The 57063-nt window shown below is 70.4% G+C and carries 48 protein-coding genes and 1 pseudogene (1 of these 49 running past the window's edge); 24 read left to right on the top strand and 25 right to left on the bottom strand.

What is annotated here, in order from left to right; all coding sequences use genetic code 11:
• The 4 genes from ACFYP0_RS17590 to ACFYP0_RS17575 all read left to right on the top strand — a co-directional run.
• Window positions 1–23 carry the end of an NADPH-dependent FMN reductase gene (locus tag ACFYP0_RS17590; RefSeq protein ID WP_124859071.1) on the top strand. 637 nt of this gene lie to the left of the window's left edge, so only the last 23 of its 660 coding nucleotides appear in the window; its start codon lies beyond the left edge, outside the window; the stop codon is at window positions 21–23.
• 1 nt (window position 24) lies between these two features.
• The gene (locus ACFYP0_RS17585; protein ID WP_355502390.1) at window positions 25–321 is read left to right on the top strand and encodes a hypothetical protein; all 297 of its coding nucleotides are present in this window, start codon (window positions 25–27) and stop codon (window positions 319–321) included.
• Between the two features lie 225 nt (window positions 322–546).
• Entirely contained in the window at window positions 547–1299 is a 753-nt protein-coding gene (locus ACFYP0_RS17580) for a YebC/PmpR family DNA-binding transcriptional regulator (protein ID WP_124771632.1), read from the top strand.
• 173 nt (window positions 1300–1472) lie between these two features.
• Entirely contained in the window at window positions 1473–2060 is a 588-nt protein-coding gene (locus ACFYP0_RS17575) for a DUF402 domain-containing protein (RefSeq protein WP_355502387.1), read from the top strand.
• A gap of 12 nt (window positions 2061–2072) precedes the next feature.
• Here ACFYP0_RS17575 and ACFYP0_RS17570 read toward each other — a convergent pair whose 3' ends face one another.
• Entirely contained in the window at window positions 2073–3068 is a 996-nt protein-coding gene (locus ACFYP0_RS17570; RefSeq protein WP_355502384.1) for an RICIN domain-containing protein, read from the bottom strand.
• A 251-nt stretch (window positions 3069–3319) separates the two neighbouring features.
• Between ACFYP0_RS17570 and ACFYP0_RS17565 the strand changes: the two genes are divergently transcribed.
• Window positions 3320–4348, top strand: coding sequence for a helix-turn-helix domain-containing protein (locus tag ACFYP0_RS17565; RefSeq protein WP_355502381.1), 1029 nt, complete (start codon window positions 3320–3322; stop codon window positions 4346–4348).
• Between the two features lie 71 nt (window positions 4349–4419).
• Here the strand turns inward: ACFYP0_RS17565 and ACFYP0_RS17560 are convergent, their stop codons facing one another.
• The 8 genes from ACFYP0_RS17560 to ACFYP0_RS17525 form a co-directional block, all read right to left on the bottom strand.
• Entirely contained in the window at window positions 4420–6210 is a 1791-nt protein-coding gene (locus tag ACFYP0_RS17560) for a carbohydrate binding domain-containing protein (RefSeq protein WP_355502378.1), read from the bottom strand.
• A gap of 178 nt (window positions 6211–6388) precedes the next feature.
• Window positions 6389–7450: an ABC transporter permease gene (locus ACFYP0_RS17555; RefSeq protein ID WP_355502375.1), complete on the bottom strand. Its 1062-nt coding sequence runs from the start codon at window positions 7448–7450 to the stop codon at window positions 6389–6391.
• Window positions 7447–8340, bottom strand: coding sequence for an ABC transporter ATP-binding protein (locus ACFYP0_RS17550; RefSeq protein WP_124862766.1), 894 nt, complete (start codon window positions 8338–8340; stop codon window positions 7447–7449). Before ACFYP0_RS17550 ends, ACFYP0_RS17555 begins: the two co-directional genes overlap by 4 nt.
• 80 nt (window positions 8341–8420) lie before the next feature.
• A complete protein-coding gene (locus ACFYP0_RS17545; RefSeq protein ID WP_112602090.1) occupies window positions 8421–9137 on the bottom strand; it encodes a response regulator in 717 nt (238 codons plus the stop codon).
• Window positions 9134–10474, bottom strand: a complete 1341-nt coding sequence (locus ACFYP0_RS17540) for a sensor histidine kinase (RefSeq protein ID WP_355502415.1) — start codon at window positions 10472–10474, stop codon at window positions 9134–9136. Before ACFYP0_RS17540 ends, ACFYP0_RS17545 begins: the two co-directional genes overlap by 4 nt.
• Window positions 10475–10596: 122 nt before the next feature.
• A complete protein-coding gene (locus ACFYP0_RS17535) occupies window positions 10597–11547 on the bottom strand; it encodes a permease prefix domain 1-containing protein (protein ID WP_355502370.1) in 951 nt (316 codons plus the stop codon).
• Window positions 11544–11885 carry a PadR family transcriptional regulator gene (locus tag ACFYP0_RS17530; protein ID WP_124862757.1) on the bottom strand — a complete coding sequence of 114 codons (342 nt, stop codon included), beginning with the start codon at window positions 11883–11885 and terminating at the stop codon, window positions 11544–11546. The genes ACFYP0_RS17535 and ACFYP0_RS17530 overlap by 4 nt, the downstream gene beginning before the upstream one ends.
• A gap of 131 nt (window positions 11886–12016) precedes the next feature.
• Window positions 12017–12616: a hypothetical protein gene (locus ACFYP0_RS17525; protein WP_355502367.1), complete on the bottom strand. Its 600-nt coding sequence runs from the start codon at window positions 12614–12616 to the stop codon at window positions 12017–12019.
• A 134-nt stretch (window positions 12617–12750) separates the two neighbouring features.
• Between ACFYP0_RS17525 and ACFYP0_RS17520 the strand changes: the two genes are divergently transcribed.
• The gene (locus ACFYP0_RS17520; RefSeq protein WP_355502365.1) at window positions 12751–14247 is read left to right on the top strand and encodes a serine/threonine-protein kinase; all 1497 of its coding nucleotides are present in this window, start codon (window positions 12751–12753) and stop codon (window positions 14245–14247) included.
• A 17-nt stretch (window positions 14248–14264) separates the two neighbouring features.
• On the opposite strand, the gene ACFYP0_RS17515 is transcribed toward ACFYP0_RS17520, so the two are convergent.
• From ACFYP0_RS17515 to ACFYP0_RS17505, 3 genes are all read right to left on the bottom strand, one after another.
• Window positions 14265–14810 carry a hypothetical protein gene (locus tag ACFYP0_RS17515; protein WP_355502362.1) on the bottom strand — a complete coding sequence of 182 codons (546 nt, stop codon included), beginning with the start codon at window positions 14808–14810 and terminating at the stop codon, window positions 14265–14267.
• A complete protein-coding gene (locus ACFYP0_RS17510; protein WP_124862105.1) occupies window positions 14807–15346 on the bottom strand; it encodes an RNA polymerase sigma factor in 540 nt (179 codons plus the stop codon). The genes ACFYP0_RS17515 and ACFYP0_RS17510 overlap by 4 nt, the downstream gene beginning before the upstream one ends.
• Window positions 15347–15445: 99 nt before the next feature.
• Window positions 15446–16066, bottom strand: coding sequence for an L-threonylcarbamoyladenylate synthase (locus tag ACFYP0_RS17505; RefSeq protein ID WP_355502359.1), 621 nt, complete (start codon window positions 16064–16066; stop codon window positions 15446–15448).
• Window positions 16067–16210: 144 nt separating this feature from the next.
• Here ACFYP0_RS17505 and dnaE point away from each other — a divergent pair, with 144 nt between their 5' ends.
• Window positions 16211–19741, top strand: a complete 3531-nt coding sequence (gene dnaE / locus ACFYP0_RS17500; RefSeq protein ID WP_355502356.1) for a DNA polymerase III subunit alpha — start codon at window positions 16211–16213, stop codon at window positions 19739–19741.
• 44 nt (window positions 19742–19785) lie between these two features.
• On the opposite strand, the gene abc-f is transcribed toward dnaE, so the two are convergent.
• From abc-f to ACFYP0_RS17485, 3 genes are all read right to left on the bottom strand, one after another.
• On the bottom strand, window positions 19786–21423 hold the full coding sequence (gene abc-f / locus ACFYP0_RS17495) for a ribosomal protection-like ABC-F family protein (RefSeq protein ID WP_355502353.1): 1638 nt from the start codon (window positions 21421–21423) through the stop codon (window positions 19786–19788).
• A gap of 326 nt (window positions 21424–21749) precedes the next feature.
• Window positions 21750–22442: a response regulator gene (locus ACFYP0_RS17490; RefSeq protein ID WP_355502350.1), complete on the bottom strand. Its 693-nt coding sequence runs from the start codon at window positions 22440–22442 to the stop codon at window positions 21750–21752.
• Window positions 22439–24025 (bottom strand): sensor histidine kinase, encoded by a 1587-nt coding sequence (locus tag ACFYP0_RS17485; protein ID WP_355581058.1) that lies wholly within the window; start codon window positions 24023–24025, stop codon window positions 22439–22441. The genes ACFYP0_RS17490 and ACFYP0_RS17485 overlap by 4 nt, the downstream gene beginning before the upstream one ends.
• Before the next feature lie 98 nt (window positions 24026–24123).
• Between ACFYP0_RS17485 and ACFYP0_RS17480 the strand changes: the two genes are divergently transcribed.
• Window positions 24124–25509: a cation:dicarboxylate symporter family transporter gene (locus tag ACFYP0_RS17480; protein WP_356978691.1), complete on the top strand. Its 1386-nt coding sequence runs from the start codon at window positions 24124–24126 to the stop codon at window positions 25507–25509.
• Window positions 25510–25734: 225 nt separating this feature from the next.
• Here the strand turns inward: ACFYP0_RS17480 and ACFYP0_RS17475 are convergent, their stop codons facing one another.
• The 4 genes and pseudogenes from ACFYP0_RS17475 to ACFYP0_RS17460 all read right to left on the bottom strand — a co-directional run bounded on the left by ACFYP0_RS17475 (window position 25735) and on the right by ACFYP0_RS17460 (window position 32324).
• Window positions 25735–26370, bottom strand: coding sequence for a DNA-binding response regulator (locus tag ACFYP0_RS17475; RefSeq protein ID WP_357010052.1), 636 nt, complete (start codon window positions 26368–26370; stop codon window positions 25735–25737).
• 400 nt (window positions 26371–26770) lie between these two features.
• Complete coding sequence (locus ACFYP0_RS17470; protein WP_356978687.1) at window positions 26771–30997, bottom strand: NACHT domain-containing protein; 4227 nt, start codon at window positions 30995–30997, stop codon at window positions 26771–26773.
• Window positions 30998–31185: 188 nt separating this feature from the next.
• A pseudogene (locus ACFYP0_RS17465) lies at window positions 31186–31526 on the bottom strand (XRE family transcriptional regulator); the annotation flags it as partial.
• A gap of 159 nt (window positions 31527–31685) precedes the next feature.
• Window positions 31686–32324, bottom strand: a complete 639-nt coding sequence (locus ACFYP0_RS17460; RefSeq protein WP_356978685.1) for a hypothetical protein — start codon at window positions 32322–32324, stop codon at window positions 31686–31688.
• Window positions 32325–32506: 182 nt separating this feature from the next.
• On the opposite strand from ACFYP0_RS17460, the gene ACFYP0_RS17455 reads away from it, so the two are divergent.
• The 3 genes from ACFYP0_RS17455 to ACFYP0_RS17445 all read left to right on the top strand — a co-directional run bounded on the left by ACFYP0_RS17455 (window position 32507) and on the right by ACFYP0_RS17445 (window position 37452).
• Entirely contained in the window at window positions 32507–33919 is a 1413-nt protein-coding gene (locus tag ACFYP0_RS17455; protein ID WP_355502706.1) for an FAD-dependent oxidoreductase, read from the top strand.
• 87 nt (window positions 33920–34006) lie between these two features.
• A complete protein-coding gene (locus ACFYP0_RS17450) occupies window positions 34007–36196 on the top strand; it encodes an FUSC family protein (RefSeq protein ID WP_355502703.1) in 2190 nt (729 codons plus the stop codon).
• Between the two features lie 218 nt (window positions 36197–36414).
• On the top strand, window positions 36415–37452 hold the full coding sequence (locus tag ACFYP0_RS17445; RefSeq protein ID WP_355502700.1) for an aminotransferase class V-fold PLP-dependent enzyme: 1038 nt from the start codon (window positions 36415–36417) through the stop codon (window positions 37450–37452).
• A gap of 39 nt (window positions 37453–37491) precedes the next feature.
• On the opposite strand, the gene ACFYP0_RS17440 is transcribed toward ACFYP0_RS17445, so the two are convergent.
• Entirely contained in the window at window positions 37492–38013 is a 522-nt protein-coding gene (locus ACFYP0_RS17440) for a peptidoglycan-binding domain-containing protein (protein WP_124853646.1), read from the bottom strand.
• 96 nt (window positions 38014–38109) lie between these two features.
• Window positions 38110–39282 (bottom strand): acyl-CoA dehydrogenase family protein, encoded by a 1173-nt coding sequence (locus ACFYP0_RS17435; protein WP_124853647.1) that lies wholly within the window; start codon window positions 39280–39282, stop codon window positions 38110–38112.
• Between the two features lie 195 nt (window positions 39283–39477).
• On the opposite strand from ACFYP0_RS17435, the gene ACFYP0_RS17430 reads away from it, so the two are divergent.
• From ACFYP0_RS17430 to ACFYP0_RS17420, 3 genes are all read left to right on the top strand, one after another.
• On the top strand, window positions 39478–40134 hold the full coding sequence (locus ACFYP0_RS17430) for a TetR/AcrR family transcriptional regulator C-terminal domain-containing protein (protein ID WP_357010055.1): 657 nt from the start codon (window positions 39478–39480) through the stop codon (window positions 40132–40134).
• A 70-nt stretch (window positions 40135–40204) separates the two neighbouring features.
• Window positions 40205–41659 (top strand): aldehyde dehydrogenase family protein, encoded by a 1455-nt coding sequence (locus tag ACFYP0_RS17425; RefSeq protein ID WP_357010058.1) that lies wholly within the window; start codon window positions 40205–40207, stop codon window positions 41657–41659.
• Window positions 41656–42831: an alcohol dehydrogenase catalytic domain-containing protein gene (locus ACFYP0_RS17420; RefSeq protein WP_357010061.1), complete on the top strand. Its 1176-nt coding sequence runs from the start codon at window positions 41656–41658 to the stop codon at window positions 42829–42831. The genes ACFYP0_RS17425 and ACFYP0_RS17420 overlap by 4 nt, the downstream gene beginning before the upstream one ends.
• Window positions 42832–42986: 155 nt before the next feature.
• Here the strand turns inward: ACFYP0_RS17420 and ACFYP0_RS17415 are convergent, their stop codons facing one another.
• A complete protein-coding gene (locus ACFYP0_RS17415; RefSeq protein ID WP_030488337.1) occupies window positions 42987–43274 on the bottom strand; it encodes a hypothetical protein in 288 nt (95 codons plus the stop codon).
• 152 nt (window positions 43275–43426) lie between these two features.
• Between ACFYP0_RS17415 and ACFYP0_RS17410 the strand changes: the two genes are divergently transcribed.
• Together ACFYP0_RS17410 and ACFYP0_RS17405 are read left to right on the top strand one after the other, a co-directional pair.
• Complete coding sequence (locus ACFYP0_RS17410; protein ID WP_091401794.1) at window positions 43427–43792, top strand: PadR family transcriptional regulator; 366 nt, start codon at window positions 43427–43429, stop codon at window positions 43790–43792.
• Window positions 43789–45165, top strand: coding sequence for a permease prefix domain 1-containing protein (locus ACFYP0_RS17405; protein WP_357010063.1), 1377 nt, complete (start codon window positions 43789–43791; stop codon window positions 45163–45165). Before ACFYP0_RS17410 ends, ACFYP0_RS17405 begins: the two co-directional genes overlap by 4 nt.
• A gap of 123 nt (window positions 45166–45288) precedes the next feature.
• Here ACFYP0_RS17405 and ACFYP0_RS17400 read toward each other — a convergent pair whose 3' ends face one another.
• Window positions 45289–46146, bottom strand: a complete 858-nt coding sequence (locus tag ACFYP0_RS17400; RefSeq protein ID WP_124853651.1) for an SPFH domain-containing protein — start codon at window positions 46144–46146, stop codon at window positions 45289–45291.
• Between the two features lie 223 nt (window positions 46147–46369).
• Between ACFYP0_RS17400 and ACFYP0_RS17395 the strand changes: the two genes are divergently transcribed.
• The 8 genes from ACFYP0_RS17395 to ACFYP0_RS17360 all read left to right on the top strand — a co-directional run bounded on the left by ACFYP0_RS17395 (window position 46370) and on the right by ACFYP0_RS17360 (window position 54038).
• Complete coding sequence (locus ACFYP0_RS17395) at window positions 46370–47131, top strand: ABC transporter ATP-binding protein (protein WP_357010067.1); 762 nt, start codon at window positions 46370–46372, stop codon at window positions 47129–47131.
• Complete coding sequence (locus tag ACFYP0_RS17390; protein ID WP_112606145.1) at window positions 47118–47810, top strand: ABC transporter ATP-binding protein; 693 nt, start codon at window positions 47118–47120, stop codon at window positions 47808–47810. The genes ACFYP0_RS17395 and ACFYP0_RS17390 overlap by 14 nt, the downstream gene beginning before the upstream one ends.
• A gap of 51 nt (window positions 47811–47861) precedes the next feature.
• The gene (locus tag ACFYP0_RS17385) at window positions 47862–49112 is read left to right on the top strand and encodes an ABC transporter substrate-binding protein (RefSeq protein WP_386996724.1); all 1251 of its coding nucleotides are present in this window, start codon (window positions 47862–47864) and stop codon (window positions 49110–49112) included.
• Window positions 49113–49122: 10 nt separating this feature from the next.
• The gene (locus ACFYP0_RS17380) at window positions 49123–50004 is read left to right on the top strand and encodes a branched-chain amino acid ABC transporter permease (protein WP_357010070.1); all 882 of its coding nucleotides are present in this window, start codon (window positions 49123–49125) and stop codon (window positions 50002–50004) included.
• The gene (locus ACFYP0_RS17375) at window positions 50001–51014 is read left to right on the top strand and encodes a branched-chain amino acid ABC transporter permease (RefSeq protein ID WP_112583339.1); all 1014 of its coding nucleotides are present in this window, start codon (window positions 50001–50003) and stop codon (window positions 51012–51014) included. The genes ACFYP0_RS17380 and ACFYP0_RS17375 overlap by 4 nt, the downstream gene beginning before the upstream one ends.
• Window positions 51015–51093: 79 nt before the next feature.
• The gene (locus ACFYP0_RS17370; RefSeq protein WP_357010073.1) at window positions 51094–51765 is read left to right on the top strand and encodes a transcriptional regulator; all 672 of its coding nucleotides are present in this window, start codon (window positions 51094–51096) and stop codon (window positions 51763–51765) included.
• Between the two features lie 84 nt (window positions 51766–51849).
• Window positions 51850–53418 (top strand): MFS transporter, encoded by a 1569-nt coding sequence (locus ACFYP0_RS17365; RefSeq protein WP_357010076.1) that lies wholly within the window; start codon window positions 51850–51852, stop codon window positions 53416–53418.
• An 11-nt stretch (window positions 53419–53429) separates the two neighbouring features.
• On the top strand, window positions 53430–54038 hold the full coding sequence (locus tag ACFYP0_RS17360) for a TetR/AcrR family transcriptional regulator (RefSeq protein WP_124853654.1): 609 nt from the start codon (window positions 53430–53432) through the stop codon (window positions 54036–54038).
• 83 nt (window positions 54039–54121) lie between these two features.
• On the opposite strand, the gene ACFYP0_RS17355 is transcribed toward ACFYP0_RS17360, so the two are convergent.
• Together ACFYP0_RS17355 and ACFYP0_RS17350 are read right to left on the bottom strand one after the other, a co-directional pair.
• A complete protein-coding gene (locus ACFYP0_RS17355; protein ID WP_124853655.1) occupies window positions 54122–56041 on the bottom strand; it encodes a helix-turn-helix domain-containing protein in 1920 nt (639 codons plus the stop codon).
• A gap of 14 nt (window positions 56042–56055) precedes the next feature.
• Window positions 56056–56838 carry a 3-hydroxybutyrate dehydrogenase gene (locus tag ACFYP0_RS17350; protein WP_357010079.1) on the bottom strand — a complete coding sequence of 261 codons (783 nt, stop codon included), beginning with the start codon at window positions 56836–56838 and terminating at the stop codon, window positions 56056–56058.
• Window positions 56839–57063 lie beyond the last annotated feature (225 nt).

Raw genomic sequence — 57063 nt, 5'->3', positions numbered from 1 at the left:
GCAGCCCGGAGCTGGTGGGCTGAGATGGAGACCATCCTGATCCGGTACCGGGTACGTCCTGAAGACCTTGCCGAGCACATGGTGCTGCTCCGGGCCGTCCACGAGGAACTGGCCCGGACCCGTCCCGCCGGACTGCGGTACGTGACGCTGAGGCTGGACGACGGTCGAAGTTTCGTCGACATCGCGGTGGGACCGGAGCTGCCTGGTCCGCTGCCCGGGATGGAGTCGTTCCGGCGCCTCCGGGTCGGGCTGGAGGGTCGGTGCGAGGAACGGTCCTCGGCCGGCTTTACGGTGGCGGGGTCGTACGGCTTCGAGGTCTGACTCTGCTTTCACCCCATCTGCCCGGTCCGGGCGGGTGGGGCGGAGCCGCCGCGCGCGGTGGATGACAGCGACCGGGGGGACGTCGGTAGGATTGCGGAGATTCGGCAGGGCCATCTGCCCGCCACGGCTTCCACCAGAGCTGACCGGCACCTCCGCGTGCGCCGGCGGGAGCGGGGCGTGAGCGGTGCGGTCGATGCAGACGGCGGGTAGCAACGGAGGTAGAAGATGTCCGGCCACTCAAAGTGGGCGACGACCAAGCACAAGAAGGCCGTCATCGACGCCAAGCGCGGCAAGATGTTCGCCAAGCTGATCAAGAACGTCGAGGTGGCCGCGCGGACCGGCGGCGGTGACCCCTCCGGTAACCCGACGCTCTTCGACGCCATCCAGAAGGCGAAGAAGAGCTCGGTACCGAACGACAACATCGATCGCGCCGTCAAGCGTGGCTCCGGCCTGGAGGCCGGCGGCGCCGACTGGCAGACGATCATGTATGAGGGGTACGGCCCGAGCGGCGTGGCCATGCTCATCGAGTGCCTCACCGACAACCGCAACCGCGCGGCGACCGAGGTACGGACCGCGCTGACCCGCAACGGCGGCTCGCTCGCCGACGCCGGCTCGGTGTCGTACATGTTCTCCCGCAAGGGCGTGGTGATCGTCCCCAAGGAGGGCACCAGCGAGGACGACGTGATGCTTGCCGTCCTGGACGCCGGCGCCGAAGAGGTCAACGACATCGGCGAGGCGTACGAGGTGGTCTCCGAGCCGACCGACCTGATCCCGGTGCGCACGGCGTTGCAGGACGCCGGCATCGAGTACGAGTCGGCCGAGTCCTCCCTGATCCCCAGCGTCAACGTGCCGCTGGACGAAGAGGGCGCGCGCAAGATCTTCAAGCTGATCGACGTCCTGGAGGACTGCGACGACGTCCAGAACGTCTACGCCAACTTCGACGTCAGCGACGACGTGATGGCGGCGGTCGACGCCTGACCCCGCCTCACCCCGCCGCGCCGCCGCCCCACCCCGCCGCGATCTTGCACTTTCTGACCCGACACACCGGGTAACACCTGGCATATCGCCAACAGAAAGTGCAAGATCGCGGCGGGACGTGGGGACGTGGGGAGTGTCGCGTGGTGGCAGCGCGGTTTGCGCCTGGTGACACCGTGGTACGACGTGAGGTGCTGCGGGGTGAGGTCTGGTTCGGCTGCCCGACGATCTGCGTCGAGGATTCGCCTGACCTGCTCGCCCTCTACCTCCCACCGGGGGCCGAGTTCGGCTTCCCAAACACGGGCGTCTTCCCCTGCGGGCGGCACCCGTGGGAGGCCGCCGGGCACCGCTCCTGGTCCGGGCACGGCAAGCTGATGCTGCAACGCCCCGGTGAAGCCCACTCGATCGACGTGTTCTGGTCCGGGCCGGGGCGCGACTTCGCCGGCTGGTACTTCAACCTCCAGGACCCCGTGCGGCGTACCCCGATCGGGGTGGACACCCTGGACCACGAACTGGACCTGTGGTGGGCCGCGGACTCCGACCGGTACGTCTGGAAGGACGTGGAGATGTTCGCCCAGCGCCTCGTCGAGGGGCGCTACCCGGGCATGGCGGACGCCATCCAGGCCGAGGGTGACCGGATCGCCGCCCTGCTCGACGGGGGTGCGCCCTGGTGGGACCCGGCGTGGGCCACCTGGCAGCCCGACCCCACCTGGACGGCGCCCCCGCTGCCCGCCGGCTGGGATCAGGTGCCACCCGCACGCTGAGCGGCGCCGACGTCAGTTGCCGGGCGCCGCGTTGACCAGGAACACCTGATCCGGGCCGCCGGTGCACGGCTCGACCAGCGCCGCGTCCGCCACGGCGCTGTCGTCGTCGCGCAGGCCGACGCACAACTCGCTACGGTCGGGCCGGATGCGGTACGCGTCGGGCGTCGCTCCGGTCGGTTCGAAGTGGAACACCTGCTTCGACCTGCTCGCGCTGCAATCCTTCTCGTTCCAGGGTTCGAGCAGGTTCCGGCCGGGATCCTCCTCGCGGATGGTGAGGCAGCCCTTCCCGAGCACCGGGTGGACCCAGTGGATGAAGAACATTCCGTCGGCCACCGGTTCCAGCGAGGTGTCCGGTGGGGTGGCCTCCGTGCAGGGTCGCTGGACCGCTATCTCCTTGGTGTACGCGCCGGTGCGATCGCGACCCTCGGTGAGGCAGAGGTGCGGGCTGCGGACGGGGCGGATCTGACTGCGCCCTCCGCTCGGCGAACGGGCACCGCCACCCGCCGATGCGGTCGGATCGGTGGTTTGCGCGGCCTTTCCCTGCTCGTCGTCGCGTCGCTCGATCCAGAAGCCCACGCCGAGCGTGGCCAGCAGGGCGGCGACGACGAGCAGCGCCAGCGGCGCGGGCCGCGCGAACCAGTGTGGGCGGGCCGGGTCGGAGTGCTCCGGGGCCACGGTCGGGACCGCGTCGACCGGCGGTGGGTCCGCTGCCGGCGACGGCGGGGCCAACTGACCTGCCGCCAGGCGGTGCCGGGCCCGTAGCCACGTCTCGACCTGATCTTCCGCGCCGCACGCCCGCACGAACGCGGCCACCACCTCGGGGCGCGGCAGTGTGGACCGGCGCAGGATGTCCGCCGCGGTGCTGCGGGCCAGCACGTCACCCGTCGAGGCGGCACGCTGCTCCAGTTGCCGGTAGGTGAGCCTCGACCGGTCCTTGAGCTGGCGCAGCATCTCGACGAACTCGGCCGGGTCGGACGCGTCGTCCGGGCGTAGCTCCCCCGTGGTCATCGCCCGATTCTCCAGACCCCACGGACGCGAGGGCAAATCGGGTCCCGGCGACTGTCCGAGATGGTCGGACAGGATCCGGACACGCTGCCGTGAGCTGCCCGGACAGCCCAGCGCGGCGACCAGGGCATTGTCCTGGCCGACCGGGTTACCTAGCGTCTTTCTTCGATGGCCGCGCCGTTGACCGGTGTACGGCCGACGGGCTCGCGCCGGCACGGGTTCGGGCTCGACCACCAACGACACGGGGAGATTCGATGGATGACGCTGTCCGGGATCCGGTGCCGCAGGCGGCCACGGCGGGGGAGTACGTGGCGTCGCTCAGGGAGGTGCGGCGGCGTTCCGGTCTGACCTATCGGGAGCTCGCCCGGCGAGCCTCGGCAGCCGGACACTGGCTGCCGCCGAGCACCCTCGCGACGATGCTGGGGCGGACGACGCTGCCCCGGGAACGCACCGTCGTCGCGCTGCTGGCCGCCTGCGGCACCCCGGCGGTCGAGGTCGACAGGTGGCTGGAGACACGGCGGGACCTCGAGGCTCGCCTCGGCGAGCAGGGGCGAGGGGAGAGTGACGCGGTGCGGACCCCTGCCGGCGCGTCCACTACCGTCGCGGCGAACATCCGCCCGAGCGTCGGCACTGTTCCGCCGCGACCCGAAGCGCCCTGGCCGGCCCGTCGCTGGCTTCGGCTGGCGCTGCTGGCGGTGTTCGGCGTCCTGACGGTCGGGGCGGCCGGGGCGCTGCGACCCCTCGCGCCTCCCACAGTGGACGGCTCGCCGACCGTCGGCTGCCCGGAGGTGCTGCGCCAGGGCATGTACGGCCCCTGCGTGCTGAGCCTCCAGGAGCACCTGGTGGCCGACGGGCTCAGCGTGCCGGTCGACGGCTGGTTCGGCCCGGACACCACCAGCCGGGTGATGGTGTTCCAGGCGTTCGGCGCTCTGCCGGTCAGTGGCACCGCGGACGAGCGGTTGTTCGACGAGTTGGCGGGCGATCGCAAGGTGCCCGCCAGCTGGTCGGAGGACCGGATCGGCAAACATCTGCGGCGAACGTTCCCGGAGGACCCGGCCGGGGCGGTGCAGGTGGCGCGCTGCCTGTCCGGCTTGGACCCGTACCGGGTGGAGATCGGCGAGGACGGAGCACGGCGCTGGGGGTTGTTCCAGTTCAGCGACATGGAGGTGTCCCGGTTCGGCGTCGACCGCCAGACGGCGCTGGACGCGGCCTGGAACATCAGGACGGCACGGGAAATCTGGTCTCGTACCGGCGGCTTCGGCCACTGGACCTGCGCGGCGTAGCGGTCACGCGTGACGCTCCCCGCCCGGTCCACGGACCGGACGGGGAGCCCTCCGTCATCCCGACTGACGATTCACGGTCGCAGGCGGTTGGCGAAGACGTACGCGCCCACGGAACGGCCGGTGGCGAGCCCGGCGTCCGCGTCGAACCGATAGTGCACGCCGAGGTAGATCCGGCTCAGCGCGTTCTCCTCGGCGGCGTGGTCGAAGCCGGTCATGTGCCGGATCACGTCCACGGCGTGCGGATCGTCAGTGGTGGCGTCGAAGGCGATCGCATCGGTGCCGAAGAACCTCTTCATCACCGCGGACCAGGCCCCCGCGAAGGTGGCGTGCCCGGAGATGTAGGCCGGGAAGGCCGGCGTGTACGGCACCCCCTCGCGGGTCTGCGACAGCGGCTGCCAACCGGGGCCCTCCATTGCCTCGATCGCCGTCACCGGCCGCCACAGGTCGATGGGCGTCTGGTACTTGGCGTCCCAGGCGGCGATGGCGGCGTCGGCGAGGGCGAGGGCGACCAGCCCGAAGAGCCGGGCGTTGGCCAGGATGCCGAGCTGACGCTGCTCCGACACGATCCGGGTGTGCGAGAAGAGTTGACCCGGCGGCTTGTACGTGCCCCCCACGTCGTTGGCCCAGAAGAACGCGATCTGCGTCTGGTCGGCGGTCCGCAGTGCCGACGTCCGACCGCCGTAGTCGCGGATCTCCTGCACCTGGGTGTCGTATTCCTCCTTGCCGAGCAGGTCGTCGTACCCGGCGGCGCCAGCCGGTAGACCGGGCCGGAACTGCTGGCCCGAGGTGAGCGCGAACGGGGTGACCAGTCCCCAGTTGGGGCTGACCGCCGCCTTGCCGTTGGTCGGCCGCCACGAGCCGGGTACGCCGTCCAGTTGGTACGGCGTGTCTTTGTCGGAGCCGTCGTTGGCGCGGGCCTGGAGGTTGGCGGCGGCCGCCGCCGCGCCGACGGTGTCACCGCGCGCCTCTTCGGCGTCGTTCACCCCGGACGGCCGGCGCGCGACAGCGGCGGCGAGGGCCTGGGAGTAGGACTGGCCCTGACCGCCGTACAGGGCGGTCAGCACGTCGTACGCGGCCCGGTCGATGGCCGCGTGCAGCGACGGCGCCACGACGTTGTCCATGGTGCCGGGGTAGCTGACCGGAACACGTACCCGGTAGGGGTTGCCGACCCCGGTGACCGAGACGGCGGCGTCGTGCATCGCCGCGTGCAGGATGGCGGCCTCGCGGGACGAGGAGGTGGGTGGCAGATCCAGCGCCTTGTACGTGGCCAGCAGGACACCATTCCAGTACAGGATCGGGTCGGTGGCCGGGTTCACGGCCAGCGGGGCGAGCGAGATGTTGTCCAACCGGACCGTCGAGGCGGCCTGGCCGCCAAAGTGGAACAGCAGCACCGCCTTCGGGTCGCCGAACGGGGACGCGAAGTCGAAGCTGAACCGGCGCAACGAGGACGTCAGCGTGACGCTCTGGTCGACGGCGGAGGTGAAGGGCGTATCCGCCCGGGAGACCGAGACGCGCAGGGAACGGCTGACGTCGGCCGCGGCGTCGAACTGCAACCGGTACGGTTGCGCGGCCGTCACCCCGAACTCGAAGTGACCGACCAGGTCCTCCCAGACGGGCCTGCCCACCGTCGCGCTGGTGCGCACGCGCAGTTGTCCGGCGTTGACAGTGGTGCTGGTCGAGGCGAGCCGGGTCCACCAGGGCTGCGTGCTGCCGTTGTCGAACGTGCCGTTGAGGATGAGGTTGCCCGCGGCGGCGGCGGCCGGCGCGGGGCGGACGAGGGCGGTGAGGGTGCTCGCGAGGGCGACCGCGAGCACGGCGCTGAGCAGACGACGGAGTTGCCGTGCGTTGATCGGTGGGGACATCGAGAGCCTTTCCGGTCCGGAAACCGGCGACGACCAGGTCGTCGCCGTGAGGATCGGCTCAACGTAGGAGGGTTCGCGCTGTTCACGGCCACCGAACAGCGCTCGGAACGGTGCCGTACGGCAGCGGGCGCCGGCATCCGATCAGGACACCGACGCCCGCGCGGGCCGGCCCGCTGGCTCAGCCGATCGTCTCCCGCTCCCGCCAGGCGGTACGCAGCGAGGTCCGGCCGTTGGTGCGCAGCAGTGACCCCTCGTACACCCGGGCCCCGGCGATTACGAACGCACCGGCGGCGAGCACCAGGAGGACCAGTGAGACGATCGGCTCCCAGCCGGCCGCGTCGCCGGTGAAGAGCCGCAGCGGCATCGCCGTGGGCGAGGAGAACGGCAGGTAGGACAGCACCCGCATCGCTGTGGCGTTGTCGTTCAGGAAGATCACCGCGAAGAACGGCAGCATGACGGCGAGCTGCACCGGCGTTGAGACGGCGGCGACGTCCTCCTGCCGGTTGGCCAGCGCGCCGGCCGCGGCCCACATGGCGGCGAGCAGCACGAAACCGATCAGGAAGAACGGTACGAACCAGCCGATCGCCGGGGCGAGCAGGCTGAGCAGACCTCCGCTGTCGCCGATCTGCATGCCGAGCACGGCTACCACGGCGATGAGCGCGATCTGTGCGAAGGCCAGGATGGCCCCGGCCACCACCTTCCCGGCCAGCAGGGCCCGGACCGGCACGGCGGCGACCAGGATCTCCACGATCCGGGTCTGCTTCTCCTCGGTGACGCTCTGCGCGATCTGCAGGCCGAAGGTCTGCGAGGTGATGAAGAAGACGAAGGCGAAGACGAACGGCACCAGGAACGCCACCACCGGGTCGACCGCGTCCGGGTCGAGCAACTGCACCGGCGGCGAGCTGCTCAGCGCCTGGACCACGTCGGTGGGGGATTCGTCCATCGCGAGGACCTTCGGACCGGAGACCACCGCCGCGTCCACGTCACCGTCGCGGACGGCCTGCTCGGCGGCCCGGTCGTCGGCAACCACGCGGACGTCGAGTCCGGCGTCCCGCAGCGGCCCGGCTGCCTCCTGGGTGACGGCCACAGTGTCCGGGCCGCCGGAGAGCAGCGGCGGCAGGATGGTGCCCGCCGCCGCGATCAGCAGAAAGAACAGCGTGCCGAACAGGAAGGTGCGGTCGCGCAGCTTGACCCGGATCTCGCGTTCGGCGACCAGCCGGGTGGCCTGGGTGACGTTCACTGGGTGACCTCTCGGAAGATCTCGGTGAGCGAGGGGCTGACCGGGCGGAAGGCGCGGACCGCGCCGCGCGCGAGGGCGGCCCGCAGCACGGGCTGTTCGTCGGTGCCGGCCGGCAGGTCGAAGACCACCCGCGCGCCGTCCAACTCGACAACTGTCACCCCGGGGTGGTCGCGTACCCAGCCGGCGTCGTGCTCCACGACCAGCTCGAAGCGGGGCACCGTGTACGAGTCGCGCAGCTGCTGCCGGCTGCCGGCGGCCCGGATCCCCCCGTCCCCGATGATCACCAGGTCGTCGCAGAGGCGCTCCACGACGTCGAGCTGGTGACTGGAGAAGAGCACCGGCGCGCCGGCCGAGGCCCGTTCCCGCAGCACGGCCACGACGGTCTCAACGGCCAGCGGGTCGAGGCCGGAGAACGGCTCGTCGAGCACCAGCACCTCGGGGTCGTGCACCAGCGCGGCGGCGATCTGGGCGCGCTGCTGGTTGCCCAGCGACAGCGTCTCCAGCAGGTCGTCGCCGCGCTCGCCGAGCCCGACGCGGTCCAGCAGCGCGTCGGTGGAACGTCGTGCCGCGGCGGCGTCCAGCCCGTGCAGCCGGCCCAGGTAGGCCACCTGCTCGCGGGTGGTCATCTTGGGGTAGAGGCCCCGCTCCTCCGGCATGTAGCCGAAGCGCTGGCGGTCCTGCCGGGTCAGCGTGGTGCCGCCCCAGCTCACCTCGCCGGCGTCGGGGGCGAGCACACCCAGGATGATCCGCATGGTGGTGGTCTTGCCGGCGCCGTTGGCGCCCACGAAACCGGTCATCCGGCCGGCGGACACCTCGAAGGACACATTCCTGAGCACCTGACGGTCGCCGAAGCTGCGGTCGACGCCGTCGAGGCGAAGCGTTCTGGTCACGCACTCACGCTAGATCGATTACGGCGTTGCGCCGTCCGCCCGGCGGGTGAGCCGGCGGGTCCACCTCGCGGCGGACGCCGTCAACCGCCGGGGCGGACCACCCCGTTCTCGTACGCGAACACCACTGCCTGCACCCGGTCACGCAGGCCGAGCTTGGCCAGTACCCGACTCACGTGCGTCTTCACCGTCGCCTCTCCGAGGTGGATGGCCGTGGCGATCTCCGCGTTGCTCGAGCCGGCGGCGAGCAGCATCAGCACCTCCCGTTCGCGCGGGGTCAGCTCGGCCAGCGCGGCGTCGGCGTCCGGGCCCCGGTGGGCGGTGCCCGCCGGGTCGCCGGGTCGGGCGAAGGTGGAGATCACCCGGCGGGTGATCTCCGGGGCGAGCAGACCGTCGCCCCTGGCCAGCACCCGGATCGCCTCGATCAGCTCCTCCGGCGTGCCGTTCTTGAGCAGGAAGCCGCTGGCCCCGGCCCGCAGCGCCGCGAACAGGTAGTCGTCGCGGTCGAAGGTGGTGAGGATCAGCACCGCGGGCGCCCCGGGGCCGTCGGCGACGATCTGCCGGGTGGCCTCCAGGCCGTCCATCCCGGGCATCTCCACATCCATGAGTACGACGTCGGGGCGGGTGGCTCGGGTCATGGTGACGGCCCGTTCGCCGTCGGCGGCCTCACCGACCACCTCGATGTCGTCCTCCACCTCCAGGATGACCCGGAAGCCGGTACGGACGAGGTGCTGGTCGTCGGCGAGCAGCACACGCACCGTCGGCCCGGTGTCGGGTGCCTGCTGGGCTGCCGCGCTCATGTCGACGGCTCCGCGCCGGATGCCGCCGCCTGCTGTCTGTCGCTCGGCTCCCGCTGTGGGCCTGTCGGTCGGTCCGCCGACGCCGGCAGGGGGAAGCGGGCGCGTACCCGCCAGCCGCCGCCGGTCCGTGGCCCGGCCTCCAGGTCGCCGTCGTGGGCGGTGACCCGTTCGCGCATGCCGATCAGGCCCAACCCGGCGGTGTCGGCCCGGCCGCCGCCCCGCCCGTCGTCGGTCACGTCGACCTCCACCTCCCGGGCCAGGTACCGGACCCGCACGTCGAGCAGGGCCGCCTCGGCGTGCTTCAGGGTGTTGGTCACCGCCTCCTGCGTCACCCGGTAGGCCGTCTGGGAGACCGATTCGGGCAACGCGACCGGGTCGCCGTACACCCCGAGGGTGGCCGTCAGCCCGGCGGCCCGAGCCCGCTCGACCAGCTCGTCGATTCGTTCGACGCCGCCAGCCGTCGGCGGCGCGGCGTCGGTGCCGGCGGAGGTCCGCAGCACGCCGAGCATCCGACGCAGCTCGTCGACGGCCGTGCGGGCGCTCTGCTCGATGGCGGTCAGCGCGGTGCGGGCCTTGCCCGGGTCGCGGTCGAACACCCGGCGGCAGGCGGATGCCTGTACGCCCATCACCGACACGTGGTGGGCGACCACGTCGTGCAGCTCGCGGGCGATCCGGACGCGTTCGCCGAGCACCGCCCGTTCCCGGGCCTCGGCCTGCGACCGGCGCAGGTCCTCGGCCTGGGCGCGCAGCTCGTGCTCGCGGCGCGCGGCCACCCACGCGGTCTCGCCGAAGAAGTACGCGAAACCGAAGACCAGCACGTTGAGCAGCACACCGTTGACCATCGCGGCGAGCACCGGTGGCACCGGCCCGACCGCGTCGGCGAAGGTGTCCGCCGGGATGTGGTCGATCATCACCGCGTAGTAGAGCCCGAGCCAGGCGAACATCGTGGCGATCACGCCGATCCGCAGCCGGCGGGACAGTTGGCGGTCCTGCCCCCAGGCGCCGACGGTGTAGAGGGCGCAGAACAGCGCCCAGGAGGAGAACTGGGTCTCCGGGGCCGATCGGGCCTGCGCGGCGATGAACGCCACCGCGACGATCAGCAGGGTCGTGGCCGGCCAGCGTCGTCGCCAGATCAGCGGGAGGGTCACCGCGACGGTCCAGAACAGCTGCTCCGGCCCGGACGGCGGTGGGCCCAGCAGGAACGCGCCGGTGCTGCGGGCCAGGGTCAGACTGACCAACGCCAGCCCGGTCATCCCCAGGCCGATCCAGAGGTCGTTTCGGCGCTGCTCCGCCGTCGGACCCGGACGACGCCATTCCGGTCGCGGTGCCACTGTCATCCAGGAACGATGCCACGCCGCCCACCAGGCCCGTCGACCGGGCGGGCTCGTGTCGGTCCGGTCGCGTCGACGGGCGACGGCCCGGCGCGAGGTACGCGCCGGGCCGCCGTCTCTGGTGTCGCTCACGCGGTCGTCTGCTGGCGGGTCTTCCGGGCCGTGTCGATCAGGTCCCAGACCACGATCGCGGCCGCGCCCACAGCGATGGCCAGGCCGAGGCCTTCCCGGTTGTCGGCCTCCGCCACCCAGCTCAGGCGCCCGGCCAGGGCCGGGTTGAGCAGTCGGTCGGAGAGCGCGAGCCAGGCCAGCGGCACCGCGAACGCCAGGTCGAGCAGCACCTTCGTGCCGAACAGGGCCCAGGTCCAGCGGTCGATCCGGTACTTCACAACCTCGAAGATCACACTGAGCGCCAGCACCCCGATCAGCGCCGGCAGCCAGAACGACCACAGAGCCGGGTCGAGGATCGCGATGTTCTCGCCGTCGGTGCCGCTCACCCAGGAGTGGTAGTGCTGAAGCGGCAGGTACGCGATGGTCAGCACCAACATGATCACGGATGCGATGGTGTCGGCGAGGGGGATGCCTCGTCGCGCCGGCGCGTCGGGCAACTGGTCGACCGTCCACTCCGGCAGGTCAACGGCCGTCTGGGTGCGCTCGATGATCGCGAAGGTCACTGTGAGCCAGAAGGCGATCTGCACTGCCACCTGCATGGCCGCGACGATGCCTGGCCCGATGGCGCCGAAACCCTTTCCTTCCGCCGCCTCGACCACTGTGACGATCGTGCCGACGAGCGCCGGGATGAAGCTGAGCAGCAGCTTCAGCAGCCGCAACCAGAGCAGATAGTAGGTCGGGCCGATGAGCTGCAACCGGCGGTCGGCGTACCGGGCGGCCAGCACGTCGGGGTTGCCCAGCTCGGTGAGCACCTCCCGCTCGGCGGTGGCGGCGTCCTGCCCGCCATCGGTCCGGCCCTCGATCATGTCGTCGATGGAGGCCCGCAGCTCGGTGGCGATCTCGTCACGGCGCTGGGTGGGCACCGATCGCAGGGTGGCGGCGAGGTAGCGGTCGGTCAGGGTGTTCATCGTTCCACTCCTTGGATCAGGCCGGTGATGGAGGTCTGCACGGCGGCGAGGTCGTCGAGGAGCCGGTTCAGCATCGACTCGCCCTCGTCGCTGGTCCGGTAGAACTTGCGCGGTCGGCTCTCTTCGGTGTTCCACTCGCTGGTCAGCAGCCCTTGGTCCTCGAGGCGGCGCAGCAGCGGGTAGAGGGTGTTGGCGTCGACCGGGAAGCCGTGGTCGCTGAGCCGTTGCAGCAGTGCGTAGCCGTAGTCCGGTCGGCGTAGCGCGACCAGGCTGGCCACCACGACGGTGCCTCGACGCAACTCCTGTAGGTGCGTCCGTAGAACGTCCTCGCTAACCATGTGTCACACCATAGTGTGTGCCACACAGTGTTGTCCACCCCGACATCATCGTGTCCGCCCAACCTCCGTTTCGGGCTGATACGACGTGCGGGGCGCCCGGTCGACACCGGGCGCCCCCCACCTGGGAAAACTCAGCAGGACACGCCCTGCCGGAAGTTCCGCTCGACGAAGCTGGCCGGGCCGACCTGGAAGTAGCCAACCCCGGGCCGGATCGGGTGCCCGGTGAACAGCTCCACCCGCGACCCCACCCGGACCAGGTACGCCTCGGCGTCCCCCGCGTCGTTGCGGATCAGCGAACCCCGCCGGCCGTAGATCGCCTCCAGCTCGTCGAAGGACATGCCGACCGTGGCGCCGGCGGGGGACTGCGGCGGCGCGGTGGCCGTACCGACCTCCACCAGCCGCCCGTCGCGGAAGGCCAGCAGGATCACGCCCGCCCAGGAGCCGGTCGCGCCGGCGTGCACCACCCCGCCGCAGGTCGGCACGGTCCAGTCGATGTGCCCGTTGGTGGTGAGCGACGCCAGGCTGGCGCCGATGCGGTACACGCCCACGCCACGAACGCCGAGCACCTGCGGGTGGCTGTGCCCGGCGGCGACGGCGGCCGGACCGCGGGCCGAGGCGGGCGCGGTGCCGCCGGCCAGGGGCGCCGCCGCCGCCGGGTCGGCGACGGTCGCCGGGACGAGCGTGCCGAGCGCCAACGCGGCGGTGGTGAGGAGGATCGCGGGACGGTTCATGGTGGCTCCTTCGGTGATGGGTCTCCTGCCCTCTTAGTCACCGCGCCAGGGCCAACGGTTCGTCGGGATTGCGACCGGCCGGGTCTACTGTGCAGAGAAACGCCGACCGACCGTGCAGGCCGGGGGTGACAGGGGTGACGGCTCCACTGCGGATCGGGCCCTACGCCGTCGAGCGACTGCTCGGCGTCGGTTCGTTCGCGACGGTCTGGCTGGGCTACGACAGTGCGCTCGACGCGCACGTGGCGATCAAGGTGCTGGCCGAGAACTGGAGCCACGACCTACGGGTGCGGGAACGCTTCCTCGACGAGGCCCGGCTGCTGCGCCGGCTGGAGCACGAGCGGCTGATCCGGGTGCACGCCGTCGGTGAGCTGCCCGACGGCCGCCCGTACGCGGTCCTGGCCTGGGCGGACGGGGGCAGCCTGCGGGACCGGCTGGCTGCTGGCGAGCTCCCCGCGCCGACGGCGTTGCGGCTGCTCGGCGAGGTCTGCGCCGGGGTCGCCGTGCTGCACCGCCACGGTGTCGTGCATCGTGATCTCACCCCGGGCAACATCCTGTTCCGCTCCGCCGGCCCCGGCGGCGGGGAACAGGTGCTGATCGCCGACCTCGGCCTGGCCAAGGCGCTCGCCGCCGCTTCCGGGCTGACGGCTCGGGCCGGCACCCCGGGTTACATGGCCCCCGAACAGGACGACCCGGGAGCGGTGGTCGACACCCGCGCCGACGTGTACGGGCTCGGCCGGCTCGGCATCCGACTGCTGGCCGCCGACCCGTCGAGCGCGAACCCGACCAGGCCCGATCCGCCTCGGCACTCCCCGGAGATCCGACTTCGGGACGACGTGCCTCCGGCGATCGCGGCGGTGCTCGCCCGGGCCACCGCCCACCGCCCGGCCGAGCGCTACCCCGACGCCGCGACCCTGCACGCCGCGTTGATCCGCGCGAGCCGCGCGGCGGAGCGACCAGTCGCGTTGATCGACGGCAGCGGCCCGGCGCGGCGTCCGGTCGCGTCGACCCGCGCGAGCGGCCCGGCCGGATCGGCTACGGCAACCGGTCCGACGCAACAGCCGTCACCCCGGCCGGAAGCCCGCCGCCGGTGGCGGCTGGCCGGGGCCGCCGTGCTGGCCGTCGCCGCGGTGGGTGGAGTGGGCGCCGAGTCGGGTGCCGGCGGGTCGGGTCGGCCGGTCGGCGGCACGTACACGACCGGGCCACTGACCGTGGCGTTGCCGCCCGGCTGGTCCGCCACGGGTGCCACCTGGGCCGGTCAGTACGGTGCCGACGGCGAACCCGAACCGGCGCTGGTGATGTCACCGCAACCCCGCCGGTGGGCCGCCGACCCCCGCCTGCCGGGCGCGTTCGTGGGTCTCTCCGTCAGCACGGCGGCACGCACCACGCCGACCGGGTTCCTGGCCGAGCGCACGCACGGCGACTGCACGCCCGCGCCGGCCCGGGTCACCCGGCAGGGGGGCGTTGAGTGGACCGTGGTGGCGTACCGCTGCGAGCGGGGCCGTCCACAGATCATCGAGTCGGCCGCCCCGCACCCCGGCCGACCCGCCCTGGTGTACGTGCAGATCGTCCCACCCGCGGACGGCGGACCCGACTTCGTGGACACCCTGCTCGCCGGCGTACACCTGCGGTAGGTAGGGCCCAACCCGCCCTAGCGGACCACCACGGTGATGGTGTGCTCCCGGCCCTCCTTGGGGACCATCACGGCGACCGTGCCGGGGCGGACGAAGCGGATGTCCACCACGCCCGCCTCGTACTGCTGGGAGACCAGCTCCGGGCGGTCCACGGTGACCAGCCCCGGCCCGATGCCCTGGATGCGCAGCACCGCACCGGTGGCGAAGCAGAGCGATTTGAGCAGCTCGATCTCGGTCTCGGCGAGCGGCAGGTCGTAGCGGACCGCGCCCTGACAGGCCGGCGTCGCGTCGGTCGGCGGGGGAGTCGTCCGGGGCGTACCCCTTGTTCTGGTGGGTGCGGGCGGTGGCGCCGCCGGGCGCGCGCTGGTCGGCGGCGGTCGGGACGGCGACCCGGTGGGAGTGGGAATCGTGGAGGTCGTGGGAATCGTGGAGGGTGTCGGCGTCGTACGGGTCGGGCCGGGCGGTTGGACGGGCAGGGGCGAGACGGAGTCGGCGCCGCAGGCGGCGACCCCCACAGTGGCCGCGAGGACGACGACGACCCGGCGGAACGACGTGCGGCTCATTCCGCGCCGAGCCGTTGCCGGACCTGCCGCCGGGCCAGGTGCAACCGGGACTTCACAGTGCCCACCGGCACGTCGAGCAGGGCGGCTATCTCCGGATAGCTCAGCCCGAGAACGTCGCGCAGGGCGACCACCTCGGCGAGGTCGGGGTGGACCGCGTCGAAGGCGTCGAGCAGGTCGAGGCGGGTGCCCGCGACCACGCTGGTCCGTCGCGGGTCGGCCTGGTCGGGCAGCGGTACGCCCTCGGCCTCCAGCCGGCAGCGGCGGCGCAGCGTGCGGTACGTGGAGCGGGCCCGGTTGGCGGTCAGCCGGTGCAGCCAGGTGCGGAACGAGGAGCGTCCCTCGAACCGGGTGATGCCGTTGGCCAGGGCCAGGAGGGTGTCCTGGCAGGCTTCCTCGGCGTCCTCCCGGCTGGGCAGGAACCGGGCGCACAGTCGCAGCACCTCCGGGCGCACCGCGACCAGCAGGGCGTTCAGCGCGGCCGGGTCGCCGTGCGCGGCGGACCGGGCCAGGGCGTCGATGTCGTCCGCGTCGGGCATGCCGGGTGTCCAATGCTCGCCGGTGCCGATCCCTGAGCGTACGACCGGTGCCGCCGCGGCGGCCCGGTAGCGTCCGGCACCCGACGCGAGGCCGGGGCGCTACTCGAAGCGGGACACGTCTCCGGCGCCCCTGCGCAGGATCTCCGGCTCGGGCCCGGACAGGTCGATCACGGTCGTCGGCTCCTTACCGCAGTCGCCGGCGTCGAGCACCGCGTCGACCTGGTGGTCGAGCCGTTCCTTGATCTCCCAGCCCTGGGTCATCGGCTCCTCGTCGCCGGGCAGGACCAGCGTGCTGGAGACCAGCGGTTCGGCCAACTCGGCCAGCAGCGCCTGGGTGACGGTGTGCCGGGGCACCCGCACGCCGACGGTCCGCTTCTTCGGGTGCAGCATCCGGCGGGGCACCTCTCGGGTGGCCGGCAGGATGAACGTGTAGCTGCCCGGGGTGGACGCCTTCACCAGACGGAAGACCGAGTTGCTGATCTGCACGAACTGGCCGAGCTGGGCGAAGTCGTGGCAGACCAGCGTGAAGTGGTGCCGATCATCGAGGTGTCGGATCTGCCGGATCCGGTCCAGCCCGTCCTGGTTGCCCAGTTGGGTGCCGAGCGCGTAGCAGGAGTCCGTCGGGTAGGCGACCAGCCCACCGCTGCGGATCAGGTCGGCGACCTGCCCGATGACCCGGGGCTGTGGGTTCTCCGGGTGTACGTCGTAGTACCTCGCCATCCTCCGAGACTAGGCGCACAGGGGGAGGATCAGGAGACGAGGGCCACCCTCGGCGCGGACGGTGGAGCCGTCGAGATCACCTCGGTAGGGTAGGTCCCGGTCGGCTCCGACCAACAAGATCCACACCGCCGGGGGGCGCCACGCATGGCTGATTCGTTCGCGCATCTGCACGTGCACACCGAGTACTCGATGCTCGACGGAGCGGCCCGCCTCAAGGACCTGTTCGTCGAGGCCAAGCGGCTCGGCATGTCCGCCGTGGCGATCACCGACCACGGCAACATGCACGGCGCGAACGACTTCTACAACAAGGCGATGGAGGCCGGGATCACCCCGATCCTGGGCGTCGAGGCGTACGTGGCGCCGGAGTCGCGCTTTCACAAGGCGCGGGTCAAGTGGGGTCGGCCGGAGCAGAAGAGCGACGACGTCTCCGGTAACGGCGCGATCACCCACAAGACCATGTGGGCGAAGAACGCGCAGGGCCTGAAGAACCTGTTCACCCTCAACTCGCGGGCGTCCATGGAGGGGCACTACATCAAGTGGCCCCGGATGGACATGGAGCTGATCGCCGAGTACGCCGAGGGGATCATGGCCACCACCGGCTGCCCGTCCGGCGCGGTGCAGACCCGACTGCGGCTGGGCCAGTTCGACGAGGCGCTCAAGGTCGCCGCCACCTACCAGGACATCTTCGGCAAGGACAACTACTTCGTCGAGATCATGGATCACGGTCTCTCCATCGAGACCCGGGTCCGTGCGGGGCTCACCGAGATCGCCCGCAAGCTGAACATCCCGCCGGTGGTCACCAACGACTCGCACTACACGGTCGAGGAGCAGGCCACCGCGCACGACGTGCTGCTCTGTGTGCAGACCGCCAGCAACATCGACGACCCCAACCGGTTCCGCCTCGAGGGTGGCGGCTACTTCATCAAGAGCGCCGACCAGATGCGCGCTGTGGACTCGTCCGAGCTGTGGCAGGAGGGCTGCCGTAACACCCTGCTGGTGGCCGAGAAGGTCGACCCGAAGGGCATGTTCGAGTTCCACAACCTGATGCCGCGCTTCCCGGTGCCCGAGGGGGAGACCGAGGAGTCCTGGTTCCGCAAGGAGACCTTCGCCGGCCTGGGTCGGCGCTACCCGAACGGCATTCCGCAGGGGCACGTCGTCCAAGCGGAGTACGAGCTGGGTGTCATCAACCAGATGGGCTTCCCGTCCTACTTCCTGGTGGTCGCCGACTTCATTCAGTGGGCGAAGAACCAGGGCATCGCTGTGGGTCCGGGCCGTGGTTCGGCCGCCGGGTCGCTCGTCGCGTACGCACTGGGCATCACCGACCTGGACCCGATCCAGCACGGGCTGATCTTCGAGCGGTTCCTCAACCCCGAGCGGGTGTCGATGCCGGATGTCGACATCGACTTCGACGAGCGTCGGCGCGGTGAGGTGATCAAATACGTCACCGACAAGTGGGGCGAGGACAAGGTCGCCCAGATCGCCACCTTCGGCACGATCAAGGCGAAGGCCGCGATCAAGGACTCGGCCCGGGTGCTGGGTTTCCCGTACGCCGTCGGCGACCGGATCACCAAGGCGATGCCGCCGGCCGTGATGGGTAAGGACATCCCGCTCACCGGCATCTTCGACACCAAGCACCCCCGCTACGCCGAGGCCGGCGAGATCCGCGGCCTGTACGACTCGGACCCGGACGTCCGCAAGGTGATCGACACCGCCAAGGGCATCGAGGGGCTGATCCGGCAGACCGGTGTGCACGCCGCCGGTGTCATCATGTCCGCCGAGCCGATCATCGAGCACATCCCGTTGATGCGCCGCGACGCCGACGGGGCGATCATCACGCAGTTCGACTATCCGACCTGCGAGTCGCTCGGGCTGCTGAAGATGGACTTCCTCGGCCTGCGCAACCTGACGATCATCGACGACGCGGTCAAGAACATCGAGCTCAACCACGGTAAGAAGCTCGACCTGCTGGCCCTGCCGCTGGATGACCTGCCCGCGTACGAGCTGCTGGCCCGTGGTGACACGCTGGGCGTGTTCCAGCTCGACGGTGGGCCGATGCGGTCGCTGCTGCGGTTGATGAAGCCGGACAACTTCGAAGACATCTCAGCCGTCCTGGCCCTGTACCGACCCGGCCCGATGGGCGTCGACTCGCACACCAACTACGCGCTGCGCAAGAACGGCCTCCAGGAGATCACGCCGATCCACCCGGAGCTGGAGGAGCCGCTGCGGGAGATCCTGGCGCCCACCCACGGCCTGATCGTCTACCAGGAGCAGGTGCAGCGCGCCGCGCAGATCCTTGCCGGCTACACCCTCGGTCAGGCGGACCTGCTGCGCCGGGCCATGGGTAAGAAGAAGAAGGAGATCCTCGACAAGGAGTTCATCCCGTTCCGGGACGGCTGCCGCGAGCGCGGCTACTCCGACGAGGCGATCCAGGCGGTGTGGGACGTCCTGGTGCCGTTCGCCGGGTACGCCTTCAACAAGGCGCACTCCGCCGCGTACGGCCTGGTCTCCTACTGGACCGCGTACCTGAAGGCGCACTACCCGGCGGAGTACATGGCCGGGTTGCTGACCAGCGTCGGCGACGACAAGGACAAGATGGCGCTCTACCTGGCCGAGTGTCGCCGGATGCGCATCCAGGTGCTGCCACCGGACGTGAACACCTCGGCCGGGCCGTTCACCCCGGTCGGCAAGGACATCCGCTTCGGCCTCGCCGCCGTCCGCAACGTCGGGGCGAACGTGGTCGCGTCGATCATGCGCTGCCGGGAGGAGAAGGGCGAGTACGCCGACTTCTACGACTTCCTGTCCAAGGTGGACGCGGTGGTCTGCAACAAGAAGACCATCGAATCACTGATCAAGGCGGGTGCTTTCGACTCCCTCGACCACCCCCGCAAGGGCCTGCTCGCGGTGCACGCCGACGCGATCGACGCGTACGCCGACGTCAAGCGCAAGGAGGCCGTCGGCCAGTACGACCTGTTCGGTGCCGGCTTCGGTGACGCGGACACCGGCAGCACCACTGTGATGCCGACCATCGGCGACAGCGAGTGGGACAAGCGCGACAAGTTGGCCTTCGAGCGGGAGATGCTCGGCCTGTACGTCTCCGACCACCCGCTGTTCGGCCTGGAGCACATCCTCAACGCGGCAGCCGACACCACCATCGCCTCCCTGGCCGAGGAGGGTGGGGTGCCCGACGGGGCGGTCGTCACCCTCGCCGGCATCCTCTCCGGGGTGCAGCGCCGGGTCACCAAGCAGGGGCGGGCCTGGGCGTCGGCCACCCTGGAGGACCTGGCCGGTGGGGTGGAGACGCTGTTCTTCCCCAACACCTACGAGGTGATCGGGCAGTACATCGCCGAGGACGCCATCGTGGTGGTCAAGGGTCGGGTGGACCGCCGCGACGACACCCCAAGGATCATGGCGATGGACATGTCCATGCCGGACGTCAGCACCAGCGCCACCAACAAGCCGGTCACCCTCACCATCCCTGTGCACCGCTGCACGCCACCGCTGGTGGAGAAACTCAAGGAGACCCTGGTGCTGCACCCCGGCGACACCGAGGTGCACGTCAAACTCCAGAACGGTGGGCGCACCACCACCCTGCGGCTGGGCCCGTTCCGGGTGGCGGCGACGACCGCGCTGATGGGTGACCTGAAGAGTGTCCTCGGCCCGGCCAACGTGAGCTGAGCCGGCCTCGGTCCGGCCGGCGTGCGCCGGCCGGACCGCCGGGCTCAGACCCGCTCGGGGGCGCTGATCTCGCGGAGTTGACCGTCGGCCAACCGCAACCAACGCTGCACGCCGATCTCGGCGAGGAACCGTTCGTCGTGGCTGACCACCACGAACGCCCCCTGGTACGCGGACAGCGCGCTCTCCAACTGACCCACGCTGACCAGGTCCAGGTTGTTGGTCGGCTCGTCGAGCAGCAGCAGTTGCGGCGCCGGCTCGGCACAGAGCACACAGGCGAGGGTGGCGCGCAGCCGTTCACCGCCGGAGAGCACCCCGACCGGCAGGTTCACCCGGGCGCCCCGGAACAGGAACCGGGCGAGCAGGTTCATCCGCTTGGCGTCCGGCAGGCTCGGCGCGTACGCGGCGAAGTTCTCCGCCACCGTGCGGTCGAGGTCCAGCAGGTCCAGCCGCTGCGACAGGTACGCGATCCGCCCTTCGCCGCGCTTCAGCTCACCGCCGGACGGGTGCAGGTCACCGTTGACCAGGCGCAGCAGGGTCGACTTGCCGACGCCGTTCGCCCCGGTCAGGGCGATCCGTTCCGGCCCCCGGATCACCAGGTCGGCGCCGTCACCGCCGAACAGCTCCCGGTCGTCGAAGTGGGCCCGCATCCCGTGGCCGGAGAAGACCGTGCGCCCGCCCGGGACGGTGGTGTCGGGCAGGTCCACGACGATGCGGTCCTCGTCGCGTACCGCCCGGCCGGCCTCGTCAAGTCGGGCCTTGGCCTGGCCGAGCCGGGACGAGTGCGTCTCCTGCGCCTTGCCCGCCGACTCCTGCGCGCTGCGCTTGAGCCCACCGGCGACGATCCGGGCCAGGCCGGCGTTCTTCAGGTTCTTCGAGGCGTTGCTGGCCCGCCGGTCGGCCCGCTCCCGGGCCTGCTGCATCTCCCGCTTCTCCCGCTTGACCTCCTGCTCGGCGTTGCGCAGGTTGCTCTCGGCCACCTCCCGCGCCGCCTGCACCGCCTCGGTGTACGCGGTGAAGTTGCCCCCATACCAGCGGATCTCGCCCTGGTCCAGCTCGGCGATGCGGTCCATCCGGTCCAGCAGTTCCCGGTCGTGGCTGACCAGCAGCAGGCATCCGGACCACTCGGTGAGGACGTCGTAGAGCTTGTGCCGGGCCTCCAGGTCCAGGTTGTTGGTCGGCTCGTCGAGCAGCAGCACGTCCGGGCGGCGCAGCAGTTGCGCCGCCAGGCCGAGGGAGACCACCTGGCCGCCGCTGAGGGTGTGCAGCCGGCGGTCGAGCGACAGCTCACCCAGGCCGAGCCGGTCCAGCTCCGAGCGGGTGCGCTCCTCGATGTCCCAGTCGTCGCCGATGGTGGCGAAGTGCTCCTCGCTGGCGTCGCCGGCCTCGATGGCGTGCAGCGCCGCGATCCGCTCGGCCACGCCCAGCACCTGCGCCACGCTCAGGTCGCCGACCAGCGGCAGCGTCTGCGGGAGGTAGCCGAGCACACCGTCGACGGTGACGCTGCCGCCGCCGGGCCGCAGCTCCCCGGCGATCAGCCGGAGCAGGGTGCTCTTGCCGGCGCCGTTGGGCGCGACCAGGCCGGTGCGACCGCCGGGAACGGTGAAGGACAGCTCCGAGAAGACCGGGGTGTCGTCCGGCCAGGAGAAAGACAGGTTCGAGCAGACAATGAACGCATCAGACATGCGAGTGACCTCATAGGGTGGGGTGGGCGCGCCTCAGCCGCCCGACGACAACGGGAACCGGTGGAACGACGTCATGGCCACGGCGGCTGCGCGGAAGCGCGCCGAACCGATGGCCGAACACATCCGGTCTCACCCGGAGATGTCGTCGTCACCCGCCATGTCTGGTCTCCCTGGTCGTACCGCTAACCCAACTCCGCCGAGTCTAACAACGGATCTCCGCCCCGCCACGGGTTCCGGCCCACCCCCGTCGATCTTGCAGTTGTCGTTGTAAAAATGTCGCTTCTGTGGGCAATAGTCCCAGCAGAAAGTGCAAGATCGGCGAGGCGTCAACGGGGCCGGTACTCGACCTCGGGGCGGCCGGGCGTGCCGTAACGAGGGGTGCGGGCGGCCCGGTCCACCGTGACGAGGTACTCCAGGTAGCGGCGGGCTGTCACCCGGGAGATGCCGGTCAGCGCGCTCACCTCGGTCGCGGACAGCCCGACCTCCGTGCGGGTGCCGTCGATGAGCGCGGCGCGTACCCGATCGAGGGTCTGCGCGTCGAGCCCCTTGGGCAGGCTGTGCCCGGCGGTGCCGCGCAGGGTGGCGAACATCTGGTCCACCTCGTGCTGGGCGGCGACCTCGCCGTCGGCGAGCGCCTGGGCGCGGTAGTCGGCGTACCGCTCCAACTTGTCGCGGAACGCGGCGAACGTGAACGGCTTGAGCAGGTAGTGGGTCACCCCGAGAGAGACCGCGGTGCGCACCACCGCCAGGTCCCGCGCGGACGTCACCGCGAGCACGTCGACGCTGCTGCCGGCCGCGCGCAGCGCCCGGCAGACGTCCAGGCCGTGCAGGTCGGGCAGCCGAAAATCAAGGAGTACGAGGTCCACGCCGCCGCCGCCCGCGCGCAGGGCCGCCATCGCCGCCCGCGCGGTGTGCGCCACCCCGACCACCACGAAACCGGGAACCCGTTCGGTGTACGCGCTGTGCGCCTCGGCCAGCAGCGGCTCGTCCTCGACGACCAGTACCCGGATGGCGCTCATGACCGCTCGATCCTGCTCGGCAGCCGGACGGTGAACAGGCTGCCGCCGTCGTCGGAGCGACAGACCTCGGCGCTGCCGCCGTGCCGGCGCACCACCTGCCCGACCAGCGCCAGGCCGAGGCCCCGGCCGGTGCTCTTGGTGGACCAGCCGCGCCGGAACGCGTCGGCGACCCGCTCCGGGGCCAGACCGGGGCCGCTGTCGGCCACCCGGACCACCAGTTCGTCGTCGGTCGCGCCGACGAAGACCCGCACCCGGCGCGGCGGCGGCGTACCGGCCACCGCCTCCAGGGCGTTGTCGACCAGGTTTCCGACGACGGTGAGCAGGTCACCGGTCGGCAGCGGACTGTCGTCGAGGCGGCAGTCCGGCTCGATGACCAGATCCACCCCGCGCTCGCCGGCCTGTGCGGACTTGCCGAGCAGCAGGGCGGCCAACGCCGGCTCGGTCACCGCGCCGACCACCCGGTCGGTCAGCTGTTGGGCGAGGGCCAGGTCCCGGGTGCCGAGCCGGACGGCCTCGTCGGCGCGGCCCAGCTCCACCAGGGTCAGTACGGTGTGCAGCCGGTTGGCCGACTCGTGGGTCTGCGCCTGCAACGCCTCGGTCAACGCGCGCACCGAATCCAGTTCGCTGGCCAGCGTGCGCAACTCGGTCTGGTCGCGCAGGGTCAGCACGGTGCCGAGCACCGTGCCCTCGAAGCGGGTGGTCCGCTGGTTGGCGACGAGCACCCGGTCACCGGCGAGGATCGGCTCGTCGCGGGCGTCGCGCCCGGAGTCGAGCAGTTCGGCCGCCGCGGGTGGCAGGTCGATTCCGGCCACCGGTTGGTCGATCACCGGCGCGTCCGCGTCGAGCCCCAACAGCCGGCGGCCCTCGTCGTTCACCAGCGCCACCCGACGATCGGTGGTCAGCACGACGAGACCTTCGCGCACCGAGTGCAGAACGGCGTCGTAGTACTCGTACATCCGCGTCATCTGGGCCGGCCCCAGACCGTGCGTCTGGCGACGGAGCCGGCGGCTGAGCAGCCAGGAGCCCGTCGCGGCGAGCGCCAGAGCCGGCGCGACCACACCGAACAGCACCGGCAACTGGCCGAGCAACTTCTTGTCGATCTCGCGGGTGGTGATGCCCACCGAGACCAGACCGACGAGGCGTCGCTGCCCGTCGTACACCGGAACGACCGCGCGCACCGACTCGCCGAGCGTCCCGACGTTGGTGGTGGTGAACGCGCGGCCCGCCAGAGCGGGCCCGATCTCACCGACGAACGGCTCGCCGATCCGGTCCTGGGTCGGGTGCGAGAAACGGGTGCGGTCGGGGGCCATCACCACCACGAAGTCGGTGCCCGTGGCCTTCCGGGTCGACTCGGCGTACGGCTGAAGGATCCTCGCGGGGTCGGCGGTCGTGAGGGCCGCCCGGACGTCGGGGGAGCCGGCCACGGTCTGCGCCACCGCGAGCACCTCCTCCTGGGCGGCCTGGCGGGAGTCGCTGCGAGCCAGCCAGACGGCGCCCGCCGCGCCGGCCAGCACGAGCAGCGTCACCACCATCGCCTGGAGAGCGAAGAGTTGCCCCGCGATGCTCCACTGGCGTCGGGCCACCTCCACCACCTCCCTCGTCGCGCCACCGTTTCTGCCGTCGCGGTGAACAGAATGACCGCAAGGCTGTCAACGGGTGAGATGCGCTTCACATTGTCGACATGGACACCACCGCATCCGCCACCACCCCGACACCGGCGGTCCGCCGGGACCGTACCCGTTACCTGTATCTGGCCGTCATTGTGGCCGTGGTCGCCGGCATCGTGGTCGGCCTGGTCGCCCCCGAATTCGGCAAGGAACTCAAGCCGATCGGCACCGGCTTCGTCAACCTGATCAAGATGATGATCAGCCCGGTCATCTTCTGCACCATCGTGCTCGGCGTCGGCTCCGTCCGGCAGGCCGCGAAGGTCGGCAAGGTCGGCGGCCTGGCCCTCGGCTACTTCCTGACCATGTCGACCGTCGCGCTCGCCATCGGCCTGGTCGTCGGCAACCTCATCCACCCCGGCTCGGGCCTGAACTTCGGCCCGGACCTCGTCGGCTCCGGCAAGGCCGCCGCCGGTGACGAGGCCGCCGGTACGGCCGACTTCCTGCTCGGGATCATCCCGACGACGTTGCTCTCCTCGCTCACCGAGGGCAAGGTGCTCCAGACGCTGCTGGTCGCACTACTGGTCGGCTTTGCCGTCCAGGCCATGGGCCGGCGGGGTGAGCCGGTGCTCAGCGCCATCACCGTCATCCAGCGGGTCGTCTTCAAGGTCCTCGCCATGATCATGTGGCTGGCGCCGATCGGGGCGTTCGGCGCGATGGCCGCCGTGGTCGGCGCGACCGGCGTGGACGCCCTCAAGAGCCTCGCCCAGATCATGGTGGGCTTCTACGCCACCTGTCTGATCTTCGTGCTGGTGTTCCTGGGCGCACTGCTGTGGTTCGTGGCCCGGATCTCGATCTTCTCGCTGCTGCGTTACCTGGGCCGGGAGTTCCTGCTGATCCTGTCGACCTCGTCGTCGGAGTCGGCGCTGCCGCGGCTGATCGCCAAGATGGAGCACTTCGGCGTGAGCAAGCCGGTCGTCGGCATCACGGTGCCGACCGGCTACTCGTTCAACCTGGACGGTACGGCGATCTACCTGACCATGGCGTCGCTGTTCATCGCCGACGCGCTGGGCAAGCCGTTGGCCATCGGCGAGCAGATCTCGCTGCTGCTGTTCATGATCATTGCGTCGAAGGGCGCCGCCGGGGTCACCGGCGCCGGGCTGGCCACGCTGGCCGGCGGCCTCCAGTCGCACCGGCCGGACCTCGTCGACGGGGTCGGGCTGATCGTCGGCATCGACCGGTTCATGTCGGAGGCTCGGGCGCTGACCAACTTCGCCGGAAACGCGGTGGCGACCGTACTGGTGGGAACCTGGACCGGAGAGTTCGACCGGGAACGGGCGGCCGGTGTGCTGAGCGGCAACGACCCGTTCGACGAGGCCACCATGGTCGACGAGCACGACGACGACGAGGCGGCGTCCCGCCCCGACGAGAAGGAGGCCACGCCGGCCGGAGTCCCGGCCTGATCTCACCAGGAACCAGCCCGAGGGTCGCCGACACGCAGCCGCCGGCCCTCGGGTTCCTGCGAGCGCTGCCTGTATTCATGCCCTTCATCGAAGAGGACTTGGCGGCCGCCGAACACCTGTGATGGGCTCGCGGTGATTCTGCGAACTCTCACTGCCCGCGCAGCCCCTGAGCGCCTGGCAGACCGCTGCAGGGGTCCTGACGGCGACAATGTGACCCTGACAGCCTCACAACCAGCCGTTGTCCCGCGCGAAAATCATCGCTTCGGTCCGATTGGCAACGCCCCAACGCTGGTACAGGCCACGGAGGAGCCGGAACATCATCCTTTCCGAGTATCCAGCGTGCTCCGCCAGCCGAGCGACGGTCAACCCCTGAGTAAGCTGGCGTATCCAGGAGATTTCCGTCTCCGACGCAACCGGCCCGAACCGCGCTGGATGGTCGGCCGATGCCAGCAGTCGGATGACGTCGACCGGCAGGACGCTCTGGCCGGACGCTGCTGCGGTAAGGACCGATTGGACTGCCTCGGCATCTGCTTCCCGCGCCACGACTCCGATAGCTCCAGATCGCAGCGCTCGGGCCGCCAGTTCCGAGTCCCCGTTCTCGACCGCGGCGATCAGCATCACGGCCGGACGGCGCCTGTGGATCGCGGCCATAAGCGCCCAGTCCGCCGGGCGCAGCAGCGTCAGCAAGACGACGTGAGGGCCAGGGATGGTTGCACTCCAGGCCATGAGATCCTCGGGCGACTCGACGTCGTAGCCGACGGTTCTCATCACGTCAGCGATGCCCCGATGGAACATTGGAAGCGGATCGGAGACAGCGATCCGTGCCGGTGCCCGCAACGTCTCCACGAAACGGTTCTCCAACCTGCTCCTACGGCACGACCGCGACAGGGTACCGCCGCCCAATGACGCATCCCTGACAGGCATGACGTCATGGACGCGCGGAGTGCCCTAACCGTAACTTGAGGACCTAGGCATTCCGCGAATTCTGCGTGTTCGATCGCAGCGAGGAGTGACGCCAATGGTCAACGGCAATTTTCGGCTCTCCAACGCCTTCGGGATATTGCCGCGAAGGAGTAAATCACGTCGGCTACGGCGTGGCGACCACGTCCGACGGTGTGACCCGAGGCCAGGGCAGGCTGAGACCGGCGTGGTGGTGAAGATAAATCCAGTCGGCGTCTACAGAGTTCAAGTCCATTGGACCGACGGGCGGCTCAGCAACGTCAAGGCCTCGTCTCTAATCCGGATCAGTTGATCACCAGAGTTATCCGCGATCACCGCGGGCAATCTGGTGCATCGCTGAGGTGAGCTCAGGCTCGGTCTGAAAGCAGTCTAATAGGATTGCGTTGCGTTTGACGGCACCTGCTGCAGCCGTGATATTCCGGGCTGACAGGTAGGCGTTACGCGCTTCCCGCAAGAAATGTCCTCGCTGCTCGAAATCGATGGCCGCGATTCCGAGATAGGCGAGCCCCAGGGCGTCCCACGCCTGGTAATCTCGGCCCTCCCGCTTGACCTGTTCACTGGCAACACGACAAGCTGTCAGAAATGCTATTCGAGCTCTCTCGGTATTCCCAAGGCGGAATGCGGTGATGCCGAGTAGGCCGAAGGCTCCGATCGCTCGCGGTCCGCGGTCAAGACGGGCGCTAACTTCTGCCGTAGCGAAGGCGTCATCTAGCCGACCAAGGCAGAGTTGGGCAAGACCTAAGTTGAGATTCGCCTGCCGGGTGAGCCCCGGGTCTCTCGTTCGTGCTGCAATTTTCGCGGCCTCTTCCGCTGGCCCAACAGCCTCCGCGGCCCTGCCAGAGTCAATGAGAATCGCTGCCTCACCGTTGCGGGAGAGGCCGATGCCGATTTCGTTCATCGAGGCGGACGCTTGCGACCGGGCTTCTTGCAGCAGGCGCAGAGCGCTGCTCATGTCGTCGATCTGGCCCAAGGCCCAGGCGTGGCTCGCGAGGAGAATTGGCACCGACCCGCTCCGCTGAACGTCCGGAAGCTCGTTTGCCGAGTGCAGTGCAGCGTTGAATTGCCGAAAGGCTTGGGGGAATCTTCCGGTCTTGGCCTCGCAGATGGCAAGATTCATTCGCGCAGCCATGCGTTCGTACTGCATTCCGCCCATTAGGCGGCAGAGTCGGAGGTAGCGCCGGAATAATTTTCCGGCAGCAGTCACCTCACCTGAGTCGAAACGCACCTTAGCCATCTCGATACTGAGACTGATTCGATTCCGCGGCGAACGATGCCAGGCTAACTCGGCTCGGGCCGTGCGCAATTCTGTGAGGGCGTCGTCGGTGTCCTCACGCTGTTGCAGTGCCGCTACCAGGTAGGTGCGATTGTGGGCTTCCCAGTCCGGATCCCTGAGTAGACCCCTTATATCGCGACGCCATTCCACGAGAGCGTCGCTCTGCCCCCACGGGCGGAGGTACCGATCATCGAGGCTCTTCATGAGAGCGAGGGCATGGTAATAGTCCCACGCGCGGATACGTAGGTCAATCTCGCTGAATGTGGATCGTAGGTCCTGCAGGCCAGTGATCGCCTCCGGCCGCTGTTGTTCAAAAAAAGCCGCCGCGCGGCGCCAGAGCGAGAGCCGCGTGAACGGTGGCTGGCGGTGCGCGTGGTCGTCGAGTTCGCCGAACGGAATGCTGTCGAGGACGCGGCGGCTCTCGGCGGACGGCAAGAAGTAGTGGCCGTGGTCGTGCCGGACCACCCGACGATCGTGCAGACCACGGAGAACGGGCTCGCTGCTTACTCCGCGAACGAACGGCAGGAGCAGGTGGTCCACCGCGTCTGGCATTACCGGCCGACCATAGGCCGCCAGAGACTGGACAATCCTCTGCTCGGTCCGGTCCAGTCGCCTGAACATCCAGTCAAATAATATTGTCGCAGTGCTGTTCGGTCCGATCTGTTCAAGTTCGTTCAGAAGGCTCGGGATCGTTTGTGCCGGTTGCTGATGTAAGACGCCCACAAAAAGTTCGAGAGTGCGCGGGTGTCCGAGACTCAGGGCCTGAACGCGATGCTGGTTACCATGGGACATGTCTGCCAAGCCGAGGGCGGCGGTGCGGTCCAGTGCAACGAGAAAGTTCATCGCGTCGTCGAAGGGCAGTCCGCGATTGAGCGTTACGAAGCGCACGGGCGGGTCCGGCTCTCCGCGTAGTTGCGGTAGCGGACCGTCCGCCACGGTCATGACTAGCGTTGAGACATGGCCCTCACGCGATATGAGATGTCGTATCAACCGATGCAGGTCCTGATCGCGGAACTCTCCGTTGCGGTTGAGTAGGTGTTCGGCCGCATCGAGGATGACGACCACCGTGGTCTGCCCGAGGGTCGCCAAGATCTCACTGAGCTTCTCCGGCCACTCGATAGGGTCCATGAGCCTTCGGTCCAGCCGCTGCCGCTCTTCCTCGTCCAGCAAGCAACGGGCCAAATCCGAGAGGACCGTGGCTACGGTGATTGGGCGATAGCCATCCGCTGAGAGATAGACGACGGCGTTTGCCGTTACCGCGGCCTCACCGAACGCCAGCCGGCGCCGTAGCTCGGCTGCGAAGGCCGTCTTGCCAGCACCGACGGCGCCAGAGACGACAATCAGCCGGACTGCGGCGTCGGCAATTGCGTCCTCCACCTGGTGCATCTCGGTCACACGGTCGTGGAATCCGGCGGCGGGAATGTTGGGAGCCTCGTTGATCAACCTCACGCGCCGGACCGAAACTCTGGTGCTGGTCAGGTCATGCGTATCGGACCGATCGGTGTGATGTGCCGGGCCGGCCCGGCGCCGCTCGTCCTCGAGCCGTACGCGCTGCTCCCGGTTGAAGAATCCAAGCCGGCGCCGCTGCGCGCCTTCCGCCCGTTCCTCTTCTTCCTCGGTCTGCTTCAGGTCAGTCTCTATCCGCCGCTTCACCATCTCTGACGACGCGAGCGCGGCAATGCGGTCGGTAAGATCCGTGAAACCGATTGCGCTGTCCGGAGCTAGGTCGATCAGCGACACACCCTGCTGGTTGTCGAGCGGGGTAACCCTGACGTTGGTTCTGACAGTGATCACCGGGACCCGTCCACTGATCGCGGTGGTGACCTCGCGCCGACACCCTACGTCGACGATGCTTGCGAAACTGAGGATGTGCAGAAGAACGTCCGGGCAACGCAGTTGGACCTTCGACGAGGTGCGGGTCTCCTCCCGGTGCTGCATGAGGTACACCGTCCACGGCAGGCGGTCGCTGGCATACGCGACCAAGTCGTCCCGGAGCGTTAGCGCTACCTCACGGTCGCTGCCGGCAGAAACTATGGCGACCAGGATCTGGTCAGGCTGCTCCGTGAATTCTGGCTCTGGCGGGATCATTGCTGTGCGGTCGGCGAATTGGATGAACTCTGCGGCCGCCCTGGCTGCGACTTGGAAGAACCAGCGCCGTCCCGAGGCACCGACATTTTCGTATGTCGTGTGGGCCAGTGCACCCGCCACCAACGAGAGCAGATACTGGGCGCGCCACTCGCCACGCAACGAGCCGGGTACGACATCGACGGCGCTGAGCACCGCACGGAGAGTGGCGGAGACCCCGTTCGTCCGCCGGTGGTTCCGCATACCACCGTCCAGCAGCGTACGCAGCAGCGTGTCAGCCACGTTCTTACCGTTTGCACTTTGGAGCTCGGTAGCGGCGATGGACAAGGACAACGTCACCAGGTCCCGGGTCAGCGGCGCGGCCGGATCGAAGCCAGCCAGATCGACGATACGGATCTCGTCAGAAACCGCTGGGTCGGGCAACTCGCTGAGCGAGAGGCCAGCGTAAGGGCCAAGCACGTTTCCCTGGTGGAAGTCCCCGTGGCTCAATCCCCACAGGTAGTCGATAACGACACGTCGCGTCGACAGGCCGGTCAGCACCATCTCGATGGGATTGGGCAGCCGTTCCGCGTGGCTGCCGATCCACTCCTGACCCGGCACGGCTAAGCCGGAGTCGGCCGCCCAGTCTTCGATTTCGCCGATCGGCGTCCGCAGCTCCCACCTTAAATAGTCCGCCACGACCGCGCGCGAGATCGAGGGACGCTCGGGCCAGTCTTCGCGGTTCCACGAGCGCAGCATCAGGCGAGCAGCTGCCGCGCAAAGATGCGTCCGAAGTTCCTCAGGTAGCGCACTGAGTGGTCGGTAGTCGACCAGATCGCCGGCAACCTCCTGAAACATGAGGAAACGCCCGTCGCCGACCGGAAAGTAGGAGGCCGATTGGCTGACGAAGTGCCTCTTGGCAAAGGACGGATTGCTCTGCCAGGCAGCCTCATGCCGGCCGGCTTCCACCTCCATCCCAGCTGGAAGCACCTTCATGATCTGTTTACGCACGGTGTGTCCGTCGTGGCGCACCGGCAGCTCGAGGAAGATCGCTGTCAGGAACGCACCTGTGCTTCCCGAGGATTGCCAACGTTGGCTAGGCAGCCGGACGGTTCCGCCCGCGCCTCGAGCCCATATGCGCAGGGCGGCCGCCACGTCGCTGCCCAGGAATTCGGCGAGTTCATCCGGCACGTCGTCCGTCCTCCCCGCACGACGTAGGGACAGACCCATGTTTCACTACGGAGAGTACCGGATGCAACGCGCTTGGCGAAGCTGCGATCCGGCACTATATTCTGGCTAGTCGATCTGATCGCGCCGCCGAATGCGGGCGTACTGTCAGGCAACCGGCGGATCAATGGCTGGAAAGGCGACATCGCCCGCTGGCGGTAGGGCGCGAGTTTGGCCTGTAGCACGCGTATGTAGCGGGCAGCTCTGGCTGATCGGAGCCGTGGGGTCAGCGTCAAGGCTTCCGATCAGACTGCAGAGGCCCGCTCCACCTCGCCCTGCTGCCTGGGCGGTGGCAAGAAGCGCCAGGTTGAAGGCCTTGCCCGGGCGTATCGCTCGTCCATCCGCAATGAGCAGGCCGCGAAGCGTTCGGCTTGGGCGGGCTTGCCGAGCGCTCGGAAACAATGACCGAACTTGGCGGACAGGTAGGCCTCGTCGAAATAACCGAGCCACCGGGAGCACTGCTTCGGTCGGCTCTGTCGAGGGGGACTTCCGCTTGCCGACTCACGACAGGAGGTGTTCGACTCCCCATTCCACTGCCGTTCCCACCCCAGCCCCGTTGATCAAGAGGTTTGCGTACACCCCGGGATGGGTGACGCAAAGCTCTTGATCATCCGGGGCTGGGGTGGGTGGGGGTGGGGGTGCGTGCGGAGGGTTAGGGTGCGGTGGTCTTGTTGCAGGGGACGCCGATGCCGAGGTTGACGCGGCCGGTCTGGCCGTTCGACGTCACGATGAGCGGTACGCAGGCGACCTGCGCGACCCAGGTGCCGCCGACGAAGGCCATCCACTGAGCCTGCCCACCCTCCGGCGCGCAGGCGTGCACCGTGACGGTCGCCGCGGGCGTGCCGGTGCCGCCCCAGCCGAGCCGGGCCTTGTCCTGCCAGCCCGGTGCCACCCGCAGGTCGACGACCGTGCCGGCGCGGACGACGAGCCCCCATTTGGCGAACAGCCGCGCCGCCGGATCGGCCTCCCCGGAATCTTCCGCAGGCATCACGGGGGCGGTGGGCACCGCCACGTCTTCGCCCACCAGCCGGTAGCCCGCCGGCGGTGCTGGCAGCGTGTCGACCGATGTCGTGCAGGGTGGCCCACCACCACTGGCGTCCGTCGACGGCGCCGCACCGGTGGCTGGCGGGGTGGCGTGCTGGCGCGAGTCACCCGCGGGCGTGCAGGCGGCCAGGGCCACCACCAGGCTCAGGAAGCCCCACCAGCCGACCGGCCTGGTTCGGCTGCCCGGCCCGGGGTCCGGAAGGGCCGGGGCACGTGGGGGCCGGGTCGCACCGGCAGGGGCACTCATCAGACATTCATAGCTGGTCGCCGGACCCGGCGCGGTCCTGGCCGGCAGGGCTCGCCGCCCATCTGACCACCGCATCCGGCGCGCCAACTCGAAGTGGCGGGCCAACTCGGCGCTGACGGCTGGCGCCGCGATGGTTACGGTCGTGAATACCGAGGTATCCCGACCGTTCGAGGAGTGATCGCATGCCCCCCTCTCCGTCCCGGCTCTTCGCCGAGATAGCGACGGCCGAACCACCCGCCGAGACCAGAGTGGTCATGCGACGGGCGGTGGTGCTCGGTGGCAGCATGGCCGGGTTGCTGGCGGCAAGGGTGTTGAGCGACCACGCCGAGGAAGTGCTGATCATCGAACGGGATCCGTCCGATGTCGACGCCGGTCCACGGCCGGGTGTGCCCCAGGGCAGTCAGGTGCACGCGCTGCTGCCCGCCGGTCAGGTCCAGTTGGAGCGCTGGTTTCCCGGCATCGCCGACGAGGCGCTCGCGCTCGGCGCCCCGCCGCCACCGCGCGACCCGGGCACGGCGAAGGTCTTCGTGAACGGCATGTTGGGTCTGCCGCCCGCGGCGACCGGCACCGGGCCGGCGCTGATCACCACGCGTCCGTTCCTGGAGGCGCTGGTCCGCCGACGCACCCTCGCCATCGACAACATCCGCATGGTGTACGGCCGGGCGGAGGGTCTGCTCTTCGACGAACGGCGGGTCAACGGCGCCCGGTACGTGCCCGAGGGTGGCACCGAGCCCACCGTCGAAGCGGCGGACCTGGTGGTCGACGCGATGGGGCGGTCCAGCCGGTTGAGCGACTGGCTGGCCGAGCACGGGTGGCCGCGCCCGCCGCTGCACCGCATGCCGATCAAGCTTAACTACGCCACGGCGCTCTTCAAGCGCGACGAGTCGGTCAGCGACGCCTGGGTGGCGGTCTTCCACACCATGGCGGGCAAGGGACGTACCGCCCGGATCGGTGGGATCAACTCGGTTGAGGGGGACCGCTGGATCATGCTGGTGGCCGGTTACGACGGGGACCGGCCCAGCCGCGACGTCGCCGACTTCACGGCCCGTTGCCGGGAGCACTACCCGCAGATGTTCGGTGACATCGCCGAACACGGGGAGATGCTCGGCGGGGTGGTCACCTACCACCAGGCGGACAGCCGACGCCGCGAGTTCCACAAGCTCGACCGTCTCCCCGCCGGGTTGGTCGCCGCTGGCGACGCGGTCGCCTCCTTCAACCCGGTGTACGGCCAGGGCATGACCTCCGCGACACTGCACGCCTCCTGCCTGTCGAAGTACCTGCGCTCCGGTCCGAAGCCGCACGACGAGCCCGCGCACGCGTACTTCGACCAGGTCCGCGTGGTGGTCGACGCCGCCTGGCAGATCTCCACCACCGCCGACATCGAGCTGCCGCACGTCGACGGGCCGTACCCGCCCGGCTACAAGGTCACCAAGTGGTTCGGGGACCTGCTCTTCCGGGCGTCGCTGACCGACCCGGTGCTCAACGCCCGGCTGGGCCGGGTCACCACCATGCTCGACCACCCGGCCGCCCTGAGTCGCCCCGGCACCCTGTTCCGGGCCCTCCGGCTCGGCCTGCTCGGCGGCTCCCGACGGTGATTCGTCGCCAAACCCGCCGCCGGTCGCGAGGAGCGGTGAAGAATGGTGGGCCGGGGAGGGGTGCTGCGACGAACCGGGGGAGCGGTCGTGCTCGGAACCAGCCTCCTTGGCCGGCTTCGCCGCCGTGACCCGGGTGACGCCATCCTGCGACGCGCGGCCCGGCTGACGCTCGTCGCGTCCGTCGTCTTCTACGGCTGCCGGTACGGCGCGGGCAGCTCGACGCTCGCCACCTACGGGTTGTTCGGCACGATCGCCGCCGGGTCGTTCGCGCAGCTCCCTGGTCCGGCGCCGCAACGGGCGCGGATCCTCGTGCTGTCGCTGCCGGTGGTGTGGGCGCTGATCGCGGCGGGCTCGCTGTTGGCATGGAGCACCTGGGCGGCCGCCGGTGGCATGCTGGTCGTCGGGTTCGTGGTGGCGTTCGCCGGGGTCGGCAACCCGCGCCTGGTGGGTTTGGCGAGCGCGTTCCAGCTCTTCTACATCCTGGCGTCGTTCCCGCCGTACCAGCCGGGCACCCTGCCGGAGCGACTCGGTGGGGTGACCCTCGCCGTCGTGCTGCTCGCCGCGGCCGAGGTGTTTCTCTGGCCCGACCCGGTTCCGGTCTCCTACCGGCAGCGCCTCGCCGAGGCGGCGGACGGCGTCGCCGCCTTCCTCGACGCCGCTGCCGAGAAGTTGACCGACCCGCACGCCTCTGCGGGTGACCCGGACAGGCGGCGCGAGCGGGCGCACGACGTGGTGGCGGCGATCGAGCTGAACCGCAGCCCTCCGGCGTGGGCGCCCACCGCGGCGGGCGCTCAGGATCGGGCGTTGCGGATCTGCGCGGCCGCGTTACGAGAGGTGCTCGGCGAGGCGGACCGGTTGGCGGCGGACGCTCCGCCGGAGCCGATTCCGGACCTGGCGGCGGCGCGTCTGCTGCGCTCGTGCGCGGACACCACCCGCGCGGTCGGCCGGAGCCTGTCGCCGGGTGCCCCGGCGGTGGCCCCGGCCGACCTGGATGTGGCGGTCGGACGAGCCGAGGCGGCGTACCCGGTGGGAGACGGCCAGGTCCGCGACGCGCCGGACGTACCCCGGTTGTGCCGGGACGCGACCGCGCTGGCCCTCGCGGACCAGGTGCGGGTCTTCGTCGTCGGTTCCCGGGTGGCTACCGGGGCGCGGCTCGGCGGCGACGACGCCTCCTCGGCGCTGTTCGCGTACGCCAGGCGCAGCCCGTGGACGCTGTACTGGTGGCAGTTCCGCGCCCACCTGGCACCGCGCTCGGCCCACCTGCACAGCTCGCTGCGGCTGGCCGTGGCGCTCGCCATCGCCCGGGTGGCCGCCGGGGTGTTGCAGCTGACCCACGGCTTCTGGGTGCTGCTGGCCACCCTCACCGTCCTGCGCACCTCGGCCGCCGACACCCGCACCGCCCTGCGGCCGGCCGTGCTGGGCACGATCATCGGTGCGGTCGTCAGCGGCGCGGTGATGGTTGTCGTCGACGATCCGATCGTGTACGCCGTCGCCCTGCCGGTCACCCTGCTGCTGGCCTTCGGCGTCGGCCGCCTGCTCGGTCCGGTGTGGCAGCAGGCGCTGTTCACACTGCTGCTGACCGTCGTCTTCGCTCAGCTCAGCCCGGAAGGGTGGCGGCTCGCCGAGGCCCGCCTCGTCGACGTGCTGCTCGGCGCGGTGATCGGCGTGCTCGCCGGTGTGGCGATCTGGCCGCGCGGCGCGGGCCACGACCTGCGGCACAACGCCACCCGGTACCTGGCCGCCAGCGCGGACGCGGTCGAACGGACGGTCCAGTCGATGCTCGGCGAAGCTCCGCCACCCGCGGGTGCCCTCAGCCGGGTCCGTCGCCGGATGGTCCTGATCGACTCGTCGTACTGCCAGTACCACTCGGAGCGGCACGATCCGCACCGGCAACAGGTGAACTGGGACGCCGTGCTGAGCGCCGGGCACCACGTCGTGCCCGGCGCGGAGTCCCTGCTGCGCCGCAACCCGCCCGGCTGCCTCGCCGGCTGGCCCGGGGCGGCGGCGCTGCTGCGGGACTCCGCCGCGCGCCTGCGATCGGCGTACGACGCCCTCGCCGACGAGGTCGCCCACGGCCGGACGTCGGACCGGGCGCCGGTCTCGACCAGCTGCGTCGACCAGTTGGACCGGATCCGTCCGCTCCTCGGCGAGGCCGACCATCAGTCGGTCCGGCACCTGGTGGAGGTCGACCGGTGGCTCGCCAGCCTCGCCGACGGTCTCGCCCGGATCCCCCTGCCCGCTGCCGACGAGTCGATCGGGCGCCGCCGGCAGCCATGACACCGGTGCCGCCGGTGTCGATGTGACCGATCCGGTGCCCCAACCAGTCATGGCGTGCCAGGCCCCCGCTGCCGAGACCGCGACTTACGCTGCCGTCTTTCTCGGGAGTTCACCGCCTTCGTCGAGACCGCCGCACCGAGGCTTCGTACGCATCCGACAGGCCGCCGATCGCCGATTGGTCGTGCCCGTCGCGCGTCGCTCGGCCTAGCGTCGACGGCATGGAGATCGAGCAGGCGCAGAAGTTGTGGCAGCCGGAGCCTGGCTGGTTGAACACCGCCAGCTACGGGTTGCCGCCGGAGCCGGCGTGGGCGGCGTTGCAGGAGGCTCTCGCCCTCTGGCGGGTTGGTCGTACGTCGTGGGAGGGCTGGGGCGAGTCGACGCACCGGGCTCGCGTCACCTTCGCCGACCTCATCGGGGTGCCGGTCGGTGACGTGGCAGTCGGCGCGGCGCTGTCGCAGCTCCTCGCGCCGGTCGCGGCGGCGCTGCCGGCCGGTGCCACGGTGGTGGTCCCCGAGGTCGAGTTCACCTCGAATCTCTTCCCCTGGCTGGTTCAGGAGGAGCGTGGCGTCAAGGTCCGCACGGTGCCGCTGGAGTCTCTGGTCGACGCCATCGACGCCGATACCGACCTGGTGGCGTTCAGTCTGGTGCAGTCGGCCGACGGGGCGGTCGCCGCGTACGACGAGATCGTGGCCGCGGCCCGCGCCCACGACGCGCTGGTGGCGGTGGACGCGACCCAGGCGTGCGGCTGGCTGCCGTTCGACGGCAGCCGGGCCGACGCGGTGGTGGTGGGCGGCTACAAGTGGCTGATGAATCCGCGCGGGACGGCGTACGCCTATCTGGCCCCCGGGTTGCGCGAGCGGCTGCGCCCCGACGCGGCCGGCTGGTACGCGGGCCGTGACCCGCACGCCTCCTACTACGGCCCGCCACTGCGGCTGGCCGACGACGCCCGCCGGTTCGACATCTCACCGGCCTGGTTCAGCTGGGTCGGTGCGGCGCCCGCCCTGGAGGTGGTCGCCGAGATCGGCGTGGCGGCGATCGGAGCGCACAACGTGGCGCTGGCCAACCGGTTCCTGACCGGGCTGGGCCGGGCACCGGGGGAGAGCGCCATCGTCAGCGTGGACGTGCCGGACGCGGAGCAGCGCCTCGCGGCGGCCGGCATCCGGGCGGCGGTGCGCGCCGGACGCGTCCGGGCCTCGTTCCACATCTACTCCACCGAGGCCGACGTGGACGCCGCGTTGACCGCGTTGACCGGATAGGCCGGCCGCGCCCGTTGCGGGGCACGGCCGGCCGGTCGGTCAGGAGCAGATGCTGAAGGTCGCACTCGTGTACGCGAGAGGCTTCCACTCCAGATCGGGCCCGAGGCTCATGTCCCACCTGCCGTCCGGGAGGCGGCCGAAGTAGATGAAGTTGCTGCCGAGCCCGTCGTAGTAGAACCAGTTGTCGCCTTCGTACGTGCTGAGGCGGGTTGCTGCCCTCGCGAGGGTCCTGGGGCCGACAACGCCGTCGCTCACCAGGCCCCGGTCGCTCTGCCACCGCTTGGTGGCGGCCGTCGTGACCGCGCCGAACCTGCAGTCGACGCCGGAGGCGGCAAGGTAGCCGTCGGCAACCAGGATCTTCTGCCACATGGCGACGACGTTGTTGTACGACCGGGTCGACGCGGAGATGGGGCCCTCGTCGTTCCAGTCGTCGGTCCAGGTGCCGGAGCCCGCGACGTACCCCTGGCTGACGCTCGCGGACGCGGGCGCGGCCGCGATGACGACAGCGCCGGCGGTGGCGACGGCCATCGCCATCGTGGCTGCTCTGATTCGTAGGAACATGCGTATCCCCCTCTGACTGATTGGGCGGGTGGTACGCGAATACACGTCTGGCCACGCCGCTCTGTTGCACCTCAGTCAGGAGACGGACACTTGAGCTCAGGCCAGGTGACCACCGATCTTCGTGTACCCGCGCAGCAGGTCCCGGGAGATGATCAGCCGCTGCATCTCGTCGGTGCCCTCGAAGATCCGGTAGAGCCGGACCTGCCGGTACCAGCGTTCGATCGGCAGCTCTCGGGTGTAGCCCATGCCGCCGTGGATCTGGAGCACCCGGTCGACCACCCGGTTGACCATGCCGGCGCCGTAGAGCTTGCCCATGGACGAGGCGTGCCGGGGGTCGAGGCCCGCGTCGACCGTCCACGCCGAGCGCAGCACCAGCCAGCGGGCCGCCTCCAGTTCCGTCTCGGAGTCGGCGATCATCCACTGGATGGCCTGGTTGGTGCCGATCGTCGTGCCGAAGGTCTCCCGGGTGTTGGCGTAGTCGATTGCCATCTGCAACACCCGCTCGGCGATGCCGATGGCGTGCGACGGGATGGTGTAGCGCCCCTTGCCGATCCACTCCATGCCGAGCGTGAAGCCCTGCCCGATCTCACCGAGGATGTTGCGGTGCGGCACGCGTACGCCGTCGAAGATGAGTGACGCGGGCCCGCCCTCGCCCATCGTCTGGATGAACTCCGAGCGCCAGCCCATCGACCGGTCCACGAGGAAGGCGGTGGCGCCGCCCTTGCGGGCGCCCTTCTCCCGGTCGGTCACCGCGACCACGATGGCGAAGTCGGCGTCGTGACCGCCGGTGATGAAGGTCTTCTCGCCGTCGAGGATCCAGTCGTCGCCGTCGCGGCGGGCGGACAGCCGGATGTTGGCCGCGTCGGATCCGGCGCCCGGTTCGGTGATGGCGAAGCAGGAGCGTCGCTCGCCCTCGATGGTCGGGATGAGGAACTCCCGCTTCTGCTCCTCGGTGGCGTGGAACAGGATGTTGTCCGCCTCGCCGCCGAAGCGGAACGGCACGAACGTGCGACCCAGCTCGGTCCAGATCAACGACTGGAGTACGGCTGGCAGGTTCATCCCGCCGTACTCCTCCGGGGTGGCCAGGCCCCAGAAGCCGAACTTGCGTGCCTTGAGCTGCAGTTCGCGCACCTCGGAGTGGTCGAGGCCCGGCTGGTGCGCCCGCTCCCGGCGGAGCACCTCCGCTTCCAGGGGCATCACCTCGCGGGTGATGAACGCGCGCACGGTGTCCCGGACGGCGCGTTCCTCGTCGGACAGTGCGAAGTCCACGGTTCCCCCTCGGTCGGCGTGGTGGTGCGCCGCCACGGGCCGTAGCGGTCCCTCATAAACTAGCGGTGTAAGTTTTCATTCGTCCAGACCCCTTCTCCGGCCGACATGGTGACGTCTGCCCGCAGGCGGTCCCGATAGGGTGCGTGAACAGGTGGTTCCCACGGGGAGGGACACCGCAGACCGAGGAGTTCTGACGTGCCCCGACCTCGACGGCCTCTGCTCACCCGCGACCGGATCGTCGAGACGGCGCTCGCGCTGATCGACGCCGACGGGCTCGGCGCGCTCTCCACCCGCCGACTCGCCGGCGCGCTCGGCGTACAGGGCCCGTCGCTCTACAACCACTTCGCCACCAAGGACGAGATCCTCGACGCGGTCGCCGACACGGTCACCGTTGCCGTCGACACCAGCGGCTTCGCCAGCCGGGACTGGCTCACCGCGCTGCGAGACTGGGCGTGGTCGTACCGGCGGGCGCTCACCGCCCACCCGAACATCGTGCCGTACCTGGCGCAGGGGCCGGGTCGTCGACCGGCCGCCCTCGCCATGGCCGACGCGGTCTACGGCGGGCTGGTCCGGGCCGGGTGGCCGCCGGCCCGCGCCACCCACATCGGCGCGGCGCTGCGTTACTTCGTGGCCGGGTCGGCGCTCGGCTCGTTCGCCCGCGGTTTCGTCGAGGACCCGGAGCTGTACGCGGCGCACTACCCGCACCTTCGCCAGGCCCACCGGCTCGCCGAACACCAGCAGAGCGTGGATGAGGGCGCCTTCGCCCTCGGCCTGGACGCCCTGCTGCACGGTCTGGCCGCCGAGTACACCCGCACCGTCGAGACGGTGGAGTCCGCCCGGCCCAACGGGTAGCGTCCAAACTCCCAGCGCTAGTTTCATCGCCCGTCGCGACCCCCCCATCGCCCACCCTCGAAGGGACGACATGGACCTCGCCGCCCCGCCGTCGCTGTTGCCCGACTCCCTGCGCCTCCGGCGCCACCTGCACGTCGGAGGGGAGTGGACGCCTCCCGCCGACGCCGGTCTCATCGACGTGGAGAACCCGAGCAGCGGAGAGCTGATCGGGCAGGTGCCGGCCGGCACCCCGGCCGACGTGGATCGCGCCGTGGCCGCGGCCCGGGCCGCGTTTCCCGGCTGGTCGGCCGCCACCCCCGCCGAGCGCTCCGCCCACCTCGACCGGCTGCACGCGGCGCTCACCGCCCGCGCCGACGACCTCGCCCGCACCATCGCCGTGGAGCTGGGCTCGCCGCTCAAGCTCGCCACCCGGGTGCAGGTCGGGCTCCCACTGACCGTGCTGCGCGACCACGTCGCGCTCGCCGCCCGCGCGCCGGTCGAGGAGAGCGTCGGCAACTCTCTCGTCGTCCGCGAGCCGATCGGCGTGGTCGGCGCGATCACCCCGTGGAACTACCCACTGCACCAGGTGATGGCGAAGCTCGCACCCGCCCTCGCCGCCGGCTGCACGGTGGTGCTCAAACCCAGCGAGCTGACCCCGTTGACCGCGTACCTGCTCTTCGACGCGGTCACCGAAGCCGGCCTGCCGCCGGGCGTGCTCAACCTGGTCCCCGGCACCGGGCCGGTGGTCGGTGAGGCGCTCGCCGGGCACCCCGACGTCGACATGGTCTCCTTCACCGGTTCCACCGCCACCGGCGCGCGAATCATGCGGCTCGCCGCCGACCGGATCGCCCGGGTCGCGCTGGAGCTGGGCGGCAAGTCCGCCAACGTGATCCTCCCCGACGCCGACCTGGCCACCGCCGTCAAGGTGGGCGTCGGCAACGCCCTGCTCAACTCCGGGCAGACCTGTACCGCGTGGACCCGGATGCTGGTGCACCGCGACCGGTACGACGAAGCCCTCCACCTGATCGCCACGGCGGTGGCCGGCTACCGACTCGGCGACCCGTTCGACCCGGCGACCCGGCTCGGCCCGCTGGTGTCCGCCGCCCAGGCCGAGCGCGTGCGTGGCCACATCGACCGGGCCCTCGCCGACGGCGCCCAGCTGGTTACCGGCGGGCCCGACGCCCCGGTGCCGACCCGGGGGCACTTCGTGGCCCCGACCGTCTTCGCCGACGTGCACCCCGACAGCGCGCTCGCCCAGGAGGAGGTCTTCGGCCCGGTGCTCGCCGTCATCCCGTTCGCCGACACCGACGAGGCGGTCGCCATCGCCAACAACTCGAAGTACGGGCTGGCCGGCGCGGTCTGGTCCGCCGACACCGACGCGGCGCTCGCCGTGGCCCGGCGGCTGCGCACCGGCGCGGTCGACATCAACGGTGCGCCGTTCAACCCGCTCGCCCCGTTCGGCGGCTACAAGCAGTCCGGTCTGGGCCGGGAGTTGGGCGTGCACGGGCTGGCCGAGTTCTGCGAGATGAAGGCGATCCAGCGATGACCGACCCCGAGCTGTCCCCGACCGCCTCCGCGGGCCGCACCGAACTGTCCCCGGCCGCGCCGGGCGGCGGCACCGAGCCGGCACCCGCGCCGGTCATTGTTCGCGCGCTGGTCGCGCGCGGGTCCGGCGCCGAGCTGCGGGTCGAGCGGGTACGCCTGCCCGCGCCCGGCCCCGGCGAGGTGCGGGTGACGATCAGGGCGGCCGGTGTCTGCCACTCCGACCTGTCCATGGTCAACGGCACCCTCGCCGCGAGGTTCCCGCTGGCGCTGGGGCACGAGGCGACCGGTGTGGTGGCCGAGGTCGGGCCGGGCAGTCAACTGACCGTCGGCACACCGGTGGTGCTCAACTGGGCACCGGCCTGCCGGGCCTGCTGGTGGTGTCGGCGCGGCGAGCCCTGGCTCTGCGCCGCCACCACGGCCCCGACCGTGCCCCGCGGCGAGACCGACGACGGCGTCCCGCTGCACCTGACCCTCGGCCTCGGCGCGCTCGCCGAGGCGGTGGTGGTACCCGAGCGTGCCGTCATCCCGATCCCCGCCGGGCTGCCGCCCGAGCAGGCCGCACTGCTCGGCTGTGCGGTGCTCACCGGCGTCGGTGCGGTCCGGAACACCGCCGGGGTGGCACCCGGCGAGTCGGTGGCGGTCGTGGGGCTCGGTGGGGTCGGGCTCGCCGTACTCAGCGCGGCCCGCCGGGCCGGTGCCACGACGATCCTGGCCATCGACGTCGCCGAGGCGAAACGGGACCTGGCGCTGGCCGCCGGGGCGACCGACTTCCTGCTCTCCGACGACCGGCTCTCCAAGGAGGTACGGGCGCGCACCGAGAGCCGGGGCGTCGACCACGCCTTCGAGTGCGTCGGTCGGGCGGCCACTATCCGCGCCGCCTGGCGGCTGACCCGGCGCGGGGGAGCGGTGACAGTGGTCGGCATGGGCGCCAAGGACGACATGGTCAGCCTGGGCGCGCTGGACATTTTCCACTCCGCGCGCACGCTGCGCTCCTCGGTGTACGGCTCGTCCGATCCGGACCGGGAGGTGCCGGTGCTGGCTGCCGAACTCGCCGACAGTGCACTGGATCTGGGTGTGCTGGTCAGCGGGACGGTTCCGTTGGACGAGGCGCCTGCGGCGTTCGACCGACTGGCCCGGGGTGAGGGCGCTCGCTGGGTGGTCACCCTGGACTGACGCTGGTCACAGCCGGGAGCTCAGTACGTTGTCGCGACGCGACCATCGACATCCCAGCGATTTGTCGGGGCGACTGGCGCGGTTGGCCAGGTGCCCTGGGTCGACCCGGGAAGGGCCAACCCTGGGCACCCGGGCGACGAGAGCCGGGCGACTGGTCAGAAGGGTGGGGCGTCCTCGCCCATCAGCGCCAGCACGACGCCGCCCTTGCCGCTCTTGAGGCCCTGGACGACGACCTTGCCGGTGCTGCCGTCGGGCAGCTCCAAGGTGAAGGTCTTACCGACTGCGTTCTTGGGGCCGTTGCCGGCGCTGTTGGCAGGTCGGAAGTCGCCTGCCCAGGGCGGAATCCCGCCCCTACGGGCCGGCTCGGCGAAGAGCGCGGCGGTGCCGGGGGTCCTGGTGCCGTCTGAGGAAAGGAGCACTGAGGCGCTGCGAAAGGTAGCCATATGCGCCAAGGCTAACCCGGACCATGCCGTTCGCGGCACCACAGCTGCCTGGAACGGCGATTCGGTCGACCTTTTCGTCGCCGGACGTTGCGCCCCGCGCCATACCTAGCAGTACTATGCATCGTACCTCTAGGTTTGGAAGTGGGGGTTTCGTGAAGGTCGCCAAGGATCTGGTCGCCGCCTCGGCGACGCCGATGGTGCTCGGCATCCTGGCTGAGGGTGAGAGCTACGGCTACGCCATCCTCAGGCGGATCAACGAGCTGTCCGGGGGCGAGCTGGACTGGACCGAAGGGCTGCTCTACCCGTTGCTGCACCGGCTCGAGCGCCTCGGTCACCTGGAGTCGAGCTGGCAGGCGGTCGCCGGCGAGCGGAAGCGTAAGTACTACCGCATCACCGACCGGGGTCTGGCCGAGCTGGCCGAGCAGCGCCGCCAGTGGGACACGGTGGTGGGCGCGCTCAAGGAGATCTGGCACGACCGCGCGCCGCTGACGGTTCACCCGTTGGAGGGCCTGGCATGACCGCGCACGACGGGCCGCAGGGATTGGAGGCGCAGTTCGAGCAGTGGCGCCGGTACGTGCTGCGCCGCCGGGAACTGCAAGCGGTGGACGCCGACGAACTGGAAGACCACCTTCGCGGCTCCGTCGACGAGCTCGTCGCCGCCGGCCTGAGCCCGGACGAGGCGTTCCTGGTGGCGGTGAAACGAATGGGCAGCCTCGACGACCTCTCCCGCGAGTTCGCGCGGGAACACTCCGAACGGTTATGGAAGCAGTTGGTGCTGACCGGCGACTCCGGCAGCCCGGTCGGCGGCACGCGCTCGGTCCGTGACCTGTGGGTCATGCTCGGCTGTGCGGCGGGTGCGGTGGTGTCCGTCAAGGTGCCGGCGCTGTTCGGGCTGAGCTTCGCCGACGACGGCTCGTTCTACGCGCGGAACTTCACGCTGTTCGTGCTGCCCTGGCTGGCGGCGTACCTGGCCTGGCGCCGGGGAGCCCGACGGACGGTGATCGCGGCACTGGCGGTGCTCTTCGTCCTCGGCGCCGTGGCGGCCAACGCCTACCCCCTGGCGGACGATTCGCAGTCCGTGGTCGTCACCAGCGTCCACCTGCCCATCGCCCTGTGGCTGGTGGTCGGCCTGGCCTATGTCGCCGACGACTGGCGCTCCTCCCGTCGACGCATGGACTTCATCCGGTTCACCGGCGAGTGGTTCATCTACCTGGTGCTGATGGCCCTGGGTGGCGGCGTGCTCTCCGCGTTCCTGTTCAACACCTTCGCGGCCATCGGGATCGTCCCGGAGGCGTTCGTCTCGCAGTGGCTGCTGCCCGGTGGCGCCGCGGCCGCCGTCGTGGTGGCCGGGTGGCTCGTCGAGGCCAAGCAGAGTGTCGTCGAGAACATCGCGCCGGTCCTCACCCGGCTGTTCACCCCGCTCTTCACGGCCGCCCTGCTCGCCTTCCTCGTCGCTGTCGTCTGGACCAGCCACGGCATCGACGTCGAGCGGGAGGCGCTGCTCCTCTTCGACCTCCTGCTGGTCGTGGTGCTGGGGTTGCTGCTCTACTCGCTCTCGGCCCGTGACCCGCTGGCCCCGCCCGGCCCGTTCGACAAACTCCAACTCGCGCTGGTGGTCAGTGCGTTGGCCATCGACGTGCTGGTGCTGCTGGAGATCACCGGGCGCATCACCGACGAGTACGGCGGTACGCCGAACCGGGCGGCCGCGCTCGGCGAGAACGTGATCCTGCTGGTCAACCTCGCGTGGTCGGCGTGGCTGCTGCTGTCCTTCATCCGTCGGCGCACGCCGTTCGCGGCGCTCGAACGGTGGCAGACCGGCTACCTGCCGGTGTACTCGGCGTGGGCCTGGATCGTCGTCCTCGTCTTCCCGCCGCTGTTCAGCTTCGCCTAGGCAGGCAATTGCTCACGGAGAGCGGTATACCTCAGAGGCATAAATATTCCTCTGAGGTATACCGCTTGATGCCGCATCCGCCCCGGCGACGGTGACCGACGTTGATCACCCTGGGGCTGCGGGTCACTTTCCGGTGACGATGCCCGGGTTGATGCAGAGCCCCGGGTTCGCGCCGTTCTTCTCCGCGATCTCCAGACAACGGGTCACCTTGTCGACCTTCGCGTTGGTCTCGGTGATCTGCTTGGAGATCTCGGCGTTCTTGCGGTCCTGTTCCAGGTTGCGGGTCTGCGCCAGCTTGTCCTGGAACGCCTTGATGTTGCCCTCGGTCTTGTCGTCGTGGTTCACCCGGGTGATGGTCACCGAGAGGATGTCCACGTCGGTGGCGAGGCGGCTCTCCGCGCTGGTCTTGATGTTCGCCGAGAACGGCTTCAGGTCGACGTTGAGGTCGCCGGTCTGGGCGTCGATCTTCTCCAGCGGGTTGTACGCGGCGAAGGCGTCGTTGACCGCGCTGTCGAGCTGCACACCCACCCGCTGACCCCGGAAGCTGCCGAAGTCGCCCTTGTAGTCCATGAACTGCTTCGGCGCGTTCTCCGGCTTGACCTGCCATTCGACGAGCACCTCGACGCAGGCGTCGGCGAGGGTGCCGGTGCGCACGCGTACGCAGTTGTTGCCGCCGATGTGGTCGTACTTCTGTCGGCCCGCGTCCCACTCGCCGACCTTCTGCCAGGGCGCCACCCACTTCAGGCCCGAGCCGGTCACCTCGCCGGTGGGCTTGCCGAAGCTGGTGACGATGCCGACCGAGCGGATGGGCACCGAGTGGGCGCTGGAGGCGATGCCGACGACCAGCGTGATTGCGAGAAAGCCGAGCGCCGCGAGGGCGGCCATCCGCTTGAGAGACCGTGCGGGAGCGACGAGAGCGACGACGGCGCTGACCGCCAGGGCGACGGCGAAGACGATCGCCATGGTGAAGCCGACGGGCATGGGGTGGGGACCTTCCGGTGGGTTGTGTGGATCATCAACCTAGGGGGTCCGGTCAAGTCGACGGCGCGGAGGAGTGGAGTTAAGGCACGTCAACTGCGGGTCGAATATGGAGCCCATCGACATGGTTCGACTCCGGCGGCTCGCCGTAGGTTTCGTCCACGCGACGGGCCTGTGACCGCGGTCACCGAGACGACCGTCGCCGCGATGTGCGGAGGATGAGGCGATGGCCGGGCAAGCGCTCCTGTCGGCCCGTGGGCTGACCCGCGACTTCCGGGGCTTCCGGGCGGTCGACGACGTCGACCTCGACGTGGCGTCGGACAGTGTGCACGCGCTGGTCGGCCCGAACGGCGCGGGCAAGACCACCCTGTTCAACCTGCTCACCGGCTTTCTGCGCCCCAGTGGCGGCCGGATCGAGCTGGCCGGGCGGGACGTCACCGGGATGCCCCCCGAGCAGGTGGCACGGCTCGGTGTGGCCCGTTCGTTCCAGATCACCAGTCTCTTTCCCCAACTGTCCGCGCGCGAACACGTCGCGCTGGCGTTGCAGTCGTCCAGCGGGCTGGGCTGGCGGTTCTGGCGGTCGGCGAAGCTGATGGGCCGCTACACCGAACGGGCCGACGAACTGCTGGCCATGGTGGGACTGGCCGAGCTGGCGCACGCCCCCTCGGCGTCCTTGGCGTACGGCCGGAAACGAGCCCTGGAGCTGGCCATCGCCCTGGCGCTGGACCCGAAGGTGCTGCTGCTCGACGAGCCGACCGCGGGGATGGGCCTGGAGGACGTCGACCGCACCGTCGAGCTGATCGGTCGGGTCCGGCAGGGCCGGACCGTGGTGATGGTCGAGCACAACATGAGCGTGGTCGGCCGTCTCGCCGACACCGTCACCGTGCTCCAGACCGGCAAGGTTCTCGTCGAGGGCCCGTACGAGCAGGTCCGCGCCGACGAGCGCGTGATCACCGCCTACCTGGGAGCCGCCGATGCTGCGCATTGAGAACCTGTCCGCCTTCTACGGCGAGGCGCAGGTGCTGCGCGACGTCAGCCTCGAGGTCTCCGCCGGTGAGGTGGTCACCCTGGTCGGCCGCAACGGTGCCGGCAAGTCCACTCTGCTGCGCTGCGTGATGGGGCTGCACCCCGGTCAGCGCGGCACGGTGGAGCTGGACGGGCGGGACATCACCAGGTTGCCGGCGCACAAGCGGGCCCGCCTGGGGCTGGGCTGGGTGCCCGACGACCGGGGCAGCTACGCCACGTTGACCGTCACCGAGAACCTCACGCTGCCACCCACTGTCGGCCCCGACCCGTGGTCGCTGGAGCGGGTGTACGAGGCGTTCCCGGCGCTGTACACCCGACGGGACTCGGCGGCCACCATGCTCTCCGGCGGCGAGCAGCAGATGCTCGCGCTGGCCCGGGTGCTGCGGATGGGCGCCCGGCTGCTGCTCTGCGACGAGCCCACCGAGGGGCTGTCGCCCCTGCTGGTGCAGCAGGTCGGCGACCTGCTGCGCGAGGCCAAACGGCACGGGGTGACCGTGCTGCTGGTCGAACAGAACCTGCACTTCGCCACCGGTGTCGCCGACCGGCACTACCTGCTGGCCGAGGGCCGGGTCGCCGAGGCGATGGACAACTCCGAGGTGCGTTCGCGCGAACGCGAACTGCTCGCGTACCTCGGGATCTGAATTTTCTCAACGACGACCCGCGCGACGCCGCGCGGAATGGATGGAGTGGGCATGCGCAGGACGATGGGTGTGGCCGCGGCGTCGGCTGTGGTGGTGCTGGCCGCCGGGTGCGGTGGCGGTGGCCCCCAGTCGAGTGGCGACCAGAAGCTGACCGGCGACAAGATCGTGCTGGGCGTGCTCAACGACCAGTCCGGGGCGTACTCGGAGTTGTCCGGAAAGAACTCGGTGGCGGCGGTGGAGATGGCCATCGCCGACTTCACCGCGAAGTACGGCGACAAGGCGGTGACCAAGGACATCACCGTGGAGACCGCGGACCACCAGAACAAGCCGGACGTGGCCAACTCCAAGGCACAGGAGATGTACGACCGCAAGGGCGTCGACCTGATCCTGGACGTGCCCACCTCGTCGGCCGCGCTGAAGGTCGCCGACGTGGCGAAGGAGAAGAAGAAGCTCTATTTCAACATCGGGGCGGCGACCACCGACCTGACCGGCAAGAGCTGCAACAAGTACACCTTCCACTACGCGTACGACACGTACATGCTGGCCAACGGCACCGGAAAGACCACCACCGAGCAGATCGGCAAGAACTGGTACATCCTCTACCCGAACTACGCCTTCGGTCAGGACATGGAGAAGAGCTTCTCCACCGCGATCACGGCGGCCGGCGGCACTGTCGTCGGCAAGGACGGGGCACCGTTCCCGAACACCAGCGGTGACTTCTCCACCTTCCTGCTCAAGGCGCCGAACCTGAACCCGAAGCCGGACGTGCTGGGCACCATGCAGGCCGGCGCGGAGCTGGTCAATGTGGTGAAGCAGTACAACGAGTTCAAGCTGCGGGACAAGGGCGTCGGTCTGGCGGTGGGGCTGATGTTCCTCACCGACATCCACTCGCTCACCCCGGCCGCGCTGGCCGGCACCACGTACACCGACGCCTGGTACTGGAACTTCGACGCGAAGAACCGGGAGTTCGCCGACCGCTTCCAGCAGAAGGCCGGCACCCGGCCGACCTTCGCGCACGCCGCCAACTACTCCGCGGCGTTGCAGTACCTGGAGGCGGTGCAGGCCGCCGGCACCGACGACGCGGACGCCGTGGTCAAGGGCCTGGAGGGCAAGACGGTCGAGGACGTCTTCCTGCGCAACGGGAAGATCCGCGCCGAGGACCACCGGGTGGTGCACGACGCGTACCTGGCCCAGGTGAAGCCGCAGTCCGAGGTCACCGAGCCGTGGGACTACGTGAAGGTGCTCAAGACGATCCCCGCCGCGGAGGCGTTCCGCGCGCCCTCGGCGGACTGCAAGCTGTGAGTGGCTCGCTGTGAGCGGATTCGCGCAGAACACGTTCAACGGGCTGGTGAGTGGGGCGTTCTACGCCCTGCTCGCCCTCGGGCTCGCGGTCATCTTCGGCATGCTGCGAGTCGTCAACTTCGCCCACGGCGCGTTCTACATGCTCGGCGCGTTCGGGGCGTACGTGCTGCTCAGCGAGGCGGGCGTGCCGTTCTGGGCCGCCCTGGTGGTCATGCCGGTGGGGTTGGGTCTGCTCGGCATGGCGCTGGAACGCGCGGTGATCCACCGGCTGACCAAACTGGACCCGCTCTACAACTTCCTGCTCACCTTCGGTCTGACGCTGATCCTTCAGGACCTGGTGAAACTGCGCTACGGCGTGCAGTCCAGCCCGTACGAGACGCCGTCGCTGTTGAGCGGGTCGGTCGACTTCGGGCTGTTCGACTTCCCGACGTACCGGGTGTTCATCCTCGGCTTCGCGGTGCTGCTCTGCGTCGCGGTGTGGTGGGTGCTGACCCGGACCCGGATCGGCATGGTGGTCCGTGCGGCCACCGAGCGGCCGGACCTGACCCGTGCGTTCGGCATCGACGTCGGACGGTGGGTGACTCCGGTCTTCGGCTTCGGCATCGGGCTGGCCGGTCTCGCCGGTGTGCTGGCCGCGCCGATGCGCGCGGTCAACCCGCTGATGGGCGCCGACCTGATCATCGTGGTGTTCGCGGTGGTGGTGATCGGCGGGCTGGGCTCGATCTTCGGGTCGGTCGCCGCCGGCTTCGGCATCGGACTCGTGCAGGCGTGGGGTGAGGCGTACCTCTCCAACTTCCCGCTCGTCTCGCAGACGATCGTCTTCGTCGTGATGGCCGGCGTGCTGCTCTGGCGCCCGGCCGGCCTGTTCGGTCGGGAGGAGGCCCCCGCATGACCAACACCGTGGACACTCCTACCGACGCGTCCCGTTCGACGCCACCGTCCGGGCTGATCGCCGTGGCCCGGGCCCCCGGCTGGGTCCGGTACGCGCTGCTCGCCGTCGGCCTGGCCGTCGCGGCGTGGCTGCCCAACGGTCTCTATCCGGCGGTCGCGGTGGACATCCTCTGCTGGGCGCTCTTCGCCGTGGCGGTGGACCTGCTGCTCGGCTTCACCGGGCTGATGTCCTTCGGCCACGCCGCGTTCTGGGGCACCTCCGCGTACGTCACCGGGCTGGTGGCCATCCACGCCGGCCTGCCGTTTCCCCTCGCGGTGCTGGCCGGGGCCCTCGCCGCGGCCGTCCTCGCCGTGCCGATCGGGTACCTGGCGGTCAAGCGGACCGGCATCTACTTCGCCATGGTGACCCTGGCCTTCGCGCAGATGGTCTACTACGTCGCCAACGAGTGGCGCTCGGTGACGCAGGGCGAGAACGGCCTCCAGGGGGTGCCCCGCGAGCTGTTCGGCGTCGACCTCACCGACGACTACTTCTTCTACTACGCGATCCTGCCGATCGTGCTGCTCGGGCTCGCCGCCGCCTGGCGGATCGTGCACTCACCGTTCGGTCGGGTGCTGGTCGGCATCCGGGACAACCCGGCGCGGGCGCGGGCGCTGGGCTACCCGGTGCACCGCTACAAGCTCACCGCGTTCGTGCTCTCCGGGTTCATCGCCGGCCTCGGTGGCGGGTTGTTCGCGGTCGGCCACCGGTTCGTCTCGCTGGACGTGCTGCACTGGACCACCTCCGGCAAGGCGGTCATCGTGGTGGTGCTCGGCGGGATCGGCACCCTCTGGGGTGGGGTGCTCGGCGCCGCCCTCGTGGTCCGGCTGGAGGACTGGTTGTCGTTCTCCGGGTTCGAGGCGATCGGCCTGGTCACCGGCGGCATCTTCGTCCTGGTCGTGGTGCTGTTCCGGCGCGGCATCTGGGGCAGCGTCGCCGCGCTGGCCCACCGGCTGGCGGCCCGCCGCCGCTGAAATTCCGCAGACGGCGCATCCAGCAGGTGCCCGCCGAGCGAACCCCCGGGTAGAGAACGTCTACCCGGGGGTACGTCTGGTGCTGACCGATCCGATGCCGGCGGAGTCCGTGGAGATCGCGCACAAGCAGGTGTCGCTGGCTGCCGAGGACCTGGACGCCAACGCCGTCGCGACGCTGGTGCTGGAGTTGGCCGAGGCCTGGGGCGTGCCGGCGCTCTGGGAGCAGGTCTGTCGTCCGTTGCTGGCCCGGCTGTCGGGGCGTACCGCCGTCGAGGTCGTCGTCGAGCACGCCCTCTGCGAGGGTGTCCGGGTCGGGTTGGACGTCTACCGCCGGGAGCCGGGTCGGTCACTGCGCACCGGCGGGGTGCTGCTGGCCGGCGCCGAGAAGGAGGCGCACAGCCTGGGTCTGCTGGCGCTCGCCGCCGCGCTGCGCGAGCAGGGCCGCGGCTGTCTGAACCTCGGCCCCGCGCTGCCCTGGACCGCACTCACCAGGGCGGTGTACCGGGCCCGCCCGCGCACCGTCGTGCTCTGGTCGCAGACGCCGCTCACCGGCCGCGCGTACCGCCTGGTGCGCTTCGCCCGGGACTTCCCCCTCCTTCGGGTGTACGGCGCGGGGCCGGGCTGGATCGAGCCGCTCGGCGGTCCGGCGGTCCGTCTCGGCACGTTGACGGAGGCCGTCGACGCCTGCCTGGCGGGCGTGCCCGGGCGTGATGCCCACCACATACGATACGGATCGGTGCCGTATCGTTAATACACGTCGTAGGCTGACCCGCGTTACGAGTCTGACCCGTATCGTATTTCGTCGCGGGTGATCAGCGTGGGGGGAAAGCCAGGCATGGAGCTGCACAACAACACCGGACACCCGAGGCGGTGGGCGATCCTGGGGGTGCTGGTGATCAGCCTCCTCGTGGTCGTCCTCGACAACACGATCCTCAACGTCGCCCTGCGCACCCTGGCCGACCCGGTGCACGGTCTCGGCGCCAGCCAGGGCGAGCTGGAGTGGTCCATCAACTCCTACACGCTCGTCTTCGCCGGGCTGCTGTTCACCTTCGGGGTGCTCGGCGACCGCGCCGGCCGCAAGCGCTTCCTGATGATCGGACTGGTGCTGTTCGGCCTGGCGTCGCTGCTCTCCGCGTACGCCCAGAGCCCCGGACAGCTCATCGCGGCCCGCGCCCTGATGGGGGTCGGCGGCGCGGCCATCATGCCGGTGACTCTGTCGATCATCTCGAACGTCTTCGACCCGCGCGAGCGTGGTCGGGCCATCGGGGTCTGGGCCGGTGCGGTCGGTCTCGCCGTGGCGATCGGCCCGATCCTCGGCGGCGCGCTGCTGGAGCACTTCTGGTGGGGCTCGGTCTTCCTGATCAACGTGCCGGTGGTCGTTGCCGGCGTGATTCTGGTGGCGCTGTTGGTCCCCGAGTCGCGTGACCCGCGGCCCGGCCGGATCGACGTGCTCGGCGTGCTGCTCTCCGTGGTCGGCCTGGTCGCCCTCTCCTACGGCATCATCGACGGCGGCGAGCACGGCTTCGGCCGCCCGGTGGCCTGGGGCTCGATCCTGGTCGGCGTCGCGGTGCTGGCCTGGTTCGTCCAGCACGAGCGGCGCAGCGACCACCCGTCGCTGGACGTCCGACTGTTCAAGGTGCCCCGGTTCGCCGCGCCGGTCGTCATCGTGGGCCTGGTGTTCTTCGCCGCGATGGGCTCGATGTTCTTCGGCTCGTTCTACCTGCAACTCGTGCGCGACTACAGCCCGTTGCAGACCGGTCTGCTCTTCCTGCCCTTCGCCGGCGCCCAGCTGGTCTTCGCGCCGCGCAGCGCCGCGATGGTCCGCCGCTACGGCGGTAAGGCCGTCGCCGCCGTCGGGTTGGTGCTGACAGTGGTGTCCCTCGCTGCCTTCGTCTTCATCGGCGCCTCCACCCCGATCTGGATCGTGCTGCTGGTCTTCCTCATCCAGGGTGCCGGGATGGCCAACATCATGCCGCCGGCCACGGAGTCGATCATGTCGGCGCTGCCCCGGGAGAAGGCCGGGGTGGGCTCCGCGGTCAGCAACACCATCCGCCAGGTGGCGGGTGCGCTCGGCGTCGCCGTCCTCGGCTCGGTGCTCTCCGCGGTCTACCGCAGCGACATCGGTGACGCGCTGACCGGTCTGCCCACGCAGGCCCAGGACGCGGCCAACGAGTCGATCTCCGGTGCCTACGCGGCGGCGGGCCAGCTCGGCCCGGCGGCGCCAGGGCTGATCTCGGCGGCCAACGAGGCCTTCGTCACCGCCATGCACTGGGCGGCCGGGCTCTCCGCGGTGATCGCCGCACTCGGGATCATCGTGGTGCTGCGCTGGATGCCGGGCAAGGAGGACATGAGCGTCGCCCCGGCGACGCCGGTCGCCGAGCCTGAACTGGCCGGCACGGCATAGGTTCGGGGAGAATGGCGGACATGACGTCCACTGCCGATGCTCCGCGGTCGCCCGGGCGACCGCGGAGCATCCGCGCCGACGAGGCGATCATCGAGGCCACCCTCGACCTGCTCGCCGAGGGCAGCACCATCGAGGCGCTCTCGATCGAGGCGATCGCCACCCGCGCCGGGGTCGGCAAGGCCACCATCTACCGCCGCTGGGCCGGCAAGGACGCGTTGCTGCTGGACGCGCTGCGGCGACTCAAGGGCGTGATGGCCCAGCCGGCGGGCCACTCCGTCCGCGACGACCTGGTGCTGCTGGTTGGCGCGATCGGCAAGAACGTCGACCCACGAGCGGCCAAGATCATGCCCTGCCTGGCACCCGCCGTGAACCGCAGCGCCGACCAGTTCCAGCTCTACCAGAACATCATCTCGCCCCGGCGGCAGCTGATGCGCGAGGTGCTGCGGCGCGGCATCGACGAGGGCGTGCTGCGCGCCGACATCGACGTCGAGGTGACGATGGCGCTGCTCACCGGGCCGATGCTGATCCAGCGGGTGCTCCAGTGGAACCCGGACCTGGACGAGCAGTCCCTGCCCGAACGGGTCGTCGACGCCGTGCTGGAGGGCATCCAGGTCCGCTGACGCCGGGCGCTGGGTCAGCGGCTGTAGTGTCCGCCGACGCCGGGCGCTCGGTCGGCGGCGTTCGTGCCGCCGGCCCGCGTCGGTCAGCCGGCCGGTGCGCGCAGTCGGTGCAGACGCAGCGCGAGCTGCACCTCCAGCGCCCGCTCGGGCCGCTGCCAGTCGACGCCGAGCAACTGCCCGACCCGCTCCAACCGCTGGGTCACCGTGTTGACGTGCACGTGCAGCTGTTCGGCGGCCCGGGCCAGGCTGCCACCCACCCCGAAGTACGCCTCCAGCGTCTTCACCAGAGCCGTGCCGCGCCGGGCGTCGTAGTCGAGCACCGGCCCGACGGTGGCGCTGAGGAACTCGGTCACGTCCTTCTCACCCCGGTCACCGACCGTGCCCAGCAGCAGCCCGACGAAGCCCAACTCCACGGTGCTCGCGCCCTGCCCGGCGCGGCCCAGCGCGCCCAGCGCCGTCAGGCACCGGTCCGCCTCCTGGAACGTCCCGGCCAGCGCCGCCGGTGTGTTCGACGGGCCACTCGCCCCGGCGGTCACCGGTCGACCGGTCACCCGGGACAGGTCCCGGGCCACCGCGCGGGCGCTGCCGCCCGCATCCAACCCCGGCAGCATCAGCACCACCCGGCCGTCGCGCGCCGCGGCCAGCCCACCGCGCGCCGAGGCGTACGTGGTTGCCCAGGAGAGCACCCGCTGCCGAGCCGAGCCGGTCGCGGCGATCGCGTCGTCGCCCACTGCCACCAGCACGTGCGGGGCGTCCAGGTCCACGCCGAGCCGACGGGCCCGACTGCGCAGCGCGTCGGTGTCGCGCAGCGGGCGGGCGATCAGGTCGTCCAGCAACTCGCCACGCACCCGCCCCTCCGCCTCCGCGACCGTCCGGCGGAACAGCAGCAGCAGCGCGGTCACCAACGCGGCCCGCTCCAGGATGCGCTGGTCGGCGTCGACCAACTCGTCGTCCGGGCGCAGCACCAGGGCGCCCAGGTTCTCCGCGCCGGCCACCACCGCCGCGTACCAGAGCGGACCCCGGCGTACGCTGCGCCCCTCGGTCCGGGACGCGGCCACCGCCTCGACGATGTCCGCGCGGTCCGGCTCCTCGATCTCACCCACCCGGGCCAACAGGCGGCCCTCGGCGTCCAGCGCCAGCAGCGCGCCACCCAGCACCTCGGTCACGGCAGCCGCCACGTCCTCCACACCGCCGCCGCGCAGCACCAGCGCGGTCATCCGGTCGTGTGCCGCCGCGGCCCGCTCCACCGAGCTGCTGTGCGCCCGGATGGTGGTGTTCGCCGCCGACAACTCGGCCAACGCCGAACGGGTCTCGGTCAGCAGGCGGGCGGTGTCGATCGCCACCGCGGCGTGCGCGGCCAGCGACACCAGCAGTGCCACCTCCTCCCGGACGAACGGCCGGGCCGAACGGTTGGCCGCGTAGAGCACCCCGATCGAGGTCGAACCGAGCCGCAGCGGCACCCCCAGGATCGCCACCAGACCCTCCTCGCCCACCCCGGCGTCGATCTCGCCGGTGTGGTGGAAGCGCGCGTCCTCGCCGTAGTTGGCGGTGACGTACGGCGCACCGGACTGGGCCACCAGGCCACCGAGACCGGCGCCCATCGGCAGGCGCAGCCGCTGGAAGCGGGCCGAGACCGACCCGTCGGTCACCCGCATGTAGGTGTCGCCACGTTCGTCGTCGTTGAGCGTCATGTACGCCACGTCCGCGCCCAGCAGGTGACGGGCCCGGTGCACGATCGCCCGCAACACGTCGTCCAGATCGCGCAGCCCGGCCAGGTCGCTGACCGTGTCGTACAGGCCGGACAGCTCGCTCTCCCGGCGGCGGCGACGCTCCAGCAGGGCGCGGACCCGCAACGCCACCGACTTGGCCTGTTCCAGCTCGGCCAGCCGGTCCGGCGGCAGCCCGGCGGCCCGCGCGGCCACCAACGGTCCCTCGAACTCGACCGCCGCGGCCTCTCGGGCGAGCAGCTCCAGGAAATCCACCGGCGACGACATGGTCGACATTGTGCTCAGCCCCACTAGTTGGCCGTCCAGCCCCCGTCGAGGGCGATCGACGCCCCGGTGATGAACGCCGCCGGCGGCGAGCAGAGGTACGCCAGCAGCTCGGCCACCTCCTCCGGCTCGATCAACCGTTTGATCGCGGCCCGGGCCAGCATGATCTTCTCGATCACCTCGGCCTCGTCGATGCCGTGACTGGCCGCCTGGTCGGTGATCTGGCTCTCGACCAGCGCGGTCCGCACGTACGCCGGGTTGATGCAGTTGGCGGTGACCCCGTGCGCGGCGCCCTCCAACGCGACCACCTTCGACAGCCCCTCCAGGGCGTGCTTGGCCGAGACGTAGGCCGCCTTGTACGGCGAGGCGCGCAACCCGTGCACCGAGGAGATGTTGACGATCCGCCCCCAGCCCCGCGCGTACATGTGCGGCAGCGCCCGGCGGATCAGCAGGAACGGCGCCTCCACCATCACCCGCTGGATGTACTCGAACCGCTCGACGGGAAAGTCCTGCAACGGCGCGACGTGCTGGAGCCCGGCGTTGTTCACCACGATGTCCACGTCCACGTCGAGTGAATCCACCGCCGCGGCGTCGGACAGGTCCACGCCCTCGGCCCGGCCACCGGCCTCGGCGGCCACCGCCTTGGCCGCCTCCAGGTTGCGGTCCACCACGAGCACCTTGGCGCCGGCCGCGCCCAGCCGCAGGGCACACGCCCGCCCGATGCCGCCGCCGCCCCCGGTGACCAGGGCGGTCCGACCGGAGAGGTCGACCTGCACGACGTGGGGGACCACCACGGGTTCTGCCGTCATGGCGCAAGAAGTTACGAGCTGTGTGCTCCCCGGCACATGGGCCAGCGACACATACTCCGCACCAAAGCTGTGTGGCCCCACCCGCCCTCGCCCCCACCCGCCCTCGCCCCCACCCGCCCTCGCCCCGGGCCGCCCTCGCCCCGGGCCGCCCTCGCCCCGGGCCGCCCTCGCCCCGGGCCGCCCTCGCCCCGGGCCGCCCTCGCCCCGGGCCGCCCTCGCCCCGGG

Origin of the sequence: Micromonospora arida, from assembly GCF_042873195.1 — a bacterium.
In the GTDB taxonomy this organism is placed as follows: domain Bacteria; phylum Actinomycetota; class Actinomycetes; order Mycobacteriales; family Micromonosporaceae; genus Micromonospora; species Micromonospora arida.
Note: the sequence above shows the minus strand (reverse complement) of the source record. Positions and strands in the feature narration are given on the sequence as shown.

Excerpts from the sequence above, each read along its gene's own strand:
- ACFYP0_RS17585 (WP_355502390.1), top strand. The coding sequence starts at position 25 with ATGGAGACCATCCTGATCCGGTACCGGGTACGTCCTGAAGACCTTGCC.
- ACFYP0_RS17580 (WP_124771632.1), top strand. The coding sequence starts at position 547 with ATGTCCGGCCACTCAAAGTGGGCGACGACCAAGCACAAGAAGGCCGTC.
- ACFYP0_RS17570 (WP_355502384.1), bottom strand. The coding sequence starts at position 3,068 with ATGACCACGGGGGAGCTACGCCCGGACGACGCGTCCGACCCGGCCGAG.
- ACFYP0_RS17565 (WP_355502381.1), top strand. The coding sequence starts at position 3,320 with ATGGATGACGCTGTCCGGGATCCGGTGCCGCAGGCGGCCACGGCGGGG.
- ACFYP0_RS17560 (WP_355502378.1), bottom strand. The coding sequence starts at position 6,210 with ATGTCCCCACCGATCAACGCACGGCAACTCCGTCGTCTGCTCAGCGCC.
- ACFYP0_RS17545 (WP_112602090.1), bottom strand. The coding sequence starts at position 9,137 with ATGAGCGCGGCAGCCCAGCAGGCACCCGACACCGGGCCGACGGTGCGT.
- ACFYP0_RS17540 (WP_355502415.1), bottom strand. The coding sequence starts at position 10,474 with ATGACAGTGGCACCGCGACCGGAATGGCGTCGTCCGGGTCCGACGGCG.
- ACFYP0_RS17535 (WP_355502370.1), bottom strand. The coding sequence starts at position 11,547 with ATGAACACCCTGACCGACCGCTACCTCGCCGCCACCCTGCGATCGGTG.
- ACFYP0_RS17530 (WP_124862757.1), bottom strand. The coding sequence starts at position 11,885 with ATGGTTAGCGAGGACGTTCTACGGACGCACCTACAGGAGTTGCGTCGA.
- ACFYP0_RS17525 (WP_355502367.1), bottom strand. The coding sequence starts at position 12,616 with ATGAACCGTCCCGCGATCCTCCTCACCACCGCCGCGTTGGCGCTCGGC.
- ACFYP0_RS17515 (WP_355502362.1), bottom strand. The coding sequence starts at position 14,810 with ATGAGCCGCACGTCGTTCCGCCGGGTCGTCGTCGTCCTCGCGGCCACT.
- ACFYP0_RS17510 (WP_124862105.1), bottom strand. The coding sequence starts at position 15,346 with ATGCCCGACGCGGACGACATCGACGCCCTGGCCCGGTCCGCCGCGCAC.
- ACFYP0_RS17505 (WP_355502359.1), bottom strand. The coding sequence starts at position 16,066 with ATGGCGAGGTACTACGACGTACACCCGGAGAACCCACAGCCCCGGGTC.
- dnaE (WP_355502356.1), top strand. The coding sequence starts at position 16,211 with ATGGCTGATTCGTTCGCGCATCTGCACGTGCACACCGAGTACTCGATG.
- abc-f (WP_355502353.1), bottom strand. The coding sequence starts at position 21,423 with ATGTCTGATGCGTTCATTGTCTGCTCGAACCTGTCTTTCTCCTGGCCG.
- ACFYP0_RS17490 (WP_355502350.1), bottom strand. The coding sequence starts at position 22,442 with ATGAGCGCCATCCGGGTACTGGTCGTCGAGGACGAGCCGCTGCTGGCC.
- ACFYP0_RS17480 (WP_356978691.1), top strand. The coding sequence starts at position 24,124 with ATGGACACCACCGCATCCGCCACCACCCCGACACCGGCGGTCCGCCGG.
- ACFYP0_RS17460 (WP_356978685.1), bottom strand. The coding sequence starts at position 32,324 with ATGAGTGCCCCTGCCGGTGCGACCCGGCCCCCACGTGCCCCGGCCCTT.
- ACFYP0_RS17455 (WP_355502706.1), top strand. The coding sequence starts at position 32,507 with ATGCCCCCCTCTCCGTCCCGGCTCTTCGCCGAGATAGCGACGGCCGAA.
- ACFYP0_RS17445 (WP_355502700.1), top strand. The coding sequence starts at position 36,415 with ATGGAGATCGAGCAGGCGCAGAAGTTGTGGCAGCCGGAGCCTGGCTGG.
- ACFYP0_RS17440 (WP_124853646.1), bottom strand. The coding sequence starts at position 38,013 with ATGTTCCTACGAATCAGAGCAGCCACGATGGCGATGGCCGTCGCCACC.
- ACFYP0_RS17425 (WP_357010058.1), top strand. The coding sequence starts at position 40,205 with ATGGACCTCGCCGCCCCGCCGTCGCTGTTGCCCGACTCCCTGCGCCTC.
- ACFYP0_RS17420 (WP_357010061.1), top strand. The coding sequence starts at position 41,656 with ATGACCGACCCCGAGCTGTCCCCGACCGCCTCCGCGGGCCGCACCGAA.
- ACFYP0_RS17415 (WP_030488337.1), bottom strand. The coding sequence starts at position 43,274 with ATGGCTACCTTTCGCAGCGCCTCAGTGCTCCTTTCCTCAGACGGCACC.
- ACFYP0_RS17405 (WP_357010063.1), top strand. The coding sequence starts at position 43,789 with ATGACCGCGCACGACGGGCCGCAGGGATTGGAGGCGCAGTTCGAGCAG.
- ACFYP0_RS17400 (WP_124853651.1), bottom strand. The coding sequence starts at position 46,146 with ATGCCCGTCGGCTTCACCATGGCGATCGTCTTCGCCGTCGCCCTGGCG.
- ACFYP0_RS17395 (WP_357010067.1), top strand. The coding sequence starts at position 46,370 with ATGGCCGGGCAAGCGCTCCTGTCGGCCCGTGGGCTGACCCGCGACTTC.
- ACFYP0_RS17390 (WP_112606145.1), top strand. The coding sequence starts at position 47,118 with ATGCTGCGCATTGAGAACCTGTCCGCCTTCTACGGCGAGGCGCAGGTG.
- ACFYP0_RS17385 (WP_386996724.1), top strand. The coding sequence starts at position 47,862 with ATGCGCAGGACGATGGGTGTGGCCGCGGCGTCGGCTGTGGTGGTGCTG.
- ACFYP0_RS17375 (WP_112583339.1), top strand. The coding sequence starts at position 50,001 with ATGACCAACACCGTGGACACTCCTACCGACGCGTCCCGTTCGACGCCA.
- ACFYP0_RS17365 (WP_357010076.1), top strand. The coding sequence starts at position 51,850 with ATGGAGCTGCACAACAACACCGGACACCCGAGGCGGTGGGCGATCCTG.
- ACFYP0_RS17360 (WP_124853654.1), top strand. The coding sequence starts at position 53,430 with ATGGCGGACATGACGTCCACTGCCGATGCTCCGCGGTCGCCCGGGCGA.
- ACFYP0_RS17355 (WP_124853655.1), bottom strand. The coding sequence starts at position 56,041 with ATGTCGACCATGTCGTCGCCGGTGGATTTCCTGGAGCTGCTCGCCCGA.
- ACFYP0_RS17350 (WP_357010079.1), bottom strand. The coding sequence starts at position 56,838 with ATGACGGCAGAACCCGTGGTGGTCCCCCACGTCGTGCAGGTCGACCTC.